The sequence below is a fragment of the Phenylobacterium sp. genome, from assembly GCF_035309685.1.
Taxonomy (GTDB): Bacteria; Pseudomonadota; Alphaproteobacteria; order Caulobacterales; family Caulobacteraceae; genus Phenylobacterium.
Genome location: NZ_DATGEX010000015.1, coordinates 55007 through 111140, shown reverse-complemented (window position 1 = coordinate 111140; position 56134 = coordinate 55007). Strand labels below are relative to the sequence as shown.

General features: G+C 68.8%; 49 protein-coding genes and 1 tRNA gene (2 of these 50 cut by a window edge). 22 read left to right on the top strand and 28 right to left on the bottom strand.

Features of this window, described 5'->3' with window-relative positions; genetic code table 11:
• On the bottom strand, positions 1–827 hold the beginning of the coding sequence (feoB, locus tag VKQ35_RS04370) for a ferrous iron transporter B (RefSeq protein ID WP_324358904.1). Its footprint begins 1048 nt before the window's first position; only the first 827 of its 1875 coding nucleotides appear in the window; the start codon lies at positions 825–827; its stop codon lies beyond the left edge, outside the window.
• Positions 824–1135 (bottom strand): FeoA family protein, encoded by a 312-nt coding sequence (locus VKQ35_RS04365; protein WP_324358918.1) that lies wholly within the window; start codon positions 1133–1135, stop codon positions 824–826. The genes feoB and VKQ35_RS04365 overlap by 4 nt, the downstream gene beginning before the upstream one ends.
• Positions 1136–1487: 352 nt before the next feature.
• On the opposite strand from VKQ35_RS04365, the gene VKQ35_RS04360 reads away from it, so the two are divergent.
• A tRNA-Leu gene (locus VKQ35_RS04360) sits at positions 1488–1572 on the top strand.
• 430 nt (positions 1573–2002) lie between these two features.
• On the opposite strand, the gene VKQ35_RS04355 is transcribed toward VKQ35_RS04360, so the two are convergent.
• A complete protein-coding gene (locus VKQ35_RS04355) occupies positions 2003–4204 on the bottom strand; it encodes a penicillin acylase family protein (RefSeq protein WP_324358902.1) in 2202 nt (733 codons plus the stop codon).
• Positions 4205–4252: 48 nt separating this feature from the next.
• The gene (locus tag VKQ35_RS04350; protein ID WP_324358900.1) at positions 4253–5569 is read right to left on the bottom strand and encodes a serine hydrolase domain-containing protein; all 1317 of its coding nucleotides are present in this window, start codon (positions 5567–5569) and stop codon (positions 4253–4255) included.
• A gap of 321 nt (positions 5570–5890) precedes the next feature.
• Here VKQ35_RS04350 and VKQ35_RS04345 point away from each other — a divergent pair, with 321 nt between their 5' ends.
• Complete coding sequence (locus VKQ35_RS04345; protein ID WP_324358898.1) at positions 5891–7231, top strand: MFS transporter; 1341 nt, start codon at positions 5891–5893, stop codon at positions 7229–7231.
• 34 nt (positions 7232–7265) lie between these two features.
• Positions 7266–9194 carry a S9 family peptidase gene (locus VKQ35_RS04340; RefSeq protein WP_324358896.1) on the top strand — a complete coding sequence of 643 codons (1929 nt, stop codon included), beginning with the start codon at positions 7266–7268 and terminating at the stop codon, positions 9192–9194.
• Between the two features lie 97 nt (positions 9195–9291).
• Here VKQ35_RS04340 and VKQ35_RS04335 read toward each other — a convergent pair whose 3' ends face one another.
• Entirely contained in the window at positions 9292–11949 is a 2658-nt protein-coding gene (locus tag VKQ35_RS04335) for a TonB-dependent receptor plug domain-containing protein (protein ID WP_324358894.1), read from the bottom strand.
• Positions 11950–12237: 288 nt separating this feature from the next.
• On the opposite strand from VKQ35_RS04335, the gene VKQ35_RS04330 reads away from it, so the two are divergent.
• On the top strand, positions 12238–13182 hold the full coding sequence (locus VKQ35_RS04330; RefSeq protein ID WP_324358892.1) for a LysR family transcriptional regulator: 945 nt from the start codon (positions 12238–12240) through the stop codon (positions 13180–13182).
• 198 nt (positions 13183–13380) lie between these two features.
• Positions 13381–14556 carry an FAD-binding oxidoreductase gene (locus VKQ35_RS04325; protein WP_324358890.1) on the top strand — a complete coding sequence of 392 codons (1176 nt, stop codon included), beginning with the start codon at positions 13381–13383 and terminating at the stop codon, positions 14554–14556.
• 13 nt (positions 14557–14569) lie between these two features.
• Here the strand turns inward: VKQ35_RS04325 and VKQ35_RS04320 are convergent, their stop codons facing one another.
• Both VKQ35_RS04320 and VKQ35_RS04315 read right to left on the bottom strand, forming a co-directional pair.
• Positions 14570–14839 (bottom strand): hypothetical protein, encoded by a 270-nt coding sequence (locus VKQ35_RS04320; protein WP_324358888.1) that lies wholly within the window; start codon positions 14837–14839, stop codon positions 14570–14572.
• On the bottom strand, positions 14832–15164 hold the full coding sequence (locus VKQ35_RS04315; RefSeq protein ID WP_324358886.1) for a hypothetical protein: 333 nt from the start codon (positions 15162–15164) through the stop codon (positions 14832–14834). The genes VKQ35_RS04320 and VKQ35_RS04315 overlap by 8 nt, the downstream gene beginning before the upstream one ends.
• 147 nt (positions 15165–15311) lie before the next feature.
• Here VKQ35_RS04315 and VKQ35_RS04310 point away from each other — a divergent pair, with 147 nt between their 5' ends.
• Positions 15312–15437 carry a hypothetical protein gene (locus tag VKQ35_RS04310; protein WP_324358884.1) on the top strand — a complete coding sequence of 42 codons (126 nt, stop codon included), beginning with the start codon at positions 15312–15314 and terminating at the stop codon, positions 15435–15437.
• Between the two features lie 94 nt (positions 15438–15531).
• Here the strand turns inward: VKQ35_RS04310 and VKQ35_RS04305 are convergent, their stop codons facing one another.
• Positions 15532–16359, bottom strand: coding sequence for a TetR/AcrR family transcriptional regulator (locus VKQ35_RS04305; protein ID WP_324358882.1), 828 nt, complete (start codon positions 16357–16359; stop codon positions 15532–15534).
• A 20-nt stretch (positions 16360–16379) separates the two neighbouring features.
• Positions 16380–17585: an acyl-CoA dehydrogenase family protein gene (locus tag VKQ35_RS04300; RefSeq protein ID WP_324358879.1), complete on the bottom strand. Its 1206-nt coding sequence runs from the start codon at positions 17583–17585 to the stop codon at positions 16380–16382.
• Positions 17586–17855: 270 nt separating this feature from the next.
• Here VKQ35_RS04300 and VKQ35_RS04295 point away from each other — a divergent pair, with 270 nt between their 5' ends.
• From VKQ35_RS04295 to VKQ35_RS04260, 8 genes are all read left to right on the top strand, one after another.
• Positions 17856–20048 (top strand): TonB-dependent receptor, encoded by a 2193-nt coding sequence (locus tag VKQ35_RS04295; protein ID WP_324358877.1) that lies wholly within the window; start codon positions 17856–17858, stop codon positions 20046–20048.
• Between the two features lie 67 nt (positions 20049–20115).
• The gene (locus VKQ35_RS04290; RefSeq protein WP_324358876.1) at positions 20116–21363 is read left to right on the top strand and encodes an MFS transporter; all 1248 of its coding nucleotides are present in this window, start codon (positions 20116–20118) and stop codon (positions 21361–21363) included.
• Positions 21360–21941, top strand: coding sequence for an NAD(P)H-dependent oxidoreductase (locus VKQ35_RS04285; RefSeq protein ID WP_324358874.1), 582 nt, complete (start codon positions 21360–21362; stop codon positions 21939–21941). Before VKQ35_RS04290 ends, VKQ35_RS04285 begins: the two co-directional genes overlap by 4 nt.
• Positions 21942–21966: 25 nt before the next feature.
• The gene (locus VKQ35_RS04280; protein ID WP_324358872.1) at positions 21967–22632 is read left to right on the top strand and encodes a nuclear transport factor 2 family protein; all 666 of its coding nucleotides are present in this window, start codon (positions 21967–21969) and stop codon (positions 22630–22632) included.
• A 23-nt stretch (positions 22633–22655) separates the two neighbouring features.
• Positions 22656–24302, top strand: coding sequence for a carboxylesterase/lipase family protein (locus tag VKQ35_RS04275; RefSeq protein WP_324358870.1), 1647 nt, complete (start codon positions 22656–22658; stop codon positions 24300–24302).
• A complete protein-coding gene (locus tag VKQ35_RS04270) occupies positions 24299–24922 on the top strand; it encodes a nuclear transport factor 2 family protein (RefSeq protein ID WP_324358868.1) in 624 nt (207 codons plus the stop codon). The genes VKQ35_RS04275 and VKQ35_RS04270 overlap by 4 nt, the downstream gene beginning before the upstream one ends.
• Before the next feature lie 52 nt (positions 24923–24974).
• Positions 24975–25841: a fumarylacetoacetate hydrolase family protein gene (locus VKQ35_RS04265; RefSeq protein ID WP_324358866.1), complete on the top strand. Its 867-nt coding sequence runs from the start codon at positions 24975–24977 to the stop codon at positions 25839–25841.
• Between the two features lie 2 nt (positions 25842–25843).
• On the top strand, positions 25844–26779 hold the full coding sequence (locus tag VKQ35_RS04260) for a VOC family protein (protein WP_324358864.1): 936 nt from the start codon (positions 25844–25846) through the stop codon (positions 26777–26779).
• Positions 26780–27087: 308 nt separating this feature from the next.
• Here the strand turns inward: VKQ35_RS04260 and VKQ35_RS04255 are convergent, their stop codons facing one another.
• Positions 27088–27885 (bottom strand): hypothetical protein, encoded by a 798-nt coding sequence (locus tag VKQ35_RS04255; RefSeq protein ID WP_324358862.1) that lies wholly within the window; start codon positions 27883–27885, stop codon positions 27088–27090.
• Between the two features lie 123 nt (positions 27886–28008).
• Positions 28009–28479 (bottom strand): Lrp/AsnC ligand binding domain-containing protein, encoded by a 471-nt coding sequence (locus tag VKQ35_RS04250; RefSeq protein WP_324358860.1) that lies wholly within the window; start codon positions 28477–28479, stop codon positions 28009–28011.
• A gap of 103 nt (positions 28480–28582) precedes the next feature.
• Between VKQ35_RS04250 and putA the strand changes: the two genes are divergently transcribed.
• The 3 genes from putA to VKQ35_RS04235 all read left to right on the top strand — a co-directional run bounded on the left by putA (position 28583) and on the right by VKQ35_RS04235 (position 34492).
• The gene (gene putA / locus VKQ35_RS04245) at positions 28583–31681 is read left to right on the top strand and encodes a bifunctional proline dehydrogenase/L-glutamate gamma-semialdehyde dehydrogenase PutA (protein WP_324358858.1); all 3099 of its coding nucleotides are present in this window, start codon (positions 28583–28585) and stop codon (positions 31679–31681) included.
• A gap of 184 nt (positions 31682–31865) precedes the next feature.
• A complete protein-coding gene (locus tag VKQ35_RS04240; RefSeq protein ID WP_324358856.1) occupies positions 31866–34061 on the top strand; it encodes a response regulator in 2196 nt (731 codons plus the stop codon).
• 23 nt (positions 34062–34084) lie between these two features.
• Positions 34085–34492 carry a response regulator gene (locus VKQ35_RS04235; RefSeq protein ID WP_324358854.1) on the top strand — a complete coding sequence of 136 codons (408 nt, stop codon included), beginning with the start codon at positions 34085–34087 and terminating at the stop codon, positions 34490–34492.
• On the opposite strand, the gene VKQ35_RS04230 is transcribed toward VKQ35_RS04235, so the two are convergent.
• Positions 34453–35700 (bottom strand): hypothetical protein, encoded by a 1248-nt coding sequence (locus VKQ35_RS04230; protein WP_324358852.1) that lies wholly within the window; start codon positions 35698–35700, stop codon positions 34453–34455. The genes VKQ35_RS04235 and VKQ35_RS04230 overlap by 40 nt on opposite strands.
• A 246-nt stretch (positions 35701–35946) precedes the next feature.
• On the opposite strand from VKQ35_RS04230, the gene VKQ35_RS04225 reads away from it, so the two are divergent.
• Positions 35947–36564: a HupE/UreJ family protein gene (locus VKQ35_RS04225; RefSeq protein WP_324358850.1), complete on the top strand. Its 618-nt coding sequence runs from the start codon at positions 35947–35949 to the stop codon at positions 36562–36564.
• Positions 36565–36632: 68 nt separating this feature from the next.
• On the top strand, positions 36633–37634 hold the full coding sequence (locus VKQ35_RS04220; RefSeq protein WP_324358848.1) for a hypothetical protein: 1002 nt from the start codon (positions 36633–36635) through the stop codon (positions 37632–37634).
• On the opposite strand, the gene VKQ35_RS04215 is transcribed toward VKQ35_RS04220, so the two are convergent.
• The 7 genes from VKQ35_RS04215 to VKQ35_RS04185 form a co-directional block, all read right to left on the bottom strand.
• Entirely contained in the window at positions 37631–38863 is a 1233-nt protein-coding gene (locus VKQ35_RS04215) for a beta-ketoacyl-[acyl-carrier-protein] synthase family protein (RefSeq protein ID WP_324358846.1), read from the bottom strand. The two genes, VKQ35_RS04220 and VKQ35_RS04215, sit on opposite strands and share 4 nt — an antisense overlap.
• A gap of 13 nt (positions 38864–38876) precedes the next feature.
• Entirely contained in the window at positions 38877–39134 is a 258-nt protein-coding gene (locus VKQ35_RS04210; protein WP_324358844.1) for an acyl carrier protein, read from the bottom strand.
• 139 nt (positions 39135–39273) lie between these two features.
• Entirely contained in the window at positions 39274–40410 is a 1137-nt protein-coding gene (locus VKQ35_RS04205) for a peptidogalycan biosysnthesis protein (protein ID WP_324358842.1), read from the bottom strand.
• Complete coding sequence (locus tag VKQ35_RS04200; RefSeq protein ID WP_324358840.1) at positions 40403–41305, bottom strand: alpha/beta hydrolase; 903 nt, start codon at positions 41303–41305, stop codon at positions 40403–40405. Before VKQ35_RS04200 ends, VKQ35_RS04205 begins: the two co-directional genes overlap by 8 nt.
• Positions 41302–42222: an arginase family protein gene (locus VKQ35_RS04195; protein ID WP_324358838.1), complete on the bottom strand. Its 921-nt coding sequence runs from the start codon at positions 42220–42222 to the stop codon at positions 41302–41304. Before VKQ35_RS04195 ends, VKQ35_RS04200 begins: the two co-directional genes overlap by 4 nt.
• Before the next feature lie 11 nt (positions 42223–42233).
• On the bottom strand, positions 42234–43625 hold the full coding sequence (locus tag VKQ35_RS04190; RefSeq protein ID WP_324358836.1) for an aspartate aminotransferase family protein: 1392 nt from the start codon (positions 43623–43625) through the stop codon (positions 42234–42236).
• The gene (locus tag VKQ35_RS04185; RefSeq protein WP_324358834.1) at positions 43625–44314 is read right to left on the bottom strand and encodes an MtnX-like HAD-IB family phosphatase; all 690 of its coding nucleotides are present in this window, start codon (positions 44312–44314) and stop codon (positions 43625–43627) included. Before VKQ35_RS04185 ends, VKQ35_RS04190 begins: the two co-directional genes overlap by 1 nt.
• Before the next feature lie 216 nt (positions 44315–44530).
• Here VKQ35_RS04185 and VKQ35_RS04180 point away from each other — a divergent pair, with 216 nt between their 5' ends.
• Positions 44531–44818, top strand: coding sequence for a hypothetical protein (locus VKQ35_RS04180; protein ID WP_324358833.1), 288 nt, complete (start codon positions 44531–44533; stop codon positions 44816–44818).
• A gap of 1 nt (position 44819) precedes the next feature.
• Here the strand turns inward: VKQ35_RS04180 and VKQ35_RS04175 are convergent, their stop codons facing one another.
• The gene (locus VKQ35_RS04175; protein ID WP_324358830.1) at positions 44820–45860 is read right to left on the bottom strand and encodes a PLP-dependent cysteine synthase family protein; all 1041 of its coding nucleotides are present in this window, start codon (positions 45858–45860) and stop codon (positions 44820–44822) included.
• A gap of 153 nt (positions 45861–46013) precedes the next feature.
• Here VKQ35_RS04175 and VKQ35_RS04170 point away from each other — a divergent pair, with 153 nt between their 5' ends.
• Positions 46014–46640, top strand: coding sequence for a sulfotransferase family protein (locus VKQ35_RS04170; protein ID WP_324358828.1), 627 nt, complete (start codon positions 46014–46016; stop codon positions 46638–46640).
• A gap of 4 nt (positions 46641–46644) precedes the next feature.
• Here VKQ35_RS04170 and VKQ35_RS04165 read toward each other — a convergent pair whose 3' ends face one another.
• Both VKQ35_RS04165 and VKQ35_RS04160 read right to left on the bottom strand, forming a co-directional pair.
• Complete coding sequence (locus tag VKQ35_RS04165) at positions 46645–46908, bottom strand: hypothetical protein (RefSeq protein WP_324358826.1); 264 nt, start codon at positions 46906–46908, stop codon at positions 46645–46647.
• A gap of 3 nt (positions 46909–46911) precedes the next feature.
• Positions 46912–47076 (bottom strand): hypothetical protein, encoded by a 165-nt coding sequence (locus VKQ35_RS04160; protein ID WP_324358824.1) that lies wholly within the window; start codon positions 47074–47076, stop codon positions 46912–46914.
• A 433-nt stretch (positions 47077–47509) separates the two neighbouring features.
• Between VKQ35_RS04160 and VKQ35_RS04155 the strand changes: the two genes are divergently transcribed.
• On the top strand, positions 47510–48013 hold the full coding sequence (locus VKQ35_RS04155; RefSeq protein WP_324358822.1) for an OsmC family protein: 504 nt from the start codon (positions 47510–47512) through the stop codon (positions 48011–48013).
• A gap of 84 nt (positions 48014–48097) precedes the next feature.
• On the opposite strand, the gene VKQ35_RS04150 is transcribed toward VKQ35_RS04155, so the two are convergent.
• The 6 genes from VKQ35_RS04150 to VKQ35_RS04125 all read right to left on the bottom strand — a co-directional run.
• Positions 48098–49804, bottom strand: a complete 1707-nt coding sequence (locus tag VKQ35_RS04150) for a hypothetical protein (RefSeq protein WP_324358820.1) — start codon at positions 49802–49804, stop codon at positions 48098–48100.
• A 170-nt stretch (positions 49805–49974) separates the two neighbouring features.
• On the bottom strand, positions 49975–50403 hold the full coding sequence (locus tag VKQ35_RS04145; protein ID WP_324358818.1) for a RidA family protein: 429 nt from the start codon (positions 50401–50403) through the stop codon (positions 49975–49977).
• An 18-nt stretch (positions 50404–50421) separates the two neighbouring features.
• Entirely contained in the window at positions 50422–51741 is a 1320-nt protein-coding gene (locus VKQ35_RS04140; protein ID WP_324358816.1) for an APC family permease, read from the bottom strand.
• Between the two features lie 22 nt (positions 51742–51763).
• Positions 51764–53287, bottom strand: coding sequence for a hypothetical protein (locus VKQ35_RS04135; protein ID WP_324358814.1), 1524 nt, complete (start codon positions 53285–53287; stop codon positions 51764–51766).
• A complete protein-coding gene (locus VKQ35_RS04130) occupies positions 53284–55302 on the bottom strand; it encodes an amidohydrolase family protein (protein ID WP_324358812.1) in 2019 nt (672 codons plus the stop codon). Before VKQ35_RS04130 ends, VKQ35_RS04135 begins: the two co-directional genes overlap by 4 nt.
• A 10-nt stretch (positions 55303–55312) precedes the next feature.
• Positions 55313–56134 carry the end of a hypothetical protein gene (locus tag VKQ35_RS04125; RefSeq protein ID WP_324358810.1) on the bottom strand. 888 nt of this gene lie beyond the right edge of the window, so only the last 822 of its 1710 coding nucleotides appear in the window; its start codon lies beyond the right edge, outside the window; the stop codon is at positions 55313–55315.

The following is a 56134-nucleotide window of genomic DNA, read 5'->3' as shown; positions in this document are numbered from 1 at the left end:
ATGCCGGGGGGCAGATGCGCGGCCACGAAGACCCCGACCGCGGTGAAGCCGTCGGTCATCAGGTCGCCGGCCGCCTTCGACCAGGTGAACACCGCCTGGAACATGACGAAGAGCAGGGTCAGCAGAATCAGCAGGCCCGCCACCGGATGCAGCAGCACGCCGTCCACCTTGCCGGTGAAGGTGTCGGGGCGCTCCGGCGCGCGGACGTGGGCCTTGAGGATGCGCTGCGCCTCGCGGTGGGCGTCGCGGATCTGACCGGCGTCCGGCTCGCGCCAGGTATTGTCGGCGTTGAGCCCGCCCGCCTCGATCAGGGCCTCCACCTGGGCCACCAGATCCTCGATGCCGCGCTTGCGGGTGGCCACGGTGGTGACGATCGGGCAGCCGATCTCGCGGGCCAGGCCATCCAGGTCGATCCGCAGGCCCTGGCGCTGGGCGATGTCGTACATGTTCAGCGCCAGCACCATCGGCCGCCCGACGGCCTTCAGCTCCAGGATCAGCCGCAGCACCAGGCGCAGGTTGGTGGCGTCGGCCACGCAGACCAGCACGTCCGGCGGCGTCTCGCCGGCCAGCTTGCCCAGCACCGCGTCGCGGGTCACCACCTCGTCGGGGCTGCGGGCGCGCAGCGAATAGGTGCCCGGCAGGTCGAGCACCGACAGCGACCGGCCATTCGGCGTCGCCACCTGGCCCTCTTTCCGTTCGACGGTGACGCCGGCGTAGTTGGCGACCTTCTGGCGGCTGCCGGTCAGCGCGTTGAACAGCGCCGTCTTGCCGGAATTGGGATTGCCGACCAGCGCGATGCGCGCCGTCGGCAGGGCGATGTCACTCATCGGGGATCCAACTGAACCCAGACATCTTCGGCGTCGCGGCGGCGAAGCCCGATGCGCATGTCGTCGAGCCTGACCGCGATCGGATCGCGCCAGATCGCGCCCTCGTGCAGCACCTCGATCCGCGCGCCCTCGACGAAGCCGAATTCCAGCAGGCGGCGCTGCAGCTCGCTGACATCGACGCCGTGGTCGCCCGGATGGCTCTCGGCGCGGACGTCGACGATGACGCCCTTGTCGCCGGGCCTGGCTGCGCTCAGCCGCACGGCGGCGGCGTCCGCGGATGCGGCGTCCTTCCCAGGATCGGCGAGCATGTCGTGCACGTGGCGGAGTCCAAAGGCGGTCTGTTGCGATTGATTATCACTTACGGTCGCAGGTGTCGATTTACAACCTCTGAACCCGCCAAAGGCCGCCGCGCATTGACGCATCGCAACGGCCCGGCCGCGTGTTGGCGAAGGCCCAAGGCCCGGCTATAGGGGCTTCCACGTGCCCGAGTGGTGGAATTGGTAGACGCGCCGGACTTAAAATTAGGTCTGGAACTTCAGTATTGACGATTTTTCTTCAATGAATTCAGCCCCCATCCGCGCAATCAGATTTTTATGTGTAAGGACTGTGTAAGTCGTCGTAGACGCGTTCTTTGACGCCGATTACACAAGCAAAATCAACGCGGGCGTGGCGGAATTGGCAGACGCGCCGGATTCAAAATCCGGTTCCGAAAGGAGTGTCGGTTCGACCCCGACCGCCCGCACCAACTATTTGCAAGATTTCGCAAAAGGCCCGAGTCACCCTACCGGCCGACGGGGTTCGCCGTTCGGCCATGGATGCGCTCACACACCGAATACTTGGCGTTCAATCGACCGACGGAAGCGAAGAAGCCGCCGAGCTAGAAACGAGCTGGGGTGTGACTTTTCTCGTCAGCGAAGGGTCCGTCCAAACATTCCGAAATGCCCAGAAGCAGAAACCCAGGCCTTGCCGGGAACCCGACCTGGCGTCGCGCCTTCAACGGCGCTTGAGGCGGCCCTGCGCCAGCGCGAAGCCAAAGCCGAAGCCGACCGCATCGCCGCGTTCTGGAATCGCGCCTACGCCCCAAGCTCAGGTCGATCATCGCCTGGCGGACTACGGGATACACCGCGCGAAGGTGAGGTGGCGACGCACGGTGTCGCGCCCGACGATGGTGAGCTTCATCTGGGTTCGGCGCGGCCGGGTCGGTAGGTCCGCGTCACATGGCCGGCCAGTTCGTCGGGATGGAAGTAGACCGGCCGCAATTCGCCACTGGCGAACCGTTCAGCCTGGTCGGCGAAGTGCGCCGAGCTGGGGTCTCCGCTGGCGCCGCCGGCGCTGACCGCGAGGGCTCGCACCCGGGGCCCGAACTCAACGACCGCGATGAAGCTGTTGCCGCTCGTTCCGTAGGCCTTCTTCGTCCCGGGCTGGCGCGCGGCGGTGTAGGCCGTCAGCGCGCCCCATTGCGACGAGGCGAATGGAACTGGCCAGCTCGGCGCCGCGTCGTCGAATCGCGGCGTGGGGCCCGCGTCGATCCGTTGGAAACGGTTGAAATCGCCCCAGGCGACGTCCCACCGTCCGAAATCTCGTTGCAGAACGCCAGCGGCGGTGGCCAGCACCGCCAGCTTCGCGTCGGCGGGAGCCTGTGCGATTCTTTCGACGACCGGGAGACGGCCCGGCCGCAGTTCGGGGGCGACGCGCTCCCGCATCGTTTCACCCCAAACCACCGCCAGGGTGGCGCCGACCGAGTCCAGGGACGACCGGCAATCCCACTCGCGCAGCACCGCGATCGGCGCGGCGAGGCTGGCCCTCTTCACGTCGCCAGCAACGAGCGCGTCGAACGCCGTCACCAAGTCCGGCAGTAGCTGAGCGAAAATATGCAGGTGCGGATCGTAGGCCGCGTCCCGGAGCCGCTCGAGCGTGAAGCCGCGCCAGGACTCGAGGATGTCGAGCGCGTGGGCAGTGCGGCAGTTGGCGCCCACCCGATCCATGTAACGGGGATAGGCGCCGCGCTCCGGGCTGTGCCGGCCCGCCGCCCACCACGGCCCATCGTTGGCGTTGTAGACCCAGCCGTTCGGGGGATCGACGACCGTCGGCAGCTCGGTGATCGGCGTATCCCCTTGCCAGTCGGTCGCGGGATCGGCGCCGTCGACAGGGTGGGCGTAGTCGAACCGGTCATCCCGGCGAGGCGTGAACTGGGGGCTGAGGAAGGCGATGGCGCCCTTGTCGTCGGCGAAGATCGTGTTGTTGGTCGAGTTGGCGGCGCGGCGGGAGACCTCTTTGAACGCGGCCAGATCGTGCGCCTTGGTCCGCAGGAACGCCTGCTCCAGGGCCGCCGCGGGCCGATCCATCAACGCCACGGCGATCCACCTGCCGTCTTCGGCCCGGACGATCGGGCCATGATGCGTCCGCAGGATCGTGAACGACCGCGCCTCCAGAGTCACGTCCTGCGCCCGGACCCGAAGCTCGACCGGCGATGTCGTGACCGCGCGCAGCTCGGCCCCGTAGCGGTAGAACAGCGCGCCCCCGCGCTCGACGATCGTCTCCGCGAATTCGTCCACGTTGTCGGCGCTCGACGTAGTGTGCATCCAGCCGGCGTGGGCGTTGAAGCCCTGGTAGACGAAGAACTGGCCCCAGGTGACCGCGCCATAGGCGTTCAGGCCTTCGTCGCTGCTCACCTGCATCTCGGAGCGGAGGTAGAAGGCCGTGTGGGGGTTGATCAGCAGCAGGGCGTGGCCGTCGCGGGTCATTGAGGGCGCGAGCGCGATCCCATTTGAGCCCGCGGGCTCCTCGGAGCCACGCTCGGGGTCGTGTCCGGCCAGACGTTGCGCGTCCGGCCCGCCGTAGAAGCTGGCTAGGTCGGCGAGCGATATCTTGGCGAGATCGCCGCCGTTGGCGCCTTCCGTGAAGCTGAGCGCCATCCAGGGCTCGAAGCGTTCGATGACCCGTGAATGCACCTTGGGATGCGTGAGTAGGAAGTGGTTCAAGCCGTCCGCCCAGGCGTCCATCAGGGCGCGGAGCCAGGAGGGGGCCGCCGCGTACTTGAGCCGCAGATCTGCGGGATCGACGAACAGGCGCGCGCGCAGATCGCTCCAGATCGCGGCTTCGCCTTCTCCGGCTTCGGCGGTCCGTCCCAGGGCCGTGAGATAGTTCGCCTCGATCCGCGGAAAATCGTCCTCGGCCTGGGCATAGATCATCCCGAAGACGGCATCGGCGTCCGTTCGCCCGTGGATGTGGGCGATGCCCCAGTCATCCCGCGCGATGGTCACGGCCTCGGCGCGGGCGGCCAGCCGCTCGCGCTCGGCGTGGGTCGCGCTTTTGGTCGTCATGCCTCGCGCGCCGCCACCGCCTCGATCTCGACCCGCGCCCAGGGCGAGGTCCATTTGGCGAGGTGGGGAAGTGGCATAGCAAAATCGTTCCTACGGGACGCGTCAGGGCGCTCGGCGGTAGCGCACAGAGACGTTTTCGTTGCGAGCGCAGAAGCCCCGGTGATCGGGATCGAAGACGAGGGTCACCGGACCGGCGGCGAACACGCCCTCTCCCGTCCGAAGAAACCGCAGTTGGGCCGACGGCGCCCGGCCCGGCGGGGTGATCGTCACCGCCAAATCCTCGCCTTCGTCGGTCGCGATCTCGTAGACCGCCGACAAGGTGTCGGACACGAAGCGCCCCGCGAAACCGTCCAGCATGAACCGCTGCGTGTCCGGCGCCGGGATATCCGGGGCCACGACAGCGACGACGCGCGCCGCCAACGCCAGAGGGTCTACATCCCCGCGGTTGCACAGGAGGGCCAGGCCGACGCCCGTCCCGGGCCGCCAGCCGAACCAGGCCTGGAAGCCCGCGAAATTGCCCCCGTGCTGCACCCAGTCGCGGCTGAGCATAAGCCCGCCGGCGTAGCCGAAGATGTGCCCCGGCACGGGCAGGATCACCGGCGAACGGTCGGCATAGAGCCCAGGCGCCGTCATCAGCCGCGCAACCTCGGGCGTCCAGACGCGGCGCCCATGCTCGATGTCGTGGAAGTACCGCGCGAGATCGTTCAGGGTGAACATCATCGCGCCCGCCCCGCCGAACATCGGCACGTGTTCGGCGAGCGCGAAGCCGCCCTCGGCCGGCGTGTAGCCGCGCGCCAGATTGGCGTCTTCGGGGAAGCCCCCCTCCAGGACGCGGCTGCGGCTCATGCCGAGGGGATCCAGGATGTTTTCCCGGACGTAGGCGGCGAAGCTCGTCCCCGTCAGCCGCTCGACGATCGCGGAGAGCAGCAGATAGCCCCCATTGGAGTATTCGAACGTCGCGCCCGGCGGGAAGGCGCCGCCCTGGTAGTCGAGCAACATCTGAAGGACGTCGGCGCGAACCAGGTCCGAGGGGCGCTGATAGCCGGCGAGCGGCGCCAGCTTGGCGTAGTTCGGCAGACCCGAGGTGTGATGCAGCAACATCTCCACCGTGATGTCGGGGGTCCGCGCCGCCAGTTCGGGGAGGTAGCGGCGCGCCGGCGTCTGCAGTTCGATCTGGCCGGCCAGCACCAGTTGGACGACCGCGAGCGCCGTGAACTGCTTCGCCAAGGATCCTGCGTAGTAGAGGGTGTCGGCGTCCGGCCGCCGGCCGGCCTCGATGTCGGCGAACCCCGAAAACAGATGCTGGCTCTCGCCGTCCCGGAATATGGCCAGGGCGCAGCCCGGCGCAGCCTCGCCCTCGGGACTGTCGATGATGGCTTGGACCCGCTCCAGGTCCAGGGCCGCCTGGGACGCTTGCATCGGCTCGTGATCTGAATTCGCTGACTGACCGGAGAGCATCGGACTTCGGCGCGGCGAACAAGCGGGAAGTGTTCCATGAGCCATAGGGCTCGGCTATGTGCGCCTGGGACGTTGAGACCGCCGACTGGTCCTGCCGAGGCGCCAGCCGTGGCCCCACAGACCATAGGACGGGCCTATGGGGCGCCCCGGCAATCGCACTACAATCCTGCGCGCGCACGAGCCAGACTTCAGGATTGGCGACGATGTTGAAGAGCGGACCACGAGGCGCGGGCATGAGGTCGGGACGGTACAGGAATCTCGCGCGGCGCGGGTCTGGCGCGGATGGTTGACCCTGCCCTCGTCGTCGCCCCGGCCGCCGTCCGGGCGGGCGTGAATGCCACTGCCGGCCCGACGCGCAAGGCCATCCTGGCGGCGACGATCGGCAACGCCCTCGAATTCTACGACTTCATCACCTACGGCTTCTTCTCGATCCAGGTCGGGCGCGCCTTCTTCCCCGCGCACTCCGAGTACGCCAGCCTGATGCTGTCGCTGGGGCTGTTCGGCGCCGGCTTCGTCGCGCGTCCGATCGGCGGGATCGTCATCGGGGCCTACGCCGACCGCGTGGGACGGCGCCCCGCCATGATGCTGAGCTTCGCCCTTATGGGCCTGGCGATCATCGGCCTGGCCTGCATCCCGTCCTACGCAGCCATCGGGATTGTTGCGCCGATCCTCGCGGTGATCGCGCGTCTCGTGCAGGGCTTCTCGCTGGGTGGAGAGGTCGGACCCACCACGGCCTATCTGATGGAGGCGGCCGACAGCAGGCGGCGAGGCCTGACGGTGTCCTGGCAGGGCGCAAGCCAGGGCTTGGCGGGGACCGTCGCCGCCCTGGTGGGCTTCACCCTGTCGAGCCTGCTGCCGCCCGCCGCGCTCGACGCCTATGGTTGGCGGGTCGCGTTCCTGCTCGGCGCCGTCACCCTGCCCTACGGCCTCTGGCTGCGGCGGAACCTGCCTGAGACCCTGCACACGCCCGAACCGGCCGGAACGGTTGCCGCGGCCGACTCCGAAAGCCGCGGCGCGTTGATGGCGGCCAGCCGGCGCGTCCTGCTGCTCGGTCTGCTGGTGATCTCCGCCGGCTCCATCGCAAGCTCGGTGTCGAGCTACATGACGACCTTCGCGCAGCACGCCCTGCACATGCGCCCGTCGCTGGCCTTCGCGGGCGGGGTGATCAGCAGCCTGTCCGGTGTGATCGGCTACCTCGGCGGCGGCTGGCTGTCCGATCGGGTCGGGCGGCGGCCGGTGATGATCGCACCCGCGCTTGCCCACCTCCTCGTCATGATCCCGGTCTTCTACTGGATCGTCGAAGCCCGCAGTGGGACGGCCCTGCTGGTCGGCGCCGCGATCAACGGCGTCCTTGCCGGCAGCGGCGCGAGCGCCTTCTACGCCGCCATGACCGAGAGCCTGCCCAAGCGCATCCGCAGCGGGTCGTTCGCGGCGATCTACGCCATCGCCAACGCCATCTTTGGCGGAACCACCCAGCTGATCGTGACCTGGCTTACGCACGCGACCGGCAGCACCATGGCCCCGGTGGGCTATATGTTCGTCGCGGCGATGGTCGGCATCGTCGCGCGATGGCTCATCGTGGAGAGCGCGCCCGCCAAGGCGCGGCTCGGGCCGTCGGCTTGAGCTTCGGCCAAGGGACGAAAACGCAGGTTCGGGAATGACCCAAGTGAGACCCTACGGCGCCTGGGCTTCGCCGATCAGCGCGGCGCGTTTGGCGCAAGGCGCCGTCACCCTCGCGGACCTGCGGGTCTTCGGCGGCCTGCCCTACTGGCTCGAGAGCCGCCCCGCCGAGGGCGGCCGCCTTGTGGTGATGACCGCCGACGCGGCCGGCGTGCGGCAACTGACGCCGGACGGTTTCAACGCGCGCACCCGAGTACATGAGTACGGCGGCGCGCCCTATGCCGTGGGTCCGGAGGGGCTGTGGTTCAGCAACTACGCCGATCAGCGGCTCTATCTTCAGGCGGGCCTGGCGGCGCCGACGCCGATGACGCCCGAGGGCTACCGCTACGCCGATGGCGTGCCCGCGCCGGGCGGCGGCCTCATCGCCGTGCGCGAGGATCACACCGATCCCAAGAACGTCCGCAACACGATCGTCCGTCTTTCGGGACGCCCCGGAGACGCCGGTCGGGTGCTGTTCTCATCGAGCGACTTCGTGGCCTATCCGCGTCTTGGCCCGGGCGATCGCCTGGCCTGGATCGCCTGGGATCATCCGGCCATGCCGTGGGACGCGACCCGGCTCTATGTGGGTGACTTGACGGAGGCTGGGCTTGCGAATGTCCGGCAGGTGGCCGGCGGAGCGGGCGTCTCGGTGCTGCAGCCGCAGTGGACGGCCGATGGCGCGCTGGTCTGGCTCTCCGACGAAGGCGGCTACTGGAACCTCTACGAAGGTGGGGACGGCCCGGCGCGCGCGTTGTCGCCGCGCGAGGCGGAGTTCGCGGGTCCCCTCTGGACCCTGGGGCGCAGCGCCTATGCCGTGCTCGACGACCGGATCGCCACCACGGCCAAGGACGCTGAAGGCGAGGCCCTGTTGCTGGTCGATCGGCGCACCGGCGCGGTCGAGGCGCTGCCGTTGCCGTTCGAGGGGCTCGTCTTCGTCCAGGCCCTGGATGAGACGCGGATCGCGGCCATCGCGCACAGCGAGGCCGACACCTCCAAGGTCGTGGTCATCGACCTTGCCGCCGGTAGCCACAAGGTCCTGCGCCAGCCCGTGGCGCTCGACATGGCGCTGGACGACATCTCGCGGCCCGAAGCGATCACCTTTCCGAGCACGGGCGGCCGGCCGACCCACGCCCTCTTCTACCCGCCGGCCAATGGCGCCTTCGCCGGGCCGGCGGCCGAACTTCCACCCTTGATCGTTCAGGCCCACGGCGGTCCGACCGGCGCGGCTTCGGGCGCTTTCAGCCTGGCCATCCAGTACTGGACGACACGGGGCTTCGCTGTGGTCGACGTCGACTATGGGGGTTCCACCGGTTACGGCCGCGCCTACCGCGAGCGGCTCAACGGCCAATGGGGCGTCGTCGACGTCGAGGACGTGATCGCGGCGGCCCAGCACCTGGCCGACTCGGGCCGGGTGGACCGCAAGCGGATGGTCATCCACGGCGGCAGCGCGGGGGGCTTCACGGTGCTGGCGGCCCTGGCGCAGAGTGACGTCTTCGCGGCGGGAGGCTCCTTCTATGGGGTGGCGGACCTCGCGGTCCTGGCGCGGGACACGCACAAGTTCGAGAGCCGCTACATGGACGGATTGATCGGGCCCTGGCCGGAGGCGAAGGCGGTCTACGACGCCCGCTCCCCGATCCACCAGATCGACCAATTCACCGCCCCATTGCTGATCCTCCAGGGCGCCGACGACCCGGTCGTGCCGCAGAACCAGGCGCACATGATCCGCGATGCGCTTGTCTCCCGGGGCACGCCCGTCGCTTGCCTGGTGTTCGCGGGCGAAAGCCACGGCTGGCGGCGGGCGGAGACCATCGTCCGCGCCAAGGAGGTGGAACTCTGGTTCTACGGCAAGATCCTGGGGTTCGAACCCGCCGATGACATCGCGCCGCTGGAGATCGCGAACCTGCCCGACCGACAGGTCCGCCAATAGGCGCGCAGCCAAGGCTCAGGGGGAGGAAAGGACCCTGGCCTTGGCTGCGCGCAGGCCGGCGTCGCCGCGTTTGGGGGTGCGGCAGGGTGCGCCGGCCTTAGAAGCGGGCCTTCAGGCCCAACTCGAAGTATCGGCCCACCACATCGTAGAACTGCGGGTTCGGCGCGGGCGGCGGGGCTTGGTCGAACAGGTTGTTGATGTTGCCGTACACGGTGAAGTTCTTGTGCCCGAGGATCGACAGGCCTTGTTGGAAGGCGAAGTCGAAATAGGTCTTGCTGGACACACTGTTGTTGGCGATGTCGCGCGACGGATCGTAGACGCCGCCACCCACATAGCGGGCCCGCAACAGCAGATTGGTTTCGTTCAGGCTGTAGGTGGTCTCTAGGCTGCCCTGCCACTTCGGAGCGCCGAACGACAGGCCCGAGCCGACCGAGCCCGCCCACTCGATGACGTTGACGCCGTCATTCGTCTTCAGGCTGTCGATGTGGTTGGCCAGCGCCCGGAAGCGCAGGGTCCCCGGCAGGCTTGAGACACGCTCCAGCGGCAGGTTGTAGGACGCCTCGAAGTCGACGCCGCGGGTCGTGTAGTTGGCCAGGTTGATGAAGGTCGACTGGATCTTGCTGATCGTATTGCCGGCCCCGGCGCGGGTGATGAGGGCGCAGAGCGCCGTGTTGCCGTTGAAGCAGCGGGTGACGATGTCTTGGGCCGACAGGGTGGTGATCGCCCGGTTGATGTCGATGTCATAGTGGTCGATCGACATCTCGAAGCCTTCCAGGAAGGACGGCGCATAGGTGAAGCCGAAGGTCGTGGTGTCGGAGAGCTCCGGCAGCAGGTTTTTGTTGCCGCCGTTCTGCTGGGTGACCGTGTACTGGGTCTTGGTGACCGGGTCGGAGATGGTGCCCGTCGCCTGGGTGCCGGCCGTGAACAGCTCCGTCAGGCTGGCCGAACGGGTGTCGCGCGAGCGGACCGCCCGCAGCGTGAAGCCCTGAAACACCTCGTCGGTCAGGCCCGCCTTCCAGGCCCAGATGGTGCCCGAATTGCTGTAGTCGCTGACCCGCGCCGCGCCGTTGAAGTCCAGCTTTTCGAAGACCGGCACATCCTTGACCAGCGGTACGACGGTTTCGAAGAAGGCCTCGCGTGCGGAGAAGCCGCCGTCGAAGCCCTTCGGGTTCACCGTGGTGAAGCCGTTGGTCAGCGAGATCGGGTCGTCCTCGAGGGTCTTGATCTGTTCATGGCGGACCTCGATGCCCGTGGCGATCGAGACCGATCCCGCCGGCAGGTCGAAGAGGTCGCCGCGCAGGGTCGCGCCGCCGTCGTCCAACTGCTGTTGGTAGCGCAGCAGGGACGAGCCGTTCACATAGTTCGCGGCCGCCTGCGAGACGTTGCCAAACCCGAAGAGATTGATCGGCACGCAGTTGGTGGTGGGGACGGTCAGCGCGATCCGGCAGATCGGCTGGCCGGTCGTGGGACTGATCACGGAATCGATCGCCAAGTTGAAATTGGCGGTGATCCGCATGTGGTTGAACACCTCCTGCACGGTGCGTTCGCCGTGCGTGTAGTAGGCGTCCCACTTCCAGGTTTTTCCGAACGCGCCTTGCGCCCCCAGGGTCGCCTGCAGATCGCGGCGGTCGTAGTCGTAGTCCCGGAACTCGAAGTCGTCGTTGTTGCGGCCGAAGGTGAAGGTCGTGACGCCCGCCGCGGCCATCTGGGCCTTCACCGCCGCCGGCAGGAAAGCGTTGTCGTTCTTGATCGTCGCCCCGGTGAGGGTATCGGGCGCGAAGTTGTAGTGGTTGTAGACGTCGGTGTAGCGGATGTCGGCGCTCAGCATGACCTTGTCGCTGAGGTCGTAGGTGGCGCGGCCGTAGAAGTTCGCCCGCGACACCGGCACCGTCAGGTAGTTGAAGGCGTCATTGGTGACCTGGGAACCGCCTTTGGTGAGCGCCGCGCCGGTGAGCGTGCCGAAGTTGAAGGCGCTCGTAGAGCCGTCGGGGTTGAACGACAGCCCCTTCAGCGGACCGGCGCTGATCAGCCCGCCTTCGCTGAGGTTGGAGGGACCAACCTGGTTGGTGATGACGAAGGCGTGCTGGCCGTTCGCCGGCGCGCCCGGGACGGCGAGCACGGCCCAGCCGCCGACGTTCGAGCGGGAGGTCAGGTCGTAGATGCCGCGGTTGTCGTACCACTCGCCGTCCAGCATGAAGTGGCCCTTGCCGTCAGCGAACTCCGCGCCATAGGCGGCGTTGCCCCGGTACTCCCGACCGTCGTTGCGGGACGAGATGCCGGTGGCGACGTTGAACACCCCGCCGTCCAGCTTGTCGTCCAGGGTGATGTTGACGACGCCGGCGATCGCGCCAGAACCCCAGTCAGCCGACGCGCCGCCGGTCACCACTTCGATGTTCTTCACCAGGTCGAACGGCACGGTGTTGAGGTCGTTGTCGCCGATGAAGCGGTGACCGTTCAGCAGCACCAGAGTCCGCGTCGAGCCGATGCCGCGCAGGTCGATGACCTGCTCTCCCGACAGCACCGCGCTGCGCGCCGTGTTGGTCGGGTTGAAGGTGTTCTTCACCTCGGGCAGGTCGGCCAGGACGGCGGCCACGTTCGCCCGCGCGCCCAACTGCAGCTCGGCCTGCCCGACCACCGTCGTCGGGGTCGGAGCATCGTAGCCGGCCTTGTCGATCCGCGACGCGGCGGTGACCACCACTTCGGACGTGGTGACAGTGTTGTCGGCGGCAGCGGCCGACGCGGCGCTCGCCCCCATCAACGCCAGGCTTAAGACAAGCGCGCTGGCCCCGACCTGGAGCGCGCGGCGATCGGTAACAGGCTGGGCTCGCATCGTAGTCCCCCGGATGACGCGGTCGCGTCCTTGGGGGAACGATCAAGGTTTTATGACGAGGCCGACAAGGCAGCATCTCTTCCGTGAGCTATAGCGTTTCGTTATGGTTTGAGGGTTTGGCGGCGGGTAGGCGGCGCATGATCCATAGCCTGCGGTTGCAGGCGGGCTCCGGCACGCGTTGGACGCGTCCAATCGTCGAGGAGGAACCCGAGCATGATGAACCTGCGCCACATCGAAGTCTTCCACGCGGTCTATATCAACGGTTCGGTCAGCGCGGCCGCCCGCGCCCTCACCGTCTCCCAGCCCTCGGTCAGCAATGTCCTGCGTCATGCCGAATCGCGGCTGGGCTTCCCGCTGTTCAAGCGCGCCAAGGGCCGCCTGGTCCCGACGGACGAGGCCCACGCCCTCTTCTTCGAGGTGTCCGACATCTATGACCGCGTGGGCTCCCTCAGGCAGACGGCGAAGAACCTCGCGCACGCTTCGGACGGGCACATCCGCATCGGGGTCCTGCCAGGCTTCGGCATCGATGTGGCCCCCCTCGCCGTGGCCGCCTTCCGGCGCAAGCACCCGAAGGTGAGCTTCGACATCCAGACCCTCCATCACGCCGACATCCCGCGGCTGCTGCAGGAGCGGCACTGCGACATCGCCATCGCCTATGAGAACGCGGGCCACGAGAAGCTGGAGTACGCCGAGATCGGCCGGCGCGAGCTGGTGCTGCTCTACCGGAAGCTCGGCATGCCCGATCTGCCGTCCCGGGTCGGCCTGGACATGCTGGAGGACCGCGACTTTGTCAGCCTGGCGCACAGCGGCCCCTTGGGGACGCTGTTCAGCCGCGAGGTCGCCCGGTTGAACCTCGACATCCGCGAGACCGTGACGATCAGCACCATGTACGTCGCCGCGGCGCTGGTGCGTGAAGGGGTCGGCGTGGCGGTCGTCGACGACTTCACGGCGCGGGTCTGCGCGGCCGACGACATGGACTACCGGCCCTTCGCCCCGGCCTTGTCCTTCGGGGTCTATTCCGTCTGCCTGGCCGATCGTCCGCTGTCGCGGATCACCCGGTCGTTCATCTCCCTGATCGGGGAAATGACCGGGTACTCGCCCGCCGAGGCCAGCGCCGGGCTTCGGATCGGCGAAGGCCGCTCGGCGCAGGCGCGGTGACCCCATCCCATAGGCAGCGACTATAGGGCGCCGCGATAATGCGGCCTTTCGTCCAGAGCCGCCGGACGGCAGCGTTGCGGCCGTGACGGAACAATCCGGCGCGCCCTGGCGCGCGCGGGCCGCACTTCGTCCGCATAGCTGGTCGCACGAGGTCGTGCTTCGGCCTGCCCAAAGCCGCGCCCCGGCAGGAGGATATGGGTGAGTGACGACTTCGACGTGGTGGTGATCGGCGCGGGCATGGCGGGCGCCTCGATCGCGGCGCACCTGGCCGCGACCTCGCGGGTGGGCCTGCTCGAGATGGAGGACCAACCCGGCTACCACTCGACCGGACGCTCCGCCGCCATCTTCAGCGAAAGCTACGGCAACGGCTTGATCCGCGACCTGACGCGCGCGAGCCGCCCCTTCTTCGACGCGCCGCCGCCGGGTTTCACCCAGGCGCCCCTGCTGAAGCTGCGCCGCGTGCTGCACACCGCGCGTGACCAGGCCGATCTCGACGCCTACTTGGCGATCACCCCGCCGGACGAGCGCGAGACCAAGTCGATCGACGAGGCGCGCGCCCTGGTGCCGATCATACGCCCGGAGGGGCTGTTGGGCGCGGTCCTGTCGCTTCGGCCCTCCGACATCGACGTGGACGCCTTGCACCGCGGCTATCTGCGCCGGTTCCAGGCCAACGGCGGTGAGCTGATCCTCGACAGTCCGGCCTACGGCTTGCAGCGCCTCGGAGGAGCTTGGACGATCGAGACGCGGAGACGGCGGGTTCGCGCGCCGATCGTCGTGAACGCAGCCGGAGCCTGGGCGGGCGAGATCGCCGCCCTGGCGGGCGCCGTGGACATCGGACTGCAGCCGCTGAAGCGGACCGCCATCCTGCTCGACCCGCCGCCCGGCGTGGACGTCGAACGGTGGCCGATGCTGAAGGACGCCGGCGAGCAGTACTATCTGAAGCCGGACGCAGGGAAGCTGCTGCTCTCGCCCTGTGACGAGGCGCCGTCGCCGCCTGGCGACGCCCAGGCCGACGAGATGACCGTCGCGATCGCCGTCGACCGCATCGAGCAGGCCACGACGCTGGAAGTCCGGCGGGTCTCTCACCGATGGGCGGGACTGAGGTCGTTCGTCGCCGACCGCTCGCCCGTGGTCGGCTTCGACCCCCTGCAGCCCGGCTTCTTCTGGCTCGCAGCGCTCGGCGGCTACGGCATCCAGACCGCGCCGGCCCTCAGCCGCCTCGCCGCGAACCTGCTGACGCAGTCGCCCCTTGACCCCGACCTCGAAGCGTTGGACCTGCCCCCCGAGACCCTATCGCCTCGGCGCTTCATCCTGCAGCCGGTCCCAACCGCGCTCGGATCGCCAATGCCGCGGCTGGGACGGCCGTCGCCGTGATCTGGGCGAGACCTTAAGCGGCGACCTGACTCAGACCGCGCCAGCCGAGGCCCGCGCTGCGCACGACGGCCAAGCCGTCGAGCCGCCGCAGCAGGGTCTCGGCCCGCTGCGGATCCAGGCCATCGGCCTCGATGCGGATCGCACATCCCCGCTCGCGGCGGACCATGCTGACATTCGCCAGAGCCAGTGGCTGGACGGCGAACAGGGTGAGCACGCGCACGAGCGTGTCGGGCGCATCGACCGCTTCGATCACGAAGGCGTACCGGCGGGCGGCGTCAGACATGGCCGGCGCCTTTTCGTTCGCGGCCCGCGGCGTAGCTGCGGCGCAGCAGCACCCGGCCGGCGGCGTCGAAGGCGCTGAGCCTCAGGCCGTCGCCGCTTCCCGACGCCCAGACCATCTCATGGTGCGGACGCGCGCCGTCGGCCGGCGGCCAGGCCGCGGCCAGCGCCTCATCCAGGGCGAAGAGCGAGTCCGGCGCGGCGGCGCTGAACCAGGCCTCGACCCTGGTGGTGGCGTCCAGCAGGGACTGGGCGGCCAGGGCGTCGGCAAACTGTCGCGCGGCGCGCCGGATCGCCTGGCTCCGCGGATCGGGGTTCGAAGTGGTCATGGGTCGGTCCTTTGGTGGGAGGGACCGGCGAAGCGCGCATAAAAAAACCCCGCTGCCTTTCGGAAGCGGGGTTCTGATCTTGCGATCCGCCGGAGGTTCTAACTCGCGCGCGATCGCCCCGCTTCGGAGGTGGGGATAATGATAATCATGGCCATCATCATCGCGCGCGCGCCCGCAACCCCGGGCGACCCGGCGGCGGCGATGGCGAAGCGTTTGGCGCAGCTGCGCATGAGCGATGAGGCGTCCTGTTGTCCGGCGCGGTCTAGCCGCTGATCCGGCCCAAGGCAACTCCCCCAGGGAGACGGTGCGATCTCGCCTGACGCTCGACGGCGCCTGGCAAGACTGTCAACCCGTCGATGCGTCGTGATCAGCGCCATGGATCGCGCCACCAGGTGATCCGGTCGGGCGCGAGGCCGCGGATGAAGATCGCCCGGTCACGCATGACCGCCTTCGCCTCGTCGGCCTGTACGCCCAAACCGCGGAGGATCAGGACGGTGAGAGCTTCGATGTAGGCGCGCTGATCATCGACCCCATGAGTCAGGTCATGGATAGCGTGGGTCAACGCGCCGACGACGAGAGTCGAGGCCGCGCTCACGTTCTCGATCGAAATCCGGCCCTCGACGTCAGCGCGCGAAAGGTCGATCGCCACGGCGCGGCGCAGGGCCGTCTCGCGGCCCAGGTAGTCGGCGCGGGCGATGAACGCCGACCAGAACGGATCGATGATCACCCGCAACAGGAAGAGCTCGATCCCGGTCGTGAGCCGCGCCAGGCCGTCGCCTGACTCCTCGAGGAGCTGGGCGCTGCTGCTGTCCATATCGCTGAACAGCTCCTGGCCGGCGGCGTCGATGGCTTCGTCGATCGAGGCGAAGTATTTGTAGAAGGTTCCCCTGACGACGCCGGCGGCCTCGACGATGTCATCGACGGTGGGCGGCCCGCTGCGCTGAGGCCGGGAGAAGCTTTCGACCACAGCCGTCAGCAGTCTCTTGCGCATGCGGTCTCGGCGCTCACGCGCGACCCGCACGCGGTGATCTTCCGCCACCGGGGTCAAGTTCTCCCCGTTTCGCGCCAGGTCATCCCGCATACTCATCGTTTGGCGCCTCAGAGGCTTTTTGGACGTCAACGACACCGGAACGCTGCAGCGAAACGGCGCGCCGCCCGAGCTTGTCACGTTGCGCCGATAAATCGAGGGTCCCAATCCGGCCTTCGCGGCGCGGCTTAGATCGGCATCAGCAAAGGACGCACGCCGCAGATCAGGCGACCGTAGGCCTCGTAGTTCACCGCCTGGGTGATGAACGGGTGCATATTGGCGACCTTCACATCCTGCCAGACGCGGTTGAGCACGTTGGTGCGTCGCGCGAAGGAACCTCCGCCCGCGCCGGCGATGAGATCGACCGCTTCCCAGACCAGCTGGTCGGCGTAGGAGCTGTCGCGGACGAGCCGGGCTCGGTCCGCCTCGGGCATGTACTCTCTCCGCTCGGCCCACTCATCGATGTCGGCGGTGGCTTTCCACATCAGCAGCTTCGCCGCGTCGAGCTTCGCGGCAGCCTCGCCGAGCATGATGTGCGTGCCTGGCGCCTCGCCCTGCTTGGCGTAGGGGGTCAGCTTGATGTCGCGCTTGGGAAGCGTCTGCATGAACTCTTCCAGCATGTGCATGCCGGCCCCAAGGGTCGGGAACGTCAGGCAGGAGACCATGAGCGGCGCGAACGCGCTCCTGTAGAGGACGGCGTCCGGGAAGGTGCGCTGCTGGCGGCCGTCGTTCGAGGCCTGCAGGCCTACGATCCGCTCGTCGGGGATGAAGACGTCCTCCATCGTCACGTTGGTGCTGCCGCTGCCCCGCAGGCCGGAGGTGTCCCAGTCGTTGAGCAGCTTGACGTCGCTCATCGGCACGATCGCCACACCGGCGCCGGTCTGTTCGCCGGCGTCGTTCAGCATCGGTACGCCCAGGAGGTCCCAGTCCGCCTGGTAGACGCCGGAGTTGAAGAACCAGATCCCCTGCTCGACCATGATCCCGCCCTGCACCCGGCGGGCCTTGACGCCGCGCGGCGAGAACACGCCCGCGACGCGGGCTCCGGGCTTGGCGAACACCTCATCGGCCACGTGGCGGGGGTAGAGGCCGGCAGCCATCCAGTTACAGGCCGTGACCAGGGTGACGGCCCAGGCCGCGCCCGCATCGCCGCGGCCGAGCTCGGTCACGACCTCGCGCCAGGTGGAGACGGAACACTCCTGACCGCCGTAGGCCTTGGGGATCGTCAGCGCATAGATTCCGGCGGCCTCGAACGCCTCCACCAGCTCGTCCGGAATCCGCGCGAGCCGATCGATCTCCGCCTGGGCTTCCCGCAGCCGCGGCACAAGGGCGCTGGCGCGCGCGACGATGTCGTGCGCCGACGATTGCGCCGGCGCTTTGGCGACACTGACGTTCATCCTGGAGATTCCTCATATTAGTCTATTTGGCTATTTTGATGATTAGGCTCGTTTCTGAGGTCTGTCAACGGATGCCCGCGGTTTGCGTAATCATTCAGTTTTTCAAGGGAAATCCTTCTCGGGTCGGTTATTTTCCTCCATTTCGTCATAATGACCTTAGTGTCTTTTATGTATTGACAGAGGTCAAGGTCCTGCGGCAAAGGGGAAGCGTCGCGGTCGATCGGCCTGCGCAAAAAGGCCCTCGCAGACGGGCCGCATTGGGGAAGAACGATGCTCCGGAAGACCTTGCTGGGCTCAGCGGCTCCGCTCCTGATGATCGCCGCCCTGACGCCAGTTCACGCGTCAGCAGCCGAGGCCGCGGAGGCGCCAGCCGCCACAGCGTCGACTCCCGCCCGCCCGGAGACGGGAACCGTCCAGGAACTCGTCGTGACCGCGGAGAAGCGGGAATCCACCGTTCAGCGCACCGCCGCGACCCTGGAGGTCGTGACCGGGGTCGCGCTGGCGCGCCAGCAGATCGTCGACGTGAAGGATCTCAATTCCATCCTGCCGAACGCGCAGATCGTGCCGGTGGTGAATTCGCTGCAGGTCACCATCCGCGGGATCGGCTCCGACTTCATCGATCCTCGCGCCGATCCCGGCGTAGCCGCGAGCCTGAACGGCCTCTACTTCGACCGCCCGCTGTCCAATGGCTTCGCCTTCCTCGACGTGTCCCGCGTGGAAGTGCTCGCGGGTCCGCAGGGGACGCTCTATGGGCGCAACGCCGCCGCCGGCGCCATGAACATCATAACCAACCAGCCGACCAACCACTTCGAGGGCTATGTCGAAGGCACGCTAGGGTCTCTGAACGCGAACGACTTGAAAGCAGTCGTCAATGTTCCGCTGGGCGACACGCTCGCTGTCCGTGTCGCCTACGCACGCGATCGCCGGGACGGCTACCTCGGCGACTACTATGACGACCTCCACAGCGACACGAGCCGGATCTCGGCGCTCTGGCGGCCCACCGATCGGCTCAATGTCTATCTGGAGTCCGACTATCTGCAGACCGGGGGTCACGGGCAGGCCAACGAAGCCTGGCCCTGCACCGGCGCCCAACCCTGGTCCCTGGTGGTCCCCGCCAACTGCCCGAGCACGCTGAAGGGCGGCACCGAGCCCACCAACGGCCGCCTGGGCACCTTCGTCTGGGCGAACCAGCTGAACGTCAGCTACGACCTCAGCTGGGCGACCTTGACGTCGATCACCGGCTACATCGGGACCCACCAGCGCTTCTCGAACGAGCCCAACGGCATCCTCTTCAACGCCAACGAAACGGCCAACAACGACGACTATTCCGAAGAGATCCGGCTGACGGGCCGCGATACGGCCAACCATCAGGGCGGCCTCCAGTGGCAGGCCGGCGGATACTTCTTCACCAGCACCGGCGACTACAACTATTCAAAGCCGGGCTTCGGGCTGCCCTTCATCTTCACTTCCCTCCCCCAGCGGTCGCAGGCCGGCTTCGCGCAGGTGACCTATGGCGTCACCGACCAGCTACGCATCACCGCTGGCGCGCGCTACACCCACGACTTCAAGGGACTGGTCGGGAGCGGCGGCGCCATCTCGGCCGAAGGCGACAAGTGGACCTACAAGGCTGGGCTCGAGTACGACCTCGCGCCGACCCACATGCTCTACGGCAATATCTCGACCGGCTATGTCGCGGGCGGTCCGAACGGGGGCAATCCGACCCTCCCGGCGCCGCCCACCCTGGCGCCGCCGACCTTCCAGCCGGAGACCATCACGGCCTACGAAGTCGGATCCAAGAACCGGTTTCTGGACGGCCGGTTCCAGCTCAACGCGTCGGCCTACTACTACGATTTCAGCAACTACCAGGTCACCGAACCCGCCTTCCTGAACGGCGCGGGACAGCAAAAGTCCGGAAGCCAGCTCCTGGTGATCGAGAACACCGGCACGGTGAAGACCTATGGCGTCGAGGTGAACAGCGAATTTGCGCTCACCGCCAGCGACCGCCTGAGCGCCTCCTTCCTGTGGGGATATGGGACGTTCGGGGCGATCCATCTCGCCACCATCGCCGGCAACCCGGTGACCGGCTTCACGCCAAAGGCCATCGATCTGCCCGGCGGCACCCCCTTGGTGAACCTCCCCCGCTGGACCGCCCAACTCGGCTACGAACACACCTGGGACCTGGGCCGCGGCGGCGAATTGGTGGGCGCGATCAATACCAAGCTCTCCACAAAGTACCCGCTTGTGGTGGGCTCCGTCGGCGACCCCTTCGACAACCAGGCTGGCTACACCATGACCAACGCGAGCCTCACCTACGATTGGGATGAGAACCGCTACGCGCTGCGAGGATGGGTCAAGAACATCGAGAACACGCCGGTGAACACTTACGGCCAGGCGCCGGGGATGCATAACTACTCGATCCTGGCGCCGCGTACCTATGGCGTCACCCTCTCAGCCAGGTTCTAATGCCCTCGGCTTCCCCGATCCCAGGCCGCGCAGCGACGCCCTCGAAGGAGGGCGCACGGGGGTCACGATGACCGAAACGGTGGTCAGCAGGGGCGAGTGGGCGGCCCATTGGCCGGTCCCCGTCGTGTCGGCCGCAGGAATGGCGGTGTCGATGCTGCCGCTCTATTCGCTGGGCGCGCTGATCCCCTCGATCCAGCACGCGACCCATTGGACGCGCGGCCAGATTTCGTTCGGCCCCACGATCCTGAGCATCGGTGCGGTGCTGCTGGCGCCGCTGGTCGGGGGCGCCATCGACCGCTTCGGCGCCCGCCGGGTGGCTCTGCCTGGGCTGGCGCTGTTCTGCTTGGCGGTGGGCGGCGTTTCGCTGAGCGGCGGGAGCGTGGCGACCTGGTGGCTGGCCTGGACGTTGATGGCGCTCACCGACGTCCTGATAAAGACCACGGTCTGGACGACGGCGGTCGTGGGCCTTTTCGAGCGGACGCGGGGCTTGGCCATCGGGGTGGCGCTCTCGGGGACGGGGATCGCGACGACCTGCCTTCCATACTTGGCGACTGTGCTGCAGGAGTCCTTCGGCTGGCGCGGGACCTACGCGATCCTGGCGGCCGGCGCCGCGGCGCTGTCCCTACCGCTGGTCTGGCTGTGGTTCTACGATGCAGGCGATCGGCCGAGGAAAGACGCCGGGCGGCGCGAGCCGGCGCACACCTCCGGCATGTCGCTCGGGCCGGCGCTTCGGTCGCGGCGCTTCCTGCAGCTCGCCCTGGTCTGCCTGCTGTCCTCGACCTGCAGCATCGGACTCATCGTTCACTTCGTCCCCATCCTCAAGGACGGCGGCATGACCGCCCGCGCGGCCGCAGAGGTGGCGGGCGTCATCGGGATCTCCACCATGGCCGGACGCCTGCTGGGCGGCCTGCTGCTGGACCGGTTCAGCGCCTGCCTGATCGGCTTTTCCGCCTGCGCCATCTCCGCCCTCGCCTGCCCGCTCCTGATGGTCGATCACAGCCTGGCCGGCGCGATCACCGCCGCGGCGCTGATCGGCGGATCGGGCGGCTCCGAGATCGGCGTCATCGCCTACCTCGTGCCCCGACACTTCGGCCTGCGGCACTTCGGGACGCTCTTCAGCGTCATGAGCGCGCTGCTCACCGTCGGCGCGGGCGTCGGCCCGTGGCTGGCGGGCTACAGCTTCGACCGCTTCGCAAGCTACGATCAGGCCCTGCTGGTCGCCGGCCCACTCTTCGCGCTCTGCGCGATCCTGCTCGCGACCCTGGGCGCGCCCGCGCCGCTCGCGGAGCCGGCCTTGACGGCCGCCGCGCGATGAAGCGCCCCCTCATCGTCGGGATCGGCGGCACGCCCAATCCCAACTCCTCGACCGAGCAGGCGCTGGAACTTGCGCTGCGCGCCGCCGAGCAGGCCAACGCGCGCACCCGGTTGATCCATGGGCGCTACCTGATGAAGCTGCCGCTCTATCTCGCCGAGGGCAGCCCGGACGCGGGACAGGATCTCATCGAGGCGGTCCGGGCGGCCGATGGGCTGATCATCGCCTCGCCGGGCTATCACGGGAGCATCTCCGGAGCGGTCAAGAATGCGATCGACTATCTGGAGGAGACCGCTGGGGACACGCGGCCCTACCTCGACGGCCTGCCCGTGGGCCTGATCGTGACCGCCTTCGGCTGGCAGGCGACGGGCAGCACGCTCACCACCATGCGCTCGATCGTGCATGCGCTGCGTGGCTGGCCGACGCCGCTTGGCGCGGCGATCAACACCTCGCGGTCGATCTTCTGCGAAGGCGTGTGCTCCGACGCCAACGCCGCCAAGCAACTTGCCCTCGTGGGCCGGCAGGTCGCGGGGTTCGCCGCCCTGGCGCTGCGGGACCCGGCCATCGGAGAGACCGCGTGAACGCCGGACTTCCAGGGAGCGCGCCATGAGCGCTCATCCAGAGACGCCGTCCGAAACCCCGGTCGACCGGAGCGTCTGCCCGAAACGCGGCGACCTCGGCCAGCTCGACCGCTCCGCGATCGCCGAGCTGATCCAGAGGGAGCGCTCCGCCCGCGACGCGGGCCGCTGGGACGTCATGGCGGCCTGCTTCCACCCGGACGCGATGATCGATGTCTCCTGGTTCAAGGGCGGCGCCGTCGATTTCGTCGCGGCGACCAAGCGGGTGGCGGAAGCCGGCCGGACGCTCAGCCTCCACCGCCTGTCGCCATCGGTGGTGACCCTGAACGAGGACCGGGCGCTGGCCGAGACCGACGCCGAGATGCTGGGCTTCTCCACCCTCGACGGCGTGGACGTCTGCGGCGTCCACCAGGTGCGGCTCCTTTGGCGGGCCCAGGTTCTGGACGAGCGGTGGCTGATCGCCGGGCTGCACTGCGTCTATGTGCGGGGGCTCTTGCTGCCCTGCAATCCCGCCAAGCCGCCGGTGATCGACGAAGCCCTGCTGGCCACCTACCGGCCCTCCTACCGCTACCTCAGCTACGTTCTGACTAAGAACGGCATGCCGGCGCGCGACGACCTGCCGGGCGTCGACCGTCCGGAGTCGGTGACGGCGTTGCGGGCCGCCGAGGCCGCGTGGCTGGGCGAGGCGCGCTGATGGCCCGCGCCGCGACGAGCGCTATGAGCCGCCGCCTCTCTCCGGCGCTCGTCGTCGCGGCGTGCTTTTCCCTGCAAGCGGCGGCCGCCAACGCCGAGCCCGGCTCGCAGGCCGCAACGCTCTCGCCCGATGTCACCGTGACCCAGGGGGCGTTGCGGGGCGCTCCGCGCGATGTGTCCGGCGTGCTGGCCTTCAAGGGCGTCCCCTACGCCGCCCCACCCGTCGGCGCGCAGCGCTGGCGCGCGCCGCAGCCGGCCCGCCCCTGGAGCGGGGCGCATGACGCCACCGCCTTCGGCCCGCGCTGCATGGCCCTACCCGGCCGGGGCCTCGCGCGCCTGGACAGCCCGGCGAGCGAGGACTGCCTCTCCCTCAACATATGGACGGCCGCCAAATCCTCCGCCGAACGGCGGCCGGTGATGGTCTGGCTGCATGGCGGCGCCTTCCAGTTCGGAGCCGGCGCGGAGCCGAACACCGACGGCGCCCGCCTCGCCGCGAAGGGCGTTGTCCTCGTCAGCCTGAACTATCGTCTGGGCGTCTTCGGGTTCCTCGCCCATCCGGACCTGGACAAGGAAGGCGCGCCCTCCGGCAACTTCGGCCTGCAGGACCAGATCGCCGCCCTCAAGTGGGTGCGCGCGAACATCGCGAAGTTCGGCGGGGATCCGAACAAGGTGACGCTCTTCGGCGAATCCGCCGGCGCCAACTCGGTGGGCCTACTGATGACTTCGCCCCTGGCCAAGGGGCTCTTCCAGCGGGCGATCGGCGAGAGCGGCGCCTTCTGGGATTCGGAGCAGGGATCGATCCGCACCCATGCCGAGGCGCTGGCGCGCGGGAGAGCGCTGGCGGACCGGCTCGGCGGCGGGACCGTCGCCGGCCTGCGGGCGATCCCGGCGGAGGAGCTTGCGGCCAAGGCGCCCTGGACCCTCGCCCTCGATCCCGTCACCCAGGCCTTCTCGCCGAACATCGACAGCTTCGTCGTCCCGGAAGCGCCCGCCAAGGCCTTCGCCGAGGGACGGCAGGCTAAGGTTCCGCTGCTGGCGGGGTCGAACGGCGCGGAGGGCGCCATCTTCATGGGCCGGTCCTTGCCTCACGGCACGGCGTCCGAGTTCTATGCCGCCGCCGCGGCGAAGTTCGGCGCTGCCCGATCAGACGACTTCGCCAAACTTTACCCTGCTGCGACCGACTCCCAGCTGAACGCCAGCGCCGAGACCCTGATGGGCGACCTGGTGATCCGCGAGCAGGTCTGGGAATGGCTGCAGATGCAGGCCAGGACCGGTCGCACGCCGGTCTTCGCCTACCAGTTCGACCGGCGCTCCGCCTACGCGCCGGTCCCGATCCACTCCGCGGAGATCGACTTCGTATTCGGCACGCTGGCGCCCCAGCGCCTCGCCAAGCCGGACGCCACGCCAAACGCCGGCGACCGCGAGCTGTCCGACCGGATGATGTCTTATTGGATCAACTTCGCGCGCAACGGCGATCCCAACGGGGCCGGCCTGCCGCGCTGGCCCGCCTATCGCGCGGACCGGCCTGAAGCCATGATCTTCGGCGACGGCGCGGCGGCTGGCCCCGAGGGCGCGACATCCCGGTTCAGCTTCTTGAGCGCCTTCAGGACGAACGGGCGTCTGCCCGAAGCCTGGCTGGACCCGCCAAAACCTCCAGGAGCTGCGCCATGAAGACCGACCCCTCGGCGCTGCTGGAGCAGCTGGAGATCCGGACGCTGATCGAGAACTGGGTCCTGTGGCGCGATTCCGGAGAGTGGGACCGCTTCGCGACGCTTTGGCGCCCGGACGGCCGGATGATCACGACCTGGAGCCAGGCGCCCGCCGCGGACTTCATCGAACGCAGCAAGCGCGCCTGGGAGGGCGGGGCGCTCAAGGTGCTCCATGGCCTCGAAGGCACGACGATCGCCATCGAGGCCTCTCGCGCCGTGGCGCAGACGAAGATGTACATCCTGCAGCGCGGCGAGATCGACGGCGTCGCGGTGGACGTCACCTGTCGGGGCCGGTTCTGGGACCTTCTGGAGAAGGTCGATGGCCGATGGGGGCTGTGGCTCCGTCAACCGGTCTATGAGCACGACACCCTGTCCACCGTCGATCCGGGCCAGCCGCTGTCGCTGGATCCCGAGTTGCTGGCCCAGTTTCCGGAGGGCTACCGGCGCCTCGCCTACCTGCAGACCAAGCTGGGCTTCGAGGTCAGCCGAACCATGCCCGGCACGCGCGGGCCCGAAATCGAAGCCTTGAAGCAAATGAGCCGGCGCTGGCTGACCGGTGGAGATTTCGAGGCCCTGAATTGATCGTCTCTCGCCGCCACCATCCTACCCCCGTCGAATAACCCCTGGAGGACTCATGCGTTTCATCACCTATCTCGGGGCCGACGGCGAAGGGATCGCGGTCGCGAACTCCGATGGCTATCGCGGCCTGCCGGTCGCCTCGCTCGGCGCCGACCTCAAGCAACTGCTGGCGCGGGGCGGCGACGCCCTGAGCGTGGCGGCCGAGCGCCTTTCGGCGGGCGCGCTGCTCGACCTTGAAAAGGTCCGGGTCCTGCCGCCGATCCCCGCGCCGGACAAGATCATCTGCATCGGCCTGAACTACGTCGACCACTCCAAGGAGAGCGGCTTCGAGCCGCCGACCTATCCGACGGTCTTTGCACGCTACGCCACGAGCCTGGTCGGCCATGGGACGCCGATCGTGTGTCCGAACTGCTCGGACCAGCTCGACTACGAAGGCGAGCTCGCCGTCGTCATCGGACGCGGCGGCCGGCACATTTCGGAGGCGGACGCGCTGGACCACGTGGGCGGCTATTCGATCTTCAACGACGGCTCGATCCGGGACTATCAGTTCAAGTCGCCGCAGTGGACGGTAGGCAAGACCTTCGACGCCACCGGGGGCTTCGGCCCCGAGCTCGTCACCCCTGACGAACTGCCGCCCGGCTGCAGCGGGCTGAAGCTTGAGACGCGCCTCAACGGGGAGGTGGTCCAGAGCGCCTCGACCGACGACCTGATCTTCAGCGTGGCGCGCCTGGTCTCGATCCTCTCCGAGGCGATCACGCTCTCGCCCGGCGACGTCATCGTCAGCGGAACCCCGGCCGGCGTCGGGCTCGCCCGCAAGCCGCCGCTTTGGATGAAGCCAGGCGACGTCTGCGAGGTCGCGGTCGAAGGCGTGGGCCAGCTGATCAATCCCATCGCGCAGGAAACCGCCTCAGAAGGGAGTTGATCATGGAAGTCGTTTCTCGCCGGCCCGGCGTATTGGGCGTCCATTCGCTCGACCATTTCGAATTCGCCGTGCCGGACCTGGCCATGGCGCAAGCCTTCTACGAGCGCTTCGGCCTCGACGTGCGCGCGGCCGAGGGCGGCCTCGACCTCCACACCTACGGCCATCCACACCGTTGGGCGCGGGTCGTGGAAGGCCCCCGAAAGGCGCTGCGACACATCAGCTTCGGCGCGTTTGACGACGATATGACGGCCTTCCGGGGGCAGTTGGACGCGCTCGGCGTCGACCTCATTCCAAGCCCGGACCCCGCAGACAACCTGTCGCTCTGGTTCCGCGACCCACATGGGGTCCTGCTGCGGGTGCGGCCGGCGGAAAAAAGCTCTCCCAACGCCCCGTCACCGCACTCGCCCGCGCCGACACCGTCGCTTCGAGGCGCTCCGATGCGTGGGGACGTCCCTCCCGTCCGGCCCAGGCGGATGTCTCACGCCCTCTTCTTCACGCCCGGCATCGACGCGACGCTCGACTTCTACAGCCGGGTCCTAGGTCTGAGAATCTCGGACCACCCCGGCCCCGTCGCCTTCCTGCATGGCGTGCACGGCAGTGACCATCACCTGATCGCCTTCGCCCAGTCCTCCGCGCCCGGCTATCACCACAGCGCCTGGGATGTCGGCTCGCTGGAGGAGGTGGGTCTCGGCGCCGCCCAGATGGCCGAGGCCGGCCATACCCGCGGCTGGGGCGTCGGCCGGCATGTGCTGGGCTCCAACTATTTCCACTACGTCCAGGACCCCTGGGGCAGCTTCGCCGAGTACAGCTTCGACATCGACTATGTGCCGGCCGACCTGGACTGGGAGACGGGACACCCAGCCCCCGAGAACAGCCTCTATCTCTGGGGTCCGCCGCCTCCCGAGGACTTCATCACCAATCACGAGGCCGCCGCGTAGAATCCGCCATTCACTGGCAGACCAGCCGACCTAGAGCGACGCCAACGGCAGTCAGACCTTAGTCAGTCCCAATGATCAGCGGAATCGCATACAACCCGTAAGTATACTGGTGCGCCTTACGCAGTCTCTTACACAGTTCGCTTGACATTTCTACAATACCAAGCAAAATAAAATCTATAAAGCAGACGTGTGCGGCTCAAAACCCGGCACCGCAAGGTGTGTCGGTTCGAGCCCGACCTCGGGCGCCATCGTCCTGATCAGAAGCCCCGGCGGCGGCGTTGAAACGCGGCGGGGCGCGCCCGCGCGGCTCAGCCGATCGGCACGCCGATGATCGCCTTTAGGATCAGGTGGTCCTCCGGGCGGCCATAGCCCCAGCCGACGCCGAGGTTCAGGTCCCACTTGCCCAACCCCTTGTCCATGATCAGGAACAGCTGCTGGTCGTTGACGCTCAGCGGACCGAGGCGCTTGGCGTCGCCGATGGTGTTGTAGCTCTCGAAGCCCACGTCGAAGTCGTCGCCGCCGATCTTGCGGGTCACCATGGTGGCCAGCTGATAGCTGGCGGGGCCTCGCTCCGGGCCGCTCACCGCCCAGTCGATGTTGAGGTTCTCGGCCAGGGTCCAGGGGCCCTTGTGCAGGCCCAAGATGCCCTTCAGCTCGGCGTTCCAGGGATTGATGTCGATGTCCTTGCGCACCCGGCCGAGCTCGAAGTTCACGCCCCAGAAGACGCCGTCGCCCTCCGGCCGCGGGGCGATGAACTTGATGCGGCCCTTGGCGCCGCCGATCTCGCCATGGCCGTCGGCGAAGGTCATCAGCGGCAGATAGGCCCCAAGCTCGATGTTGGGGGTGAGCCCGTAGGCCCATTCGGGGGTGACCCTCACCCGATCCTGCGACGTCTGTTGGCCGACATAGTCGACGTTCGCCAGGCGGCCCTTCAACACGTCGTTGACGTGGACATCCAGGCCAAAGGCGCCCTTGGCCAGGAGGTCGTCGATATAGACCTGGATCTCCTCGTCCGCCGCTCGAGCGGTCGAGGCGGACAGGCTGAGGGCGAACAGGGCGGCCAGGCCGGCGGCGCGCACCAGGCGAGGTCTCAGTTTGTGGCGCATCGCGGTCAGGCCTCTCCGGCGAAGGTTTGCGCACGGCCGGTGGCGGCTTTGCACGGCGCGGGAGACAAGATCGTCGAGTCCCGCCCCGGCGTCGAGGGCCACGCGCGCCGCCGGTTCTCGTGTCTAGACCGGCAGCTGCCCTGTCGACTTCACTTCTTCGAGGACGGCGTAGGTGCGCGTCTCGCGCACGCCGGGCATCTGCACCAAAACGTCGCCAAGGAAGGTCCGGTACGCCGCCATGTCCTTCACCCGGGCCTTGATCAGGTAGTCGAAGCCGCCGGCCACCATGTGGCACTCCAGCACGTCCGGCGCGCGCCGGGCGGCGGCGGCGAAGGCGTCGAACACATCGCCGGTCGTGCGGTCCAGCACCACCTCGACGAAGATCAGCAGGGCGCGGTCCACCTTCTGCGGATCCAGCACCGCGGAGAAGCCGCGGATGAAGCCGCTCTCACGCAGCCGGCGCACGCGGTCCGAGCAGGCCGAGGGCGACAGGTGACAGCGCTCGGCAAGCTCCTGATTGGAGATCCGCCCTTCCGCCTGCAGCAGGCGCAGCAGCCGGCGGTCGATGTCATCCAACCGATCAATGTTCGACATATTGAGCTCCTGACCGTGAATCATCCGACATATGCCGCATAATCTCGTAGCACATTCGACGAATGGGGTCGTAGACCGAAGCCACTCTCGCGGAGATCCGGCTATGCCCTTCGATCAGCTCGATTCAGCAAAATTCACGGACGAGCGTCAGGCCGTCGCCGCGGCGCTGGCCGCCAAGCCGCTGAGCCTCGAGGACCGCCGCTCGGTGCTGGACGAGGCCACCGCGCTGGTCCGCTCGGCCCGCCGCGGCGCGCGCCGCCAGGGCGTCGTCGAGAGCTTCCTGCAGGAGTTCAGCCTGTCGACCCGCGAGGGCCTGGCGCTGATGTGCCTGGCCGAAGCCCTGCTGCGCACGCCGGACGAGGAGACCCGCGACAAGCTGATCGCCGAGAAGATCGCGTCTGCCGACTGGGCGAGCCACGCCGGCGCCTCCGACAGCCTGCTGGTCAACGCCTCGACCTGGAGCCTGATGCTCACCGGCAAGCTGATCGACCCGGACGAGGAAGCCGGCGCCGACCTGCCGGGCTTCATCCGCCGGCTTGCGGGCCGGCTCGGCGAGCCGGTGATCCGCCGCGCCGTGGGCGCCGCGGTGAAGATCATGGGCGAGCAGTTCGTCCTGGGGGCCACCATCCAAAAGGCCATCAAGCGCGCGGCGCAGGACGGCTTTACCTGCTCCTTCGACATGCTGGGCGAGGGCGCGCGCACCGAGGCCGACGCCGACCGCTACGAGGCCGCCTACGCCGCGGCGCTCAAGGTCGTCGGCAAGCACGCGGGTTCGCCCCAAGGCCCTCTGGGCCCGGAAGCCGGCCATGGCGTCTCGGTGAAACTCTCGGCGCTCTCGCCGCGCTACGAGGCGCGCCAGCCGGAACGGGTCTGGGGCGAGCTCTATCCGCGCATCAAGCGGCTCGCCGTCCTGGCGGCCGAGGCCAACATCAACCTGACCCTCGACGCCGAGGAGGCCGACCGGCTGGTGATCTCGCTGGAGCTGCTAGAGCGCCTGGCCAATGAGCCGGAGCTGGGCAGCTGGACGGGCCTGGGCCTGGCCGTCCAGGCCTACCAGAAGCGCGGACCCCAGACGATCGAGGCGGTGGCCGGCATCGCCCGCGCCAGTGGCCGCCGGCTGATGGTTCGCCTGGTGAAAGGCGCCTATTGGGACAGCGAGATCAAGCGCGCCCAGGTGGCCGGCCTGCCGGGCTATCCGGTCTACACGACCAAGGCCGCCACCGACCTTTCCTACCTGGTCTGCGCCCGCGCGCTTCTGTCGGCCGCGCCGGCGCTCTACGGCCAGTTCGCCACCCACAACGCCCACACGCTCGCCGCCGTGCGCGTCATGGCGCGCCAGGCCGGCCTGTCGCCCGAGTTCCAGCGGCTGCACGGCATGGGCGAGGCGCTCTACGCCGGCGCGCGCGACCGCTACGGCGACTTCCCGTTGCGGGTCTACGCCCCGGTCGGCAGCCACGAGGACCTACTGCCCTACCTGGTGCGGCGCCTGCTGGAGAACGGCGCCAACACCTCCTTCGTCCACGCCCTGCTCGACGAAAAGACCCCGGTCGAGAAGGTGGTCTCCGACCCCATCTCCACAGTCGAAGCCGCCGGCGGCGCGCCGCACCCGCGCATCCCCCTGCCGGTCGACCTCTATGGCGCGACGCGGAAGAACTCGCAGGGCATGGACCTCTCCATCGCCGAGACCCGCGAGGCGCTGGCCGCCGCCATCGCCGACCTGCCGCCGCTCGAAGCCGGGCCCATCGTCGGCGGCGTTTGGTCGAAGGGGATCGTCGCCTCGCGCCTGTCGCCCGCCGATCTGACCAAGACCGTCGGAACGGCCATCGACGCGACGACCGCCGACGTGGACGCCGCCTACGCCGCCGCGGCCAGGGCGCAGCCCGTCTGGAACGACCTGGGCGGCGAGGGCCGCGCGCCGGTCCTGCGCGCCATGGCCGACGCCCTGGAAGCGCACCGCGAGCGGCTGATCGCCATCTGCGCCGCCGAGGCGGGCAAGACGCTCGCCGACGGCGTCGCCGAGGTGCGCGAGGCCGCCGACTTCTGCCGCTACTACGCGGCGCTGGCCGAGCGCCAGTTCGGGGCGCCGGAGACCCTGAAAGGGCCGGTCGGCGAGACCAACCAGCTGTCGCTGCATGGGCGTGGCGTCTTTGCCTGCATCAGCCCCTGGAACTTCCCGCTGGCGATCTTCACCGGCCAGATCGCCGCGGCGCTCGCCGCCGGCAACGCGGTTCTGGCCAAGCCCGCCGAGCAGACCCCCCTGATCGCCGCCGCCGCCGTGCGCCTGTTCCACGCCGCCGGGCTCGATCCCAACCTCCTGCACTTGCTGCCCGGCGATGGCGCGACCGTTGGCCAGGCCCTGGTCGCACACCCGACCTGCGCCGGCGTCGCCTTCACCGGCGGCACCGAGACCGCCTGGGCGATCAACCGGACGCTGGCCGCCCGCAATGGTCCCATCGTCCCGTTCATCGCCGAGACCGGCGGCCTGAACGCCATGTTCGTGGACACCACGGCGCTGCGCGAACAGGTGATCGACGACGTGATCGCCTCGGCGTTTGGATCCTCCGGCCAGCGCTGCTCGGCGCTGCGCATGCTGTTCGTCCCGCACGATACCGCCGACGCCCTGATCGAAGGCCTGGCCGGCGCCATGGACGCCCTGGTGCTGGGCGATCCGGCCGACCCGCGCACCGACATCGGCCCGGTGATCGACGAGGACGCCCGCGGCGCGCTCGCCAAGCATCGCACGCGGCTGGGCGAGGAAGCCAAGGTGCTGCACGAACTCAAGGCTCCGGCCGGTGGCCACTTCTTCGGGCCCGTCCTGGCGGAAATCCCCTCCGCCGCCTTCCTGCAAAAGGAAGTGTTCGGGCCGATCCTGCACGTGGTGCGCTATGACGCGAACGACCTCGCGTCCGCCGCTGCGCCCTTGGCGGCCGCCGGCTATGGCCTGACGCTCGGCGTGCATTCCCGCATCGAGGCCTTCGCCGAGCAGGTCCGCGCCGCGGTCCCGGCCGGCAACGCCTACGTCAACCGCTCGATGATCGGCGCGGTGGTCGGCGTGCAGCCCTTCGGCGGCGAGGGCCTCTCCGGCACCGGCCCCAAGGCCGGCGGCCCCAATGCGCTGCTGCGCTATGCGGTCGAACGCGCGCTCAGCGTCAACATCGCCGCCCAGGGCGGCGACCCGGCGCTCCTCAACCTCAACCCCTAGGGCGCGCCGAGCCCGAACAGCCAAACGTCAACCGCATAAGTTCTTCATAAAAAACTCACCTCTAGGCTGCAACCTTCGCCCGGGACGCGCTGAGCATGACCCGCGGGCGGCCCTGAGCGCGCCAATTCGCGCCAGATGTTCTCCGCGGACGCAGGACTCGGTGCGCTTGAGGAGGCTCGCCGCCATGGCCGACGCTGCGACACAGATCTCGCGGGTGCTGGCCGCGCGCCGGCGCACGGCGACCTCGGCGTTCCACGGGCCGCGCAACCTCATCGTCCAGGCCGTCACCATAGCGATGATCAGCCTGACGGGCCTGCTCATGGTCCCCCGGCCGATCGTGCTGGGCTGGGCGCTCGCCACCGCCGCCGCCGCCCTGCTGGAAGATTGGCTGCTGGCCCGGGCCGAACGCGCGCCGGCCGGCGCGCGGGCGACCGCGCGGTACGCGGCGGTCATGCGGATCGTGGTCACCACCCTCTTCGCGCTCGCCACCTTCATCCTCATCGTCGGCAAGGGCGGCGGGCCCGGCGAGCGCCTGTTCGGCTTCGCGATCATCAGCGCCGCCCTGGTGCATGTGTTGATGCGCCACTACCGCTCCCCGGTCATCCTGGCGTTCAGCCTCATCCCCTGGGCGGGCATCCTGGGTCTCGTGGGGTTCGGCTTGGCGCGCACGGCCTGGCAGGCGGGCGACATGCTGCGGGTCGTGACCTCCATCTTCGTTATCACCATGCTGGGCGTGGAGTTCTGGTCGGCCCGCCAACAGCTTTCCGCCGCCTGGCGCGAGTTGATGGCCACCCTGGCCGGCGTCACCCAGGCTGAGGCCGCGCTCAAGGAAACCCAGCGGATCGCCAAGATCGGCTCCTGGCGCAAGACGTCTGGCGCACCGCACCTGGACTGGTCGCCGGAGCTCGACGGCATCTTCGGCTTCGACGCCGCGGACGGACCGCCGTCGGTCGAGAAGGTCATGGAACGGCTCGACGAAGAGAGCCAGGCCCGGCTACGCGCCGTGCTGGACGCTTCGGCGGCCGAGCCCTTCACCTTCAGCCTGCAGGTGCTCCGCCCCGACGGCGAGACACGGGTCTGTTGGGTGGAAGGCCGGCCGGAGTTCGACGCGGCGGGTGTGCGGCTGGGCGTCGCCGGTTTCTGCCAGGACGTCACCGAGCGCGAGGCGGCCATGGCCCAGCTGCGTCAGGCGCAGAAGATGGAATCGGTGGGTCAACTCACCGGCGGCCTGGCCCACGACTTCAACAACCTGTTGGCCATCATCATCGGCAACCTCGACCTCATCGCCACCGACCTCGCCGAGGACTCGCTGGAGAAGGAGTTTGCCGAGACCGCGCTGCAGGCCGCGCTCAAGGGCTCGGAACTCACCCAGCAGCTACTGGCCTTCTCGCGCCGCCAGCCCCTGGACCCCAAGACCGTCGACCTGAACGAACTGGTGAGCGGCATGGCGCCCCTGTGGCGGCGCACGCTGGGCGAGAACGTCGTGGTCAAGCTGGTGGCCTCGTCGGACACCTGGAGCGCCAAGCTCGACCGCGCCCAGATGGAATCCTCGCTGCTGAACCTGGTGATCAACGCCCGCGACGCCATGCCCGACGGCGGGGTGCTGACGGTGGAGACCGGCAACGCCACCATCGATCCCGACAACCCGGAGCTGCCGCCCGGCGACTACGCCGTCGTCGCCGTCTCCGACACCGGCCACGGCATGCCGCCCGAGGTGCTGGCCAAGGTCATCGAGCCGTTCTTCACCACCAAGGGCGTCGGCAAGGGCTCGGGGCTGGGCCTCAGCATGATCTACGGCTTCGCCAAACAGTCCGGCGGCCAGCTGCGCATCTACAGCGAGGTCGGGCACGGCACGACGGTGCGGCTGTATCTGCCGCGCTGCCTGGAGGCGGTCGCCGCGGCCCCTGTCGCGGCCAAGGGCCCGGTGCGCGGCAAGGGCGAACGCATCCTGATCGTGGAAGACAATCCCGACGTGCGCCGGGTCGCCGTGCGCCAGCTCACCGACCTGGGCTATCAGGTGGCGGAGGCCGACAGCGGCGCCGCCGGCCTGGAGACGCTCAGCCTCGACCACGGCGTCGATCTGGTGTTCAGCGACATCGTCATGCCCGGCGGCATGACCGGCATCGAGATGGTGCAGGCCGCGCGGCGCGACCACCCGGACCTGAAGGCGCTGTTCACCACCGGTTTCACCAGCGCGGCCACCGCCAACAACAACCGGGTGACCGGCGCCGACCTGATGATCAGCAAGCCCTACCGGGTCGCGGACCTGGCGGCCAAGCTGCGCGAGGCCCTGGCCTCGACACCGCAATCCCTGAGCGAAGAACCCCCGATCAACAAAGCCCACGCCCAGGTCGCCCCCGCGGCCGGGCGCGGGCGCTAGGCCGAATTCCCTGGAGACCTGTGATGGCGTTTATCTTGGTGGTCGATGACGAACAGATGCTCCGCACGACCCTGCGGGCGATCCTGCAGCGGGCGGGTCACGAGGTCGCGGAGGCCGAGGACGGAGCCAAGGCCATGGAGCTCTTCCGGGTCAACACGCCGGACCTGGTGATCACCGACATCATCATGCCCAACCGCGAGGGCGTGGAGACCATCGGCGAGATGCGCGCGGCCGCGCCCGACCTGCCGATCATCGCCATGTCGGGCGGCGGCAGCCGCGGCGGCGAACTGTTCCTGTCGCTGGCGGCGCGGCTGGGCGCGACCCAGACGCTGGCCAAGCCGATCCGTCAAGCCGAGCTGCTGGCGGCGGTGGACGCCTGCCTCGCCAGTCGTCACCGCGCCGGCGGCGGCGACCGGGTCATATCGGCGTAGAGGTCCGAGGGCTCGAACCGCAGCGCGCTGGCGAGCGCACCAACGTCCGGGTGGATGGCCGAGCCGGCCAGATAGCGGAACCCCGCCCCGACCGCGCCCAGCACCAGCGCACGGGAATTCAGGCCATAGGCGCAGGCGTCCAGGCCCTGCGCGCGGGCGACGCTCGCGAAGGCGGCCAGCATGGCCAGCGCCTGGGCCTCGCGCCCGTCCATGTCGCTCAGGTCCGTGGCGACCACCTTCAGCGTCCCCGACGCCGGGATCAGATGGGTCTGCTCCAGCGGGACCAGGGCCGAGACGCCGACGCCGAGCGGCTTGGTCATCTCCAGGAACGCCTTGCAGCCATAGGTCCAGAACGCCTCCTGCGGCCCGCAGATCTCCAGGGTCACGAACTTGCGCAGCGAGGCTGGGATATTCGACAGCGCATGGCGCAGGCTGGCGCGCTGGCTGGTGACGCCAAGGCTCGCGTGGTCGATGGCGATGGTCGTCGGCAGGCGGCGGTTCTGGCGGGCGAGCACCTGCAGATCTCCGGCCACGGCCCGAACCACGGCGAGGTCCTGCTGGAAAGCCGCCGCCTCCCGGGCGCGGTCCTCCATCGCGCCCGGCGGCTCGCGCGGGATGTAACCCCGGAACCGCAGCAAGGTCATCTGCTCGGTGTCCCAGACCGGGCTGTAGCTGCGGACCATGCTCACAGCGGTCGCGGAGGCGACGACTGCCTGCGGCGGGGCCACAGCAGCGCCGGGCGCGTCCAGCGGCGCGTTGGTCGCCTGGGCCAACGCCATGTCGACGGCGATCTCGCAATCCCCGCTCGCCAGGGCGTCGGCCGAGACCTCAGCGCAGCGCGCGGTGACCTCCAGGCGCTCGGCGCCCTCGCCTTCGCCCAGCAGGCGCTGGGCGATCTCGCGGGCGATCACCCGGCTCTTGAACTCCGCCTCCTTGGCGCCGAGCGTGGCGAACAGCACCAGATAGCCGTCGTCGCCGCGCCGCTCGAAGACGTCGCCGCGCACCAGATGGCGGGCGATGATCGCCTGGGCGGTGGCGTGAACCTTCTCGGCCAGTTCGGGCCAGCGTTGGGCGAGGTTCGCCTGCACCTCGCTCAGGCCCACCATCTGGAAGGCGCAGACCGGGACCATCACCTCGGCCGCGGCCTTGTCGGCGCTCCCCGCGCGTCCGAGACCGCCCAGGGGCCGCGCCCCCGAGGGCTGTTCCAACAGCCGGCGCGCGGCCTCCGCGAAGGAAGCGAGGAGTCCGGGGCCGCGCTGCGCGCGCGAGGTCTGAGGTGAGGACGTCATTGGGTGCGCGCCGCACGTAAAAAACTACCTGTGCGCGAAATTTACACGCAAACCGTTCACAGCCCGCTAACGGCGCCGCGCGGCGCCCCCGCGTTTTCCTCTGTGCGGAACGATGCAACGCGGTCCATGGCCGCCCCGCGGATGTTTGACTAACCTCGCCGCCCGATGACGCGATCCAACCTGTCTCCCGCCCTGCGGCGCCCGGCCATCGCGGCGCTCCTGCTTGGCCTGCTGCTCCTGCCCGGCGCGGCCCAGGCGCACATCGTCAAGGGCGAGGCGATCGGCTTTGTCAGCGGCTTCCTGCATCCGGTGTCGGGGCTGGATCACATCATCGCCATGGTGGCGGTGGGCATGTGGGGCGCCCAACTCGGCCGGCCGGCGATCTGGGTGCTGCCGCTGACCTTTCCGCTGGTCATGGCGTTTGGCGGATTCCTGGGCCTGATCGGCGTGCCGCTGCCGGGCGCCGAGATCGGCATCGCGCTCTCCGGCGTGGTGCTGGGCGCCGCGGTGCTCAGCCAGTTCCGCGCACCGCTCTGGCTCGTCGCGGCGATCGTCGGGATCTTCGGCCTGTTCCACGGCCACGCCCACGGCGCGGAGATGCCGCCCGGCCACAATCCGCTGCTCTATAGCGCGGGCTTCGTACTCGCGACGGGCCTGCTGCACGTCTGCGGCATCGTCATCGGCCTGCTGCACCGCTGGCGCTGGGGCGGCTACGCGATCCGCGCGGGCGGCGGCGCGGTGATGGCCGGCGGCCTGGTCTTCCTCTGGCAGGCGGTGGCCTGAGCCCGATCCTCGCCAAGCGTCACAGGCGTGCTAGCCTGTTACATCGGCTGGCGGAGGCGCGGGGGCGAATGACGCGGCGTTTCGGACTGAGGGCCCTGGCGGCCATGACGGCCCTGACGGCCCTGACGGTTCTCGCCGCCGGCGCGCCCGGCGCCAAGGCCTCGGCGCCGGCCACCGACCCGAAAGCGACCGCGGCCAACCTGGCCGGCGTCACCGTCGTCGCCAAGAAGCCGCCGCCTGTGATCAGCAACGCCTCGGAGTTCGTCCGCCAGCGGATGCCCGAGAGCCCGTCCACCGGCCAGTACGCCCGCTTCCGCGAACCGATCTGTGTCGCCGTTCAGGGGATGCCGGATTCGTTCAACAGCTTCATCCGCGAGCGCATCATCAAGCTGGCCAGGGAGGTGAACGCGCCGGTCTCGACCTTCTGGGCCTGCACGCCCAACGTCCAGGTGATCTTCACCGACCAGCCGCAGCGCCTGCTGACCAACATCGGGCGCAAGCGCGAGGAGGTGCTGGGGTTCCACTACCAGGCGCAGTTCAAGAAGCTGACCACATTCGATCGCCCCATCCAGTCCTGGTACGTGACCCGCACCCGCGACCCACGCGGGCGCAACTATCTCGACTTCGCCCACGCTGGCCTGCAGGGCGATATCGCTCCGAGGACCGCCATGTTCGGCGGCGGATCAGTCTTGGGCGGCGACAGCCTGCACGGGACCGCCGGCTCGCGGCTCGGCGCAGAGCTGTCGAGCGATATCGCTTTCGCCCTGATCATCGGCGACCGCAATAAGGTCTCCAACGCCAAGATCGGGCCGGTGGCGGACTATATCGCCTTCCTGGCGCTCGCCCGCTGGCAGGGGCTGGAGCGCTGCAACTCGGTGATCCTGACCATCCTCAACCTGATGGCCGACGCCTGCCAGGAAGACCCGCCGGAAACGGTGACCGCCTATGACCTGAACCTCCTGAAGGCGCTCTACCTAGTCAATCCGCGCGAAAGCGGCTCGCAGCAGCGGATGGAAATCGCCGACCGCATCGTCAAGGCGGCCGCCGAGGCCGAGACCGCCGCGCGCTAGTCCTCAGCGCCGGCGAACATCAGCGCCACGTTCAGGCCGCCGAAGGCGAAGGCGTTCTGCAGCAGCAGCTTCGAGCCGATCTTCCGCGCCTCGCCGACCACCAGGTCGAGGTCGCAGGCCGGGTCGCGGGCGGTGAAGTTCTGGATCGGTGGGGCGAGGCCTTCGGCGAGCGCGCGCAGGCCGATGGCCGCCTGCAGGGCCGCCGAGCCGCCGATCAGGTGACCGTGGGCCGATTTGGTGGCGATCACCGGCAACTTGCGCGCGGCCTCTCCGAAGACGTCTACCAGGGACTGGGTCTCAGCGGCGTCGTTCAGCGGCGTGCCGGTGCCGTGAGCGGAGATCAGGATGTCGTCGCGGTTCAGCGCGCCGGCCTGCGTGGCCGCCTGGCGCATGGCGCGGGCCTGTCCCTCCGGCGAGGGCTGGGTGATGTGGAAGGCGTCCGACGACATGCCCCAGCCGACCAGTTCACCCAGAATGGTCGCGCCCCGCGCCGTGGCGTGGTCCCAGGCCTCCAGCACCATGACCGCGCCACCCTCGCCCAGCACCATGCCGTCGCGGTCGGCGGAGAACGGGCGGCAGGTGACCGGCGACATGGCCTTGATGGCTTCCCAGGCGCGCACGGAGCCAGCCGTTGAGACCGCCTCGCTGCCGCCGACCAAGGCGCAATCGACCTGGCCGATGGCGATCATCGCTGCGCCCTGCGCGATGGCATGCGCCGAAGAGGCGCAGGCGCTGGAGGTGGCGAACACCGGCCCGCGAATCTCGAAGGCCATGGCGACCGCGCTGACGCCGGCGCTCAGCATCACCCGCGGCACGGTCGAGGGATGCATGCGCGCTGACTTCATGCCGAAGAACCGCTCGTAGCCCGCCTCGAGGGTCGCCAAGCCGCCCAGGCCGTGACCGAAAATCACCGCCGTGCGCTCGTTCAGGACCTCGTGGCCCCGCAGGCCAGATTGTTCCAGCGCCTCCAACGCCGGCGCCAGGATGAACCGCGCGAAGGGGTCGAGGCCCGCCGCCACCGGCCGGCCGAACTTCGCGTCCAGCGCCGCCTCATAGCCGTCCGCGACACGCGCCATCGGCAGCTCCAGCCCGCCGGGCCCGTATTCGCTGTCACCCATGATGCAGCGGGCGATGCCGCTCTGGCCCGCGACCGCGGCCTGCCAGTTGTCTTCCAGGGAAGCTCCGAGCGCCGAGATCGCGCCCAACCCGGTGACAGCGATGCGGTTCACGGGCGTCCTTGCGTTAGGCGGAGGCCGCGGTTTGGGCCTTGGCCTTCACCTTGTCCATCAGTTGGCCGAGCGTCTTGCAGTCGGTCAGTTCCTCGGCCTCGACCAGGATGCCAAACCGCTCCTCGACCTCGAACAGCACGCTGATCACGTCGAGTGAGGCGATGCCTAGATCTTCCAGATTGGCTTCGCGCGTCAGCGTCGCGCGGTCGATCAACGCCTCCTTGGAGATCACGTCGAACAGCTCATCGTCGCTGGGGATCACCTGAGCCATGCCAACGCTTTTTCCATTACCTTCGCGGGGTCGCCAAACCGTCCGCCACACCCCTCCGGACGCCGCGGGAGGGTTACAGCCTCAGGTGGCCCGCGCCAAGCCTCAAGGCAAGGGCCCAGGCGTGTTACATTGTCCGTGTTCATGTAATTTCGCCTGCCGTTGGGTCAGCGGCGAACAGGGGTGCGAACAGCTGCATCACCGCGTTAAAGACCGGATTTCGATGGCGGAAATAGATCGAAGTTCGGGTGAGATTGCTGCCAAGCCGCAGCTTGTTCTCATAGGCCGCCTGACCGGATCGGTAGTGCTTGAGGCCGCGTTCCAGACACAGGCGGAGATTGGTGAACCAGCTCACGAAATAGAGGTTCAGCGCGCGGCCGCGCGCCGCGTCCATCAGGAAGTATTTGTCGAGCAGGGTGGTCTCGTCCTGCACCAGCAGGTTGGCCGCCAGCAGGTCCTCGCCCTCGAAGTAGAGCACCCAGAAGGCGCGGCCCGGCATCTGGCGTGGAACGCCCAGGAAGTAGCCGGCGGTCAGGTGCTCGAACGACATCTCGGCCCGCGCGCGGGTCTGTTCGTAGAGGGCCATCAGTCGGTCGGCGAATGGGTCCGCGTCGGCGCGCACCTCGATCCGCAGGCCGTCCAGGACGCGCAGCTTGCGGCGCATGTCCTTGCGCGCGGAGTAGCTGAGGCGGGCGAAATAGGCGTCCATGTCCGGGAAATCGATGTCGAGGCCGGCGATCGGCAGGCTGGCCATCGGGCGGTAGCCCAGCGGCCGCGCAGCCGCGTCCCACAGGGGCTTGTCGTCCGCCACCACGTCCTTGGAGGCGAACAGGCCACAGCCGTTGGCCCGCGCATCGGCCTCGAAAGCGGCGAGCAGGGCGCGGAGCAGGGCCGGCCGGTCGGCCTGCGCGACCTGTGGCGCGAGGCCCAGGCTCGCGGTCGTCGTGCACGGCGACCCTAGACAGGCCAGGCCCAGCGTCAGGAAACCCGGCAGCACGCGGCGCGTGGCCTCGATCGCCCGCTTGCCGGGGCCGGTGAGGGTGGTTTCGACCGCGTAGTCGGTGAGGAAGGCCGGGACGGCGGCGATCAGGACGCCATCCTCGCTCGCCAGCACATAGCGCCAGCGGAACCCTTCCAGGCCCGCGCGCTCGACCGCGAGAAGATAGTCATAGCCCTCCAGGGTCTGGGCGAAGAGGGCGTCCCACTGCGCCCTGTCGACGGCGGCCAGGCTGTCGACGACGCCGATCTCGGGGCCGGTCTTGGGCCCCCTCTCAGGCATTGACGACGGCGGCGCGGGCCTCGCCGGCCGCCGCCGCCGCCAACGGCGCGCCGAAGAAGCTCGCGGTCAGTTCACCGGTCCGCACATGCTCCCGGTCCACATGGACCATGTGGTAGCTGTCCTCGAGCAGCACGACCTCGGCGGGCCCGCCGAGCGCAGCCTTCAGCCGGTGGGCGTTGCGCGGATTGGCCATGTCGTCCTCGGCCGCGTGCACGATCAGCACCGGCGCCTTGATGGTCGGCGCCACCCGTTCCACGTGCCGCGCCAGACGGTAGAGCTGGTACATGCAGCCCATCGGCATGCGGGCGAGCGCGCCGGGGATCAGCGCGTCGAGCGCATTCTCCGCCAGGCCCCGCAGGCGCTCGTCCTTGAAGCCGTAAGGGTGCGGCTGGGTGAAGCTTAAGGCGCGCAGACCCGGCAGATTGGCCACCGCCTGGATCACCGGGGCGCCGAGCGTGATCTTGGGCATGTTCCAGCCGTCGTATTCGAACAGCATCGAATAGGCCGCGGCGCCCTTGATCTCGGGGAAGGCCGCGCAGAGCTCCAGGCCGATGGCCCCGCCGGCGCAGATCCCGGCCACATAGACCTCGTCCACCTCCTGGGCGAACTCGAGATAAGCCGCCTTGGCGCTCTCGACCCAGTCGCGCCAGTCCGTCTTCAGGAGATCGGCCTCCGTGCCGCCATGCCCGGCCAGCATCGGGGCGTAGAGGCTGAAGCCCCGGCGGTGCAGCACCCGGCCCACCGACTTCATCTCGCTGGGCGCGCCGGTCAGGCCGTGAATCAGGAGGACGCCCTTCCTGCCCTCGCCGCGGATGCGGAAGCTGCGGTCCTTGCCGGGAAGCTTGTAGGGCGCGCGCCGGAGCGTGCTTCCGGGCGTGTTTCCCAAGGCGTTCATGGCGCGCCCCCGGCGATCAGGTCGAAAAGCTGCAGGTTGACATCCTCGTTGGCGGCGCAAGCCTCCGGCGCCGGCTTCGACCAGGGCTGATCGAGCATCGCTTCGCCGCGCTTCAAGAGCTGCGCGATCGGCCCGCCGCCATAGACCGCGGGCGACCAGTCGCCGACCACGTCGGCCCCGATCAAGGTGTGGCTGGCCAGCAGCGGCCCGATCAGCGCCTTCAGGAATTCCAGGCTGGTCTGGCCCTGGTCCCAGTTGGTGGCCGCCGCGTCGGCGCGCAGCACGTCCTTGTCGATGGTGATGTAGATGGCGTCGGTGGCGATCCGGTCGGCCAGAAAGGCGGCGAAGGTCGCCTCGCCCATCGCCGCTATCGTCGGCCAGCTCTGGCCGCAGAGCTCGACCGAGGCCGCGCCGTCCGGGCTGCGGTAGGCGTAGAGTTCCAGCCGCTCCTCGGTCAGCAGCTCGAGGTCGGCGCGGCGCGGGCTGGGCTTGCGGATGTCCGGGCTGCAGACGCCGGCGGTGATCACCTTGGCGACGCCCGGCAGGCGCGCGGCCTGACCGACCCACGACCCGCAATGGACGCCGCCCACGAACCGCACCCAGTCGGGGTGGTTGTCGAAGTGCAGGACGGTCACCGCCTCACAGCCGGCCGCCTCGATGGCGCGGCGCAGGAGGATCGGACTCACGTGGTGAAAGTCGCCGGAGCCCGAGAACACCAGCGCCGGGCCGGCGCTGGCCGGCAGGTCGCGGCGCAGGCGCTCGGCGAGCGCGTCCAGCGCCTGCGGGCGGCTCCAGAGCCGAAGCGCCGGCCCCAGGTCGCGGGCGTCCACGTCCCGCCCGCCGCCACCCACCACCTGGGCGGCGAGCGCGTCCTGAGCGGTCAGGGCCGCGTCGAGATGCAGGAGCGCCGCGCGCATCGCTTGGCGGCTCAGGCTGCCACGCAGCGGGCGAGCAGCATGTCGATCAGCTTCAGCGCCAGGTCGATCTCGTCCTTGGTGATCTCCAGCGAAGGCGCCAGCGTGATGACGTTCTTGTAGTAGCCGCCGACGTTGAGGATCAGGCCCATGGGCTTGCCGTCGACGTCCAAGTCGCCCTTCAGCCCCTCGGCGACCATACGGTCCATCAGCGCCTTGTCTGGCGTGAAGCCGTCGGCCTGGCAGAGCTCGCAGCGGAGCGCGAGGCCCAGGCCGTCCACGTCGCCCACCTGCGGCCAGCGGCGCTGCAGCTCCTTCAGGCCTTCCAGGAAATAGGCGCCCTTCTCCGGCACCGTCCGCTCGTAGTCCCCCTGCGTGGCCATGCGCAGGGTCTCCAGCGCCACGGCCGTGCCCATCGGGTTGGCGTTGAAGGTCGAGTGCGTCGAGCCGGGCGGGAAGACCGTGGGATTGATCAGCTCGTCGCGCGCCCAGACGCCGGCCAGCGGATTAAGGCCGTTGGTCACCGACTTGCCGAACACCATGACGTCGGGCTGCACCCCGAAGTGCTCGATCGCCCACAGCTTGCCGGTCCGGTACATGCCCATCTGCACCTCGTCGACCACCAGCATCACGCCGTACTGGTCGAGGACCTTCTTGATGCCTTTGAAGAAGTTGAGCGGCGGGATCACATAGCCGCCGGTGCCCTGGATCGGCTCGGCGTAGAGGGCGGCGAACTCGGACTGCTGCGCCTTCACGTCATAGACGGCGTGGAAGTCGCTCTCGAACAGGCGGGCGAAGTCGGCGACGATCTTCTCGCCATACTCCTCCTTGTTCATGCCCTTCGGCCCGCGGAAGGCGTAGGGGAACTCGATGAAGTGGGCGGTGTCGCCGAAGTGGCCGAAGCGGCGGCGGTAGCGGTAGGACGAGGTGATCGTCGACGCGCCGAGCGTGCGGCCGTGATAGCCGCCCTGGAACGAGAACATCCGCGTCCGGCCGCCCGCGGAATTGCGCACGATCTTCAGGCTGTCGTCGATGGCCTGGGCTCCGCCGACGTTGAAGTGCACCCGGCCCTTGCGCCCGAACTTGGCCTCCACGTCGCGGGCGATGAGCGCGGCGAGTTCGATCTTCTCGCGGTGGAGGTGCGAGGAGGCGACCTGCGGCAGCCGGTTCAGCTGGGCGTGGGCGGCGGCGTTCAGGCGCGGGTTGGCGTATCCGAAGTTGACCGTCGAGTACCACATCTGCAGATCGAGGTAGGGCCGGCCCTCGGCGTCGAACATGTACGACCCCTCGCAGCTCTCGAAGAACTTCGGCTGGTCGACGTAGTGGACGGTGTCCCCCCACGAGCAATATTGCGCGTCGAGTTGCCGAAGCTCGGCTTCGGTCAGCGGGGCGGCGGCGTCGTACATCAGGAAGCTCCGGAGGGATGGGTCGTCTGGCGGCCTGGCTCGGCCGTATCGGCGGCCATAAGCGAGGCCAGCCTACGCCGGACGTCGGCAAATGTGACAAACGGATAATAGGGGCGACCACGGGTCGCGGCATGCTCGGCGAGCGCGCCCTTGGCGAACAGGATGTCGGCGCCGGACGAGACGCAGAAATCGGAGCGGCCATCGCCGATGTAGACGGTGGGCACGTTGGCCGCCTGGCCGACGGCGGCCGCGGCGCACTTGCAGACGCCCGACCCCGCCGCGCAGTCGCTGCGCCGCCAGGGCAGTTCCAGCCGCCGCGCGCCGGGCCCGCCGGCCAGGCGGTTGGCGGTGACCGGCAGACGGTCCAGCCCGTGACGGCTGAGGATGCGGCCGATGAAGCGGTCGACGCCGTCGCTGACGATGCTGATCGGAAAGTCCAGCCCCTCGCACCAGGCGACGAAGTCCGCGAAATCGGGGTCCAGTTCGACGGTGTCCAGAGTCGCGTCGAGGTCTGCGTCGGAGCCGCCGATCAGGGCCACCTGGCCGACCATGCAGTCCGCGCCCAGCAGGCGTCCGGCGGTCCACTCGTCCTGCAGCACGCGCCATTGCGGCGCCGCCAGCGCCTCCAGCACCAGGTCCGTGCCGTCCTGACGGGTTATCGTGCCGTCGAAATCGCAGATGATACGCATGCTTGTCCGCGATTTCGCCCGCCGGGCCGCCCCATCACATAAGGACGCCATAACGCCCGCCCCACCTCAGCGGCCTATCTAGGGTTTTGAACCGCCGAGCGAAAGCCCGGTCGGGCGAATGGGGCATCAGCGGTTGCACCTTGGGACGAACACAGCTTCTGGGGACTCGCGCGATTCCCAGAGTTCTGTTTTTGTTCTTTTTCGCGGAGAACGGACATGGCAGACGGCGCACCCTTTCGCAGCAGCTTTGAGACCTGGCCCGCCTGGCCGCGCTTGAATCAGGCGCTGGCGGCGCGTTCCAGCCTGTGGGCGGTGTGCCGTTGCGGACGCGAGGCGCCGATCGATCCCAAGTCCTGGGTCGGCCAGGGCCTGGCGCGGCAGGCCACCGCCAGCCTGGAGACCCGCCTGCGCTGCCTCTGCGGCGCGCGCCGCGCGCGGCTGGAAATCCGCGGCCTTTCCGAAGCGCCGGCGTCGGGCGCCGGCGGCATCTACGTCTTCCGGTGACCTAGTCGGCGAACATCGGGCTGGACTTGAAGATCGCCAGCTCTTCCTCGGTCATCTCGGCGGGCGTGTCGGCGAACAGCGGCGTGGAGAGATAGCGCTCGCCCGTGTCGGGCAGCATGGCCAGGATGTTGGCGCCCTTCGGCGCCTCGGCGGCGATCTTCAGGGCCCCGGCGAAGGTGGCGCCGGAGGTGATGCCGCAGAAGATGCCCTCCTGCTTGGCCAGCTCTTGGCTCAGCCGCATCGCCTCGGGCCCCGGGATGGCCAGCAGCTGGTCGATTAGGTGATCGTGCGCCGCGTCCCCGGTCAGCTTGCCGATGAAGTCCGGCGTCCAGCCCTGCATCGGGTGGGGCTTCCAGGCCGGGTGGCCGGCGGCCGGCGTGCCGTCGGGGTTGTAGGCCTGCGGCTCGCCGCTGGCGACCAGGGCGGCGTCGGAGGGTTCGCAGACGATGACCTTGGTCTTTGGGCTCTTCTCGCGCAGCACGCGCGCAACGCCCTTCAGGGTCCCGCCGGTGCCATAACCGGTCACCCAATAGTCGAGCCCGTCAGCCTCGAAGTCCTTGAGGATCTCCGGCGCGGTGGTTTTGGAATGGTAGTCGGCGTTGGCCTCGTTCTCGAACTGGCGGGTCATGAACCAGCCGTGGGTCCTGGCGAGCTCGGCGGTCTTCTCGACCATGCCGGTGGCGCGGTGCGCGGCCGGGCTGAGCAGCACCTTGGCGCCCAGGAAGCGCATCAGCCGGCGCCGCTCCACCGAGAACGAGTCGGCCATCACCACCACCAGCGGATAGCCCTTGGCCGCGCAGACCATGGCCAGCCCAATGCCGGTGTTGCCGCTGGTCGCCTCGATCACCGTCTGGCCGGGCTTCAGCTCGCCGGATTTCTCCGCCGCCTCGATCACACCCAGCGCCAGGCGGTCCTTGACCGAACCCAGCGGGTTGAACGCCTCGACCTTGACGAAGAGGTTCACGCCGGCCGGCGCGAGCCGGTTGATCCGCACCACCGGCGTATTCCCCACGGTTCCCAGGATGCTGTCGTATCTGGCCATCAAAGCGTCTCCCTCTTGGCGGCGGACAAAGGCGCAAGACCCGGGCGCGAAGTCAATTCAGCAGAACAGGGGTCGGCTTGAACCTTTTCTGGGAAGCTCTTGAGGTCCGGCCGTCTTTAAGGCCAAGCTCGTCGCTGTTCGGGAGGCCTGCGCATGACGTTGAAGGTGATCGGATCGGGCTTTGGCCGCACGGGGACCATGTCCCTGAAGTTGGCGCTGGAGCAGATCGGCCTTGGGCCCTGCTATCACATGGTCGAGGTGTTCAAGAACCCGACCGCGTTCGACTGGTGGTCGGAGGCCGCCGACGACCCGGCGCATGCCGATTGGGGGCGTATCTTCGCCGGCTACAACGCCACCGTCGATTGGCCCAACGCCACCTACTACAAGGAGCTGGCCGACGCCTATCCAGACGCCAAGATCGTCCACACCGAACGGAACGAGGACCAGTGGTTCGCCTCAACCCAGGCGACGATCTTCATGGACCGCGGACCGCCGGACCCGGGCAACCCGATGATGCGGATGATGGGCAAGGCCATCTACCAGCTGTTCGACGGCCAGAAGAACGATAGGGACAAGGTCATCGCGGCCTACCGCAAACACAACGCCGAGGTCCGGGAGACCATCCCGGCCGATCGCCTACTGGTTTATCACGTGTCCGACGGCTGGGGTCCGCTCTGCGACTTCCTTGGCGTGCCGGTCCCGGAGGGCGGCACGCCGAAGGTCAACTCCCGCGAGGAATTCGCCGCCATGATGGCGGCCGGCGGACCGCCGGGGCACTAGGCGGCTACTTGCCGCCGCCGCCGGTGATTTCCTTGATCATGCCCTGCACCGGGGCCTTACCGCCCGCGCCCCAGACGGCCTTCAGGAACGCCAGCGTATTGGCCGCCGCGTCCTCGACCTTCCAGTCGCAGTCCTCGATGCGGCAGTCCTGGAAGACCGGTGGCTCGCCCCCGGAATAGACCAGGCGGCAGTCGCGGAATTCGCAGGACGAGAAGTGCTCGCCGTCGAGCGTCACGGTTTCGTGGTTATAGATCGCGCCGTCGGCCACGGGTCAGGCCTGCTCGTCGTCGGACGAATCCGCGGCCGGCGCGCCGCCGGCGTCGAGGCGGGCGCGTTCGCGGGCCTCGGCCTTGGCGCGGGCCTTCTCAGCGACCTTGGCCGCCTTTTGCCGCTCGCGCTCCATGCGCTCGAAGGGATAGTTGGGCTTGCGCGCCATGGGTCGGGTCTTTCGTCGGAGAGGACAGGCGGCGCGCGGGAAGCCGGGCCGGAGAGCAGGCCTCTTACACCGAAACGCGCCAGCGAGACCACCGCTCCGGCCATTTCTGCACGTGCGGGGCAGGTCTGTCCTGTGGCGCGAACGAAGACGGCCCCTCCGTGTGGGACGGAGGAGCCGTTAGCGGCGCCGCGAAGCCTGGGGGCTGATGGCCGAGCGGAACCGGTCTTCCTGTGCGCCGAGCCGGACTAGGGGGGAGGAAGCACCGCCTCGCCGCACGCCCACAAACTGACCGCCCCGCAAGGCGTGAGTTGGGCCGGTTCGTATCGCCAGCGTCTCGAAAACGTGGCGAAGTCGAACGAAGTTGACATTTGGCCGCCGCAGATGTCCCGGCAGAGACGATCAGGTGAAGCCGAAAGCGAAGAGGACGTGCGCCTTGAGTGAAACCCCCGCCAATCCGAACCCCGAGGGCGAACCGACCTTTGTGGAGGAGACCGGGCTCGGCCGATTCCAGGTCGAGGCGCGCACCGGAGCCTCAGCCATACTGATCGACGAGCCGGTTTCGGCCGGCGGCCTGGGCACGGGCCCCAACCCCTTCGACCTGCTCTGCGCGGCCTTAGGGTCGTGCACGGCGATGACCGTGCGGCTCTACGCGCAACGCAAAGCCTGGCCGCTGACCCGCGCCCGGGTGCGGGTGACGCACCACCGCGGGACCCTGCAGGCGCGCGACAGCTTCCATCGCGAGATCACGCTCGAAGGCCCGCTGGATGAGACTCAGCGCGCGCGGCTGATGGAGATCGCCGAACGCTGCCCGGTGCACCTGACCCTGGAGCGCGGCTCCGACATCAGTTCCAGCCTGGTCCCGCCCGACGCCAGCCTGGGCGACGGAACGCCGTCCGGGGAGCACATGAAGACCATGGAAGAGGCCTGCGAGCGCTGAGCGCGCGAGCCCGGCGAGCGGGCGGGCACGAAAAAGGGGAGCGCCGGCCCGCGGCGCTCCCCCGTATTTCCGCATCTCTCCGGACTAGAAACTCGGGTAATACCGGAAGCTCGTGAAGAACATGTCGTCGTTCGTCTTCGGCCGGACACCGTTCAAGCCGCTGAACGCTTCCAGCTCGATGTGAGAGTACTGCAGGCCGATCCGCAGGTTGCCGAACTTGCCCTGATAGAACCGGTCCCAGAGGCCGAAATTGATCTGGCTCTCCTGCTTGGTGTCGGGCGAGCACGCGCCGCCCTCGACCAGACAGGCGGCCAGGTTCGCATTCGGGTTGCCGTAACCGAAGAAGGTGGTCCCGATCTGGGTGACGCCGGTCGCCTGCTGCTTTTCCTGACCCCAGTAGGTGTAGAGGTCGAGCGTGGGGGTCGCATGCAGGGTGGCGCCCACGAGGTACATGGTCTCCTTGATGGGCCGCAGGCTGCCGTCCGTCCCCGGGATGATGTCCGGCAACTGGCCGCTGCCGTAGCGGCCGATGCCCTTGCCGGTCAGGCCGGACGCCTGCACGTCGAGGATCTTCGGCACCACAGTCCAGGTGAGGCCGCCGCCGAAACCCGAGCCTTCGGTGGTCTTGTTGGTGATCTGCGCCGGAAGGCCGAGGGCGTTCCCCGTCGCGTAGGTCACCCGGTCATAGAACTGCCTGAAGACGCCAAAGGCCTCGACATGGAGCGGCCGTGAGCCGCCGATGTCGGGTTCGAACGCGGCCTTGACGACCGCGTCGGGCACTTGGTTGTAGGAGAAGTTGTTGACGTTCGCGAGCAGGCCGATGCCGGCCGCGCTGGTGTTGGCCGTCACGCCCGCGGCGGTGGCGCTGACGCCTGTCGGGGCGGCGCCGAAGGTCGTCTGCGAGTTCTCAAGGCTCGCGGCCAGCCACAGCTGCTTATCCATCAGGTCCTTGACGATGCGGATCTGCGGCGTGCGCTGCCACACGAAACCCACGGCGTACTGGGCTTCGATGGTCGCCGGGATGACTTCATTGCGCGGCGTGATGCCCTTGCCGTTCATGGTCGTCAGCGACCAGTTCTGGCCGGCGAGCAGGTGCACGCCAATGTCGTCCCAATCGACGGTGCCGTAGACGTGGCGAATCCGCGGGTTGTACGAGTTGCTCTCGTTCGAGTTCGCGGTTTGCGCGGCGCCGAGGAAATCGAACTCGCCGTAGAAAGCCGCGTGGGTCGTCGGGTTCACGTCGCCCTGCACCAGGACCGAGAGTCGGCTCTGACGGGCGGTGAAGCGCGACTCGTCCAGGCGGGCGAGCGGGTTATTCTCGTAGGGGATTTTCGAGAAGTTCGACCCGATGTCCGAGACGTTCTGCTTGCTGCGGTAGACCGATTCAGCCGCGGCGAACCCGCCCATGGTGATCTTGACGTTGCCGGGCTTGGGAAGGGACGCCTGTACTGTCGACTGCACCGTCGACTGCACCGTGCCCGGGATCTGCTGGATCTGCATGTCGAGCTTGGCCTGGGCGGATTTCGCCGCGGCGGTGGCGGCGTCGGCGCGGGCCTGGGCGTCCTGCAGCTGCTGCGCGGTCGTGGCTTGAGCCTGTTGCTGGGCGGCCGCCTGGGCCTGCACCGTCTGTTCCAGCGACTCGACGGTCGCCTGCAGTTGCTTGACCTGCTCGGCGAGGCTGGGCTCGCCGGACGCCTTGTGCTTGGCCGCGGCGTCCGCCGCGCCCACCATGCTCAGCGCACAGATGACACCCAGCGCCGCGCTGCCGAGCAGCGACGTTTTGATGGTCATGACCAAATCCTTGTCCCCACGCCGCGCGTTGCGGCCGTCGGAAGCTGCGCTACCAAGCGCCCGTGAACGATCGCCGTCAGTTTTGCGAAGGTTCGATGACGGCGTAAGCGAACCCTAGGGGCGGTCCGAAAACACCCCAAAATTCAGGCCGATGGTGTAGCCGAATGGCCTCAGTGGGCGACTGAGGCCCAGCAATCCACCTCGACTGAGGCCCCCGCGGCGAGCGCGGCCACGCCCATCGCCGTCCGCGCCGGCAGACGGCCCGGCTTGAAGTAGCTGGCGTAGACCTCGTTGAAGGCCGCGAACTTGCCCATGTCGGTGAGCAGGACCGTGCACTTGACCACGTCGTTCATCGAGGCGCCGTGCCGCGCCAGGATCGCGGAAACGCCGTCCATCGCCCGCTTGGCTTCCTCCTCGAAGGGCGCGGGCTGGCCGGGGCGCACGCCGATCTGGCCGGAGACGATCAGCAGGTCGCCGACCTTCACAGCTTCGGAGAACGGACTCTTCGGATTGGCCGGCGGGTAGAACTCCGGCGGCGCGGCTAACACCGGGCCGGCCATCAGCGTCAGGACGAATCCGCCGATCAGGCGCGCGCGCATTGTCTCGTCTCCTATCCTCTAGGCGGCTTGGGCGACGCGGCGCCGCCGCCACGCGTAGTAGATCATCCCGGCGGCCAGCCAGCCGCCGATCAGGCCGTAGGGGCGAACGTCGGTGGTGACGCCGAGCGCGGCGATCACCACGGCGGCGACCACGCCCAGCGCGGCCAGCAGCTTCACCAGCCCCGGGCTGAACCTCAACCGCGCGGCGGCGACCACATCGGGATGGCTGGACGCCGCGTTCCAGGCGGCGATGCAGGTGCCCATGTACTTCAGGAGCGTCGGCACGCTGACCGCCAGCAGCAGGAAGAGCAGGCTGGTCGGCAGCAACAGGCCGGCGCAGGACGCCGCGAAGGCGACGATGGTGGCGACGTAGGGCGTGCCGTACCTGGGATGGATGCGCCCCAGCGCGGCGGGCAGGGTGTCGGCCCGGCCCATGGCGAACAGGAAGCGCGAATAGACCAGGAAGGTGGCGTTCATCGACTTTGACAGCGCCAGCGTCGCGGCCGCCACGATCAGCGGTGTGGCCCAGCGCCCCATGGCGGCCTGGGCGGCGTCGAGCAGCGGCGCCTTGCTGGCGGCCAGCGCCGTCGGCCCGATCAGGCTGAGCGCCGCGAACGCCACCGACAGATAGACCACCACGGTGAGCGCCAGCGCGCCCGCGACCCCCAGCGGCACGACGCGTTCGGCGTCCTCCACCTCCTCGCCGACCTCCGTGGCCGTCTCGATGCCGAGGAACAGCTGAATCATCAGCGGGAGCGCCGCGGCGATCGGCAGCCAGCCGCCGCTGAGCGCCTCGCCGAACAGCTCGGGCCTGAGGTGCGGACCCGCCGCGCCGACGAACAGCGCCAGCACGGCCAAGAGGCCCAGCATCAGCACCGTCTGCACCCGCGCCGCGATCGCCACGCCGAAATAGTTCACGGCGAAGAGGGCGGCGAAGAAGGCCAGCATCACCGGCTTGGCGGGAAAGTCCCAGACCTTGCCCAGATAGTTGGTCAGGGTCTGGCCGTAGACGATCATCACCACCGCATTGGCCAGCACCCGCATCCAGACGATGCCGAAGGCGAAGGCTGGATGGGTGAACCGGCGTTGCCATTCGTAGGAGGCCGCGGTGACCGGCGCGGTGGAGGCCAGCCAGGCGTAGACCAGCGCGAACAGCACCATCGGCAGCGCCGCGATGCCGGTGGCGATCAGTATGCCCGCGCCCCCGACCTTGGCCGCCGGCCCCAGCACCGTGAAGATCGCCGCCCCAATGGCTGTGCCGGCGCCCAGCATGATCAGGTCGATCAGCTTGACGCCGCGCTTCAGGCTGGCGGCGGGCGGCTTGGCGGCCTCGCTCATTCGACGTCTTCCCCCGGCAGGATCACCACGCCGCGCACCTGGCGTCGGGCTGGCCGGCGACCCGCACCCATTGGTAGCCGTCCAGGGCCTGACCGTCGAACGTGAAGGTCGCGGGCTTGCGCTCGAAACAGGGGCCAAAGGCGTGTTCGCCGGGCGTAAAGAGTTCGCCGTCGATGACGATCCGCTTCCAGCGCGCGGCCTCGCCCGCCCCCAGTTCCTTCGTCAGGAACGCCTGCCAGGCGGCATGGTCGAAACGCACGCCTTTCTCCCGGCTCTTGAAGATCGGCTGCAGGGCGTCCTCCAGCCGGCGTTTGCCGCCGCTCCGGCTACGGATCTTCGCGTCGATGTCGGCGAAGTAGAGGGCGCTGCGGCTGTAGGGGATGTGGCGGATGTTCTCGTCGCCGAAGCCGGCCTCGGCGATCTTCGCCGCCGGCCAGGTGCGCGCCGGATAGGCGTAGTAGCTTTGGGTGATGCGGTTGATCTCGCGGGTCCAGTCGTCGAGGGTCGCAAAGCCGCCGCGCTTGGGGACCAGCGCCGAGAAATAGGTGGTCAGCCCTTCCGAGAACCAGCTGTTGATCCCATCCGGCTCGGCGATGCCGCCGACCCACTGGTGGGTCATCTCATGCGCCAGTGTGCCGTGCGGGGCGATGGCGCCGGGCTTGGGCGGGCCGGCAAGCGCCGAGAGCATGAAGGAGCGCGGCAGCGCCGTGCCGCCACCGGTCCCGCTGGTGAGGAAGCGCATGAACACCCGGTAGGGCGGCGGCGGGTCGAGGTAGCGGTAGGTCTTGCCGAAATAGGCGTAGAGCCGCGAGGCCCAGTCCATCTCCGCCGGCGCGTCGAAGGGCGCCTGACCCAGCCAGGCCGCGCTGAAACCGTTCTTCGATCCTGCCGCCGGGAAGCGGCTCACGGGGCCGGCGATGATCCAGGCCTGGGTCAGGCTGCGCGGCGTGTCATGCCAGCGCGTCTCGCCCTCGCCCCACGACGCGATGCCGGCCGAGCCGGCTGCGAGATCGCTGAGGTCCCAGCGCACATGCAGGTCGGCCTTTCCCATCTCCGGAAAGACCAGGAAACCGGACCCCGCGCCGCTGACCCCGCCCGCCACCGCACGGATGCCGAACGGCGGCCCACGCGCCGCCTCCGGCGATTGCACCAGCGAGCGGAAGCTCATCGTTACCGCGCCGACCGTCGGCCGCGCCGTCGTCCAGCGCCGATAGTAGGGGAAGCCGCCGGGAACCTTGGCGTCCTCGCTTACGGCCAGCGGCACGTCGCCCCTGTCGTCGCGCACCGCGAGGTCCTTCACGCGGTCGGCGATCCCCGGCACGCCGGCGTAGATCACCGGCGCGGACAGCACGAGCGGCTTGCCGGCGGCGAGGCCGCGGATCGTCTCGGTCACCGCGATAGCCGTGACGTCCGATCCCCCGTCGCGCACCGGCTTGAAGACCGCATCGAAGGCCGGCGCCTCCTCCTGGCCCTGGCTGGCGCCGACCCCAACCGCGAGGTTGGCGGCGACGGCCGCAGCGACGATGGCGAGCCATTCACAGGTCACGGCGCCACGCTCACCGGCGGCGGCGGCGTGAACGGCCGGATCGACAGGAACTGATAGATCTCCGAGGGGTAGTAGGCGACGCCGCCGACCATGGTCATGCGCGTATTGCGGATCTTGCGGATGTCCGCCGTCGGGTCGCCGTCCACCAGGATGAAGTCGGCGAGCTTGCCTCGCTCGATGCTGCCCGCCTGGCTGTCGCGGCCGAAATACCGCTCGGCGTTCAGCGTATCCATCTGCAACACCCGCGCCGGCGAGATGCCCGCCATGTTGTAGAGCTCAAGCTCGCGCAGCAGGGCGAAACCGGTGGTGTCGTCGGTGCCGGGCAGCATCTGGATGTGCTCGTCGTCGAGGAGCTTCATCACCTGCAGGATGGTCTTGAAACTCGCCTGGTAGGCGGCGTCGTCGGCCGGCGTCTTGATGGTCACGAAGCTGCGGCGGCGGTAGCGCTGGTAGCCGATCGGCACGTGGTCGAGGTAGGGCGCGTCACCCGCCTGCACCTCGCCCGAGCGCGACAGCATCAGCCGCTCGAGCGTCATGGTCGTGGTGTCGAGCGCGATGTGGTGGCTCTTCATCAGCTCGACGGTGGTGCGGACCCGCGCGGAGTTCAGGTCCAGGTCCTTGGCCCGCGCCATGCCGGTCAGGCGCAGCGGCGTGCGGGTGTCCTCCTTCGGATCGAGGATCCAGCCCAGCATCAGCTGGTTGATGTGGGCGATGTCGTTGTAGCCGTCGCGGATCACCCGGTCGGGCGAGGAGAAGGCCGGCACATGGCCGGTGACGCCCATGCCCAGCCGGTGCGCCTCGGCCGCCACCGGCGCCACCCAGTCCGGCGGGAAGCTGTTGTAGATCTTGATCTGCCAGTAGCCGTGGTCGGCGTACCAGTGCACGTCGTCGATGGCCTGGGGCAGGGTGTCGGCGATGAAGCCGTTGCGCGCCGAGTAGGGGCTGCGGCCCTCCAGGAAGCCGTTGCGAACGATCCTTGGACCCGCGAGCTTGCCGGCGTTCAGCCCGTCCATCATCGCCAGAAGGGCGTCGTTGTCGTTGCCCATATCCCGCGTGGCGGTGACCCCGGCGGCCAGGTTGAACAGGTTGGACGCCAGGCTGGTGTGCGAGTGCATGTCGTGCAGCCCGGGGACCAGGGTCCCGCCCTGCCCGTCGATCACCGTCTCGCCCTTCAGGGCCGGCTTGCCGTCCTCCGGCGTGACGGTGGCGATGCGGTCGCCATAGATCACCACCTGCGAGGCGCCGGTGAGCTTCAGGGCCACGGGGTCGAAGATGCGCACGTTGCGGATGCGCACCGGGCCGGAGAAGCGGTGGGCGAGTTGCTTCTGGGCGTCCTCGGCGCGGGCCTGGGCGATCTCCCGGTTGATCTGGGCGAGCTTTGACAGTTCGCCCTCATAGCCCGCGCGGATCACGCCTCCGGCCGCGAACAGCTCGCCCTTGGCGTCCAGCAGCACATATTCCGGCGACAGGTCGATGCCGGAGAGCTCGTAGATGGTCAGCGCCTGGGCGGTCTTGCCGGCGCCCAGCGTGACCTTGCGCATCTCCTGGACCCGCAGCGCGCCGGACGGCAGCACCGGCAGGCTGTGGCCAGGCGCCTTCAACAAGGCCTTCACATAGACGCCCAGCATCCATGGGCTGACGTCATTGCCGATGTAGAGGATCGGCTTGGCGGCGGGGACGGCGCCCTTATCGGCTTGGCTCGCCCATTCCGCGGCGCCCGGCTTCCAGGTGAAATGCTCGTGCACCGGCGCCCCGAACAGGCTCTCGCCCTCGATGGTCCAGGCGGTCGGGAAGCCCGCCGCGTCCAGGTCGATCTGCTCGCGCGCCTTGGGGCCCCGGCCATTGTTCACGACGGCGTAGTCGATGGCCACGTGGCGGCCGGTGACCTCGGCGGTCAGATGGCCGACCTTCTCGCCGCCCGCCATGGCGACGAAATTCTGGGTCTCCGCGTGAGCCGCGAAGGCCATGGCCAGGGCCAGGCCCGCGCCCAGGATCAAGCTGTGGCTGAACCTCATCGCCAACTCCTTAGTACGCACACCGCGCCTCCGGCACGTCCGCCAGCCGCACCCACTGATAGGCGTCCACCGTCTCGCCGCGCGGCAGATAGGTGACCCCGAAGGTCTTGCCGTCGCGGGTGACATTCAGCGTCAAGAGCCGCGTGGGATCGCCCTGCACGCTGTCCATGGCCACCGAATAGGTCACGACGTCGCCGTTCCTCAGGCCCGCCTTGGCGGCCTCGGAGCCGGGCTGCAGGTCGCGGATGGTCTTCACGTCGCCGACCAGCGACTTGGGCTCGAAGCCCAGGTCGAAGCGGCGGAACTTGGCGGTCGTGCGCGCAAAGCACGGGCCGAAGTCGGCGCTTTCCGGCAGCATCAGCCTGCCGGCCAGCATGTCGGCGTGGAGCTTGCGGCCGTCTTCACCGAGTTCCTTGCCGATCAGGTCCAGCCAGACCGCCTCGTCGGCCGCCTGCCCGGCGCGGCGGCGTCGCACCATCTCGCGGATCAGGTCGTCCAGGCTGCGCTTGCCGAGCGACGCGCGGCGTATCTTGCCGTCCAGCACGGCGAAATAGAGCGCGCCCCGGTCGTAGGGGAGTGTCCGGATGCGGGTGTCTTCCCAGAACCTGGGCGCGACCTCGGCGTCCGGCGTGCCGTTCAGGGCGTTGGTGTAGTAGCGCCGCGCGGTGGCGTTGATGTCGCTCAGGAAATCGGCGGCCGAGATCATCCCGGCGCGCCACGGCAGCAGCGCCTGGTAGTGCACCGCGATCCCCTCGCCATACCACTGGCCGCCGAGCGCCGAGGTGGTCCAGGTGTGGATCATCTCATGCGCCAGCGTGCCCTTCAGCTTCTC

Excerpts from the sequence above, each read along its gene's own strand:
- VKQ35_RS04345 (WP_324358898.1), top strand. The coding sequence starts at position 5,891 with ATGGTTGACCCTGCCCTCGTCGTCGCCCCGGCCGCCGTCCGGGCGGGC.
- VKQ35_RS04315 (WP_324358886.1), bottom strand. The coding sequence starts at position 15,164 with ATGACCACTTCGAACCCCGATCCGCGGAGCCAGGCGATCCGGCGCGCC.
- VKQ35_RS04200 (WP_324358840.1), bottom strand. The coding sequence starts at position 41,305 with ATGAACGCCTTGGGAAACACGCCCGGAAGCACGCTCCGGCGCGCGCCC.
- VKQ35_RS04140 (WP_324358816.1), bottom strand. The coding sequence starts at position 51,741 with ATGAGCGAGGCCGCCAAGCCGCCCGCCGCCAGCCTGAAGCGCGGCGTC.
- VKQ35_RS04180 (WP_324358833.1), top strand. The coding sequence starts at position 44,531 with ATGGCAGACGGCGCACCCTTTCGCAGCAGCTTTGAGACCTGGCCCGCC.
- VKQ35_RS04260 (WP_324358864.1), top strand. The coding sequence starts at position 25,844 with ATGGAAGTCGTTTCTCGCCGGCCCGGCGTATTGGGCGTCCATTCGCTC.
- VKQ35_RS04205 (WP_324358842.1), bottom strand. The coding sequence starts at position 40,410 with ATGCCTGAGAGGGGGCCCAAGACCGGCCCCGAGATCGGCGTCGTCGAC.
- VKQ35_RS04330 (WP_324358892.1), top strand. The coding sequence starts at position 12,238 with ATGATGAACCTGCGCCACATCGAAGTCTTCCACGCGGTCTATATCAAC.
- VKQ35_RS04320 (WP_324358888.1), bottom strand. The coding sequence starts at position 14,839 with ATGTCTGACGCCGCCCGCCGGTACGCCTTCGTGATCGAAGCGGTCGAT.
- VKQ35_RS04300 (WP_324358879.1), bottom strand. The coding sequence starts at position 17,585 with ATGAACGTCAGTGTCGCCAAAGCGCCGGCGCAATCGTCGGCGCACGAC.
- VKQ35_RS04160 (WP_324358824.1), bottom strand. The coding sequence starts at position 47,076 with ATGGCGCGCAAGCCCAACTATCCCTTCGAGCGCATGGAGCGCGAGCGG.
- VKQ35_RS04265 (WP_324358866.1), top strand. The coding sequence starts at position 24,975 with ATGCGTTTCATCACCTATCTCGGGGCCGACGGCGAAGGGATCGCGGTC.
- VKQ35_RS04210 (WP_324358844.1), bottom strand. The coding sequence starts at position 39,134 with ATGGCTCAGGTGATCCCCAGCGACGATGAGCTGTTCGACGTGATCTCC.
- VKQ35_RS04355 (WP_324358902.1), bottom strand. The coding sequence starts at position 4,204 with ATGGACCTCGCCCTGGGCGCGGGTCGAGATCGAGGCGGTGGCGGCGCG.
- VKQ35_RS04280 (WP_324358872.1), top strand. The coding sequence starts at position 21,967 with ATGAGCGCTCATCCAGAGACGCCGTCCGAAACCCCGGTCGACCGGAGC.
- VKQ35_RS04225 (WP_324358850.1), top strand. The coding sequence starts at position 35,947 with ATGACGCGATCCAACCTGTCTCCCGCCCTGCGGCGCCCGGCCATCGCG.
- VKQ35_RS04170 (WP_324358828.1), top strand. The coding sequence starts at position 46,014 with ATGACGTTGAAGGTGATCGGATCGGGCTTTGGCCGCACGGGGACCATG.
- VKQ35_RS04285 (WP_324358874.1), top strand. The coding sequence starts at position 21,360 with ATGAAGCGCCCCCTCATCGTCGGGATCGGCGGCACGCCCAATCCCAAC.
- VKQ35_RS04275 (WP_324358870.1), top strand. The coding sequence starts at position 22,656 with ATGAGCCGCCGCCTCTCTCCGGCGCTCGTCGTCGCGGCGTGCTTTTCC.
- VKQ35_RS04145 (WP_324358818.1), bottom strand. The coding sequence starts at position 50,403 with ATGCGCGCGCGCCTGATCGGCGGATTCGTCCTGACGCTGATGGCCGGC.
- VKQ35_RS04250 (WP_324358860.1), bottom strand. The coding sequence starts at position 28,479 with ATGTCGAACATTGATCGGTTGGATGACATCGACCGCCGGCTGCTGCGC.
- VKQ35_RS04290 (WP_324358876.1), top strand. The coding sequence starts at position 20,116 with ATGACCGAAACGGTGGTCAGCAGGGGCGAGTGGGCGGCCCATTGGCCG.
- VKQ35_RS04335 (WP_324358894.1), bottom strand. The coding sequence starts at position 11,949 with ATGGGGGCGAGCGCCGCGTCGGCCGCTGCCGCCGACAACACTGTCACC.
- putA (WP_324358858.1), top strand. The coding sequence starts at position 28,583 with ATGCCCTTCGATCAGCTCGATTCAGCAAAATTCACGGACGAGCGTCAG.
- VKQ35_RS04175 (WP_324358830.1), bottom strand. The coding sequence starts at position 45,860 with ATGGCCAGATACGACAGCATCCTGGGAACCGTGGGGAATACGCCGGTG.
- VKQ35_RS04150 (WP_324358820.1), bottom strand. The coding sequence starts at position 49,804 with ATGACCATCAAAACGTCGCTGCTCGGCAGCGCGGCGCTGGGTGTCATC.
- VKQ35_RS04365 (WP_324358918.1), bottom strand. The coding sequence starts at position 1,135 with ATGCTCGCCGATCCTGGGAAGGACGCCGCATCCGCGGACGCCGCCGCC.
- VKQ35_RS04185 (WP_324358834.1), bottom strand. The coding sequence starts at position 44,314 with ATGCGTATCATCTGCGATTTCGACGGCACGATAACCCGTCAGGACGGC.
- VKQ35_RS04190 (WP_324358836.1), bottom strand. The coding sequence starts at position 43,625 with ATGTACGACGCCGCCGCCCCGCTGACCGAAGCCGAGCTTCGGCAACTC.
- VKQ35_RS04220 (WP_324358848.1), top strand. The coding sequence starts at position 36,633 with ATGACGCGGCGTTTCGGACTGAGGGCCCTGGCGGCCATGACGGCCCTG.
- VKQ35_RS04310 (WP_324358884.1), top strand. The coding sequence starts at position 15,312 with ATGGCCATCATCATCGCGCGCGCGCCCGCAACCCCGGGCGACCCGGCG.
- VKQ35_RS04235 (WP_324358854.1), top strand. The coding sequence starts at position 34,085 with ATGGCGTTTATCTTGGTGGTCGATGACGAACAGATGCTCCGCACGACC.
- VKQ35_RS04350 (WP_324358900.1), bottom strand. The coding sequence starts at position 5,569 with ATGCAAGCGTCCCAGGCGGCCCTGGACCTGGAGCGGGTCCAAGCCATC.
- VKQ35_RS04255 (WP_324358862.1), bottom strand. The coding sequence starts at position 27,885 with ATGCGCCACAAACTGAGACCTCGCCTGGTGCGCGCCGCCGGCCTGGCC.
- VKQ35_RS04270 (WP_324358868.1), top strand. The coding sequence starts at position 24,299 with ATGAAGACCGACCCCTCGGCGCTGCTGGAGCAGCTGGAGATCCGGACG.
- VKQ35_RS04295 (WP_324358877.1), top strand. The coding sequence starts at position 17,856 with ATGCTCCGGAAGACCTTGCTGGGCTCAGCGGCTCCGCTCCTGATGATC.
- VKQ35_RS04195 (WP_324358838.1), bottom strand. The coding sequence starts at position 42,222 with ATGCGCGCGGCGCTCCTGCATCTCGACGCGGCCCTGACCGCTCAGGAC.
- VKQ35_RS04340 (WP_324358896.1), top strand. The coding sequence starts at position 7,266 with ATGACCCAAGTGAGACCCTACGGCGCCTGGGCTTCGCCGATCAGCGCG.
- VKQ35_RS04240 (WP_324358856.1), top strand. The coding sequence starts at position 31,866 with ATGGCCGACGCTGCGACACAGATCTCGCGGGTGCTGGCCGCGCGCCGG.
- VKQ35_RS04130 (WP_324358812.1), bottom strand. The coding sequence starts at position 55,302 with ATGAGGTTCAGCCACAGCTTGATCCTGGGCGCGGGCCTGGCCCTGGCC.